The sequence below is a fragment of the Cupriavidus sp. D384 genome, from assembly GCF_001652915.1.
Taxonomy (GTDB): Bacteria; Pseudomonadota; Gammaproteobacteria; order Burkholderiales; family Burkholderiaceae; genus Cupriavidus.
The window spans coordinates 1-55,822 of record NZ_BBQI01000001.1; the positions used below are offsets into that span (position 1 = coordinate 1).

The window sequence follows — 55,822 nt, forward strand, 5'->3', positions numbered from 1 at the left end:
AAGTTAACACCTCGGCGCAGCGTTTACAACCTCCTCTGACGCTCCAATTAAAAATGCCGTTCAGTTCTTAACTGAACGGCATTAGCTCCTCGGAGCCGGTTTTTTACGTCCGGGGCGGGATGCCCCGGTCATCAAGCGGTCAGCGCTCAGGCCTTCAGGCCCGTGGCTTCGTCCGCGCCGATGCGCACGTTCATGCACTGCACCGCCGCGCCGGCCGCACCCTTGCCCAGGTTGTCCAGACGGGCCACCAGGTTCAGGCGCTCTTCGTTGCCGAACACGAACAGGTCCACGCGGTTGGTGTCGTTGCTGGCCTGGACGTCGAAGAAGCCGTGGTCCAGGTTGTCGTCGCTGTTGTACGGATGCACGCGGACGAACTGCTCGCCCTCGTAGTGCTTGCGGTAGATGTCGAGGATGGCCTCGGCATCGGCCTGTCCGCGCAGCAGCGACGGATACACCGGTACCGTCACCGACAGGCCCTTCAGGAAGTTGCCGACGATCGGGTTGAAGATCGGCGCCTGCGCCAGGCCGGCCTGCACGCGCATTTCCGGCAGGTGCTTGTGCGCCAGGGCCAGCGCGTACGGGCGCGGGCTGTTCAGCTTGGGGTTACCACCGGCTTCGAACTCGGCAATCATCGACTTGCCGCCACCGCTGTAGCCGGTCAGCGAGAACGCCGTCACCGGGTAGTTGGCCGGCATCAGGCCAGCTTCCACCAGCGGACGCACGGCCATCAGGAAGGCGCTGGCGTGGCAGCCCGGCACGGCGATGCGGTTGCTGGCGCGAATCTTCTCGCGCTGGCCACGGGTCAGTTCGGGCAGGCCATAGGCCCAGCTGTCGGTGGTGCGGAACGCCGTGCTGGCGTCGATCACGCAGGTGTTCGGGTTTGTCACCAGCGACACCGCTTCGCGCGAGGCCACATCGGGCAGGCACAGGAAAGAGACGTCCGAGGCATTCAGGAAGCGTGCTCGCTCCTGCGGGTCCTTGCGCTTGTCATCGGCAATGCGCAACAGCTCCACATCGGAGCGACCCGAGAGATAGTCAAGCAACCGGAGACCGGTGGTGCCTTCCTGACCATCGACGAACACTTTGAAAACCATGGCGGACTCACTTTTAAAAATGCGAAGAGTCTCCTGTCCTTGGGGGCGGAGAACCTGCATTGTAGCGAGATTGGATGCCGGACGCAGGGTTTACGCCAAAAGGAGGCCGGGGCAATCCGGCCGCACCAGGCCACCGCTGGCCCTCGTCAAGCTGCCGAAGCGGCGCCGCCGCCATCCGAACCTGCTTGAAGAGATCCGTACGATCTGAAACCGGATTTGGCGGCCACCCCGGCGCTGCGCCGGGGCCCGGAAATCACAGCGGAAAGTCGTAGTCGATCGACAGCGGGGCGTGGTCGCTGAATTTTTCATCCTTGTAGATCGCGCAGGCCTTGGCCGTGGCGGCGATCTTCGCGGTGCCCAGGTGGTAATCGATACGCCACCCGACGTTCTTGGCGTAAGCCTGGCCGCGGTTGCTCCACCAGGTGTACTGCTCGGGACGCGGATCGAGCTGGCGGAACACGTCGACATAGCCGTGCGTGTCGAACAGGGCGCCAATCCACGCGCGTTCCTCGGGCAGGAAACCGGAGTTCTTGAGGTTGCCCTTCCAGTTCTTGATGTCGATTTCCTTGTGCGCGATGTTGACGTCACCGCACAGCACGATTTCCCGTCCGGTGGCTTTCAACTGCAACAGGTGGGGCAGGAAGGCTTCCATGAAGCGGAACTTGGCGGCCTGGCGCTCTTCGCCGCTTGATCCGGACGGCACATACACCGAAATCACCGCGAGGTGCGGATACTGCACTTCCACATAGCGGCCTTCGGCGTCGAATTCGGCACAGCCGAACCCCGTGACCACGCGCTCTGGCTGGTGACGGGTGTACAGGCCCACGCCGCTGTAGCCCTTCTTCTCGGCATAGTGGAAAAAGCCGTGATAACCATGTGGCGCCAGGAACGCCTCGGTCATGTCGGCTTCCTGCGCCTTGAGTTCCTGAACGCAGACCATGTCGGCGTTCTGCTTGCCCATCCACTCGAAGAAGCCCTTCTTGTGGGCCGAACGGATGCCGTTGAGGTTGGCGCTGATAATCCGTAACATCTCGGGAAATTTTGAATTCAGAGAGAAAAGATGACGCAGCAGACGACGCCGGCCGACCTGAGCCAGACCTTTATCCGCTTTGCACTGGATGCAGGCGTGCTGTCTTTTGGCGAGTTCGTGACCAAGGCTGGCCGCAAGTCGCCGTATTTCTTCAACGCAGGCCTGTTCAACCAGGGTGCGATGCTGGGCCAGGTGGCGCAATTCTACGCGAAGACCCTGATCAACTCGGGACTGCAGTTCGACGTACTGTTCGGGCCGGCCTACAAGGGCATCACGCTGGCTTCGGCCACGGCCGTCGCGCTGGCCGGCATGGGCCGCGATGTCGGGTTTGCCTACAACCGCAAGGAAGCCAAGGACCACGGCGAAGGCGGCACGCTGGTAGGCGCCAAGCTGCAGGGCAAGGTGGTGATCGTCGACGACGTGATCTCGGCCGGTACCTCGGTGCGTGAATCGATGCAGATGATCCGCGCTGCGGGCGCCGAGCCGGCGGCCGTTCTGATCGCGCTGGACCGCATGGAAAAGAGCGGCACCGCCGACAATATCGGCACGCATTCGGCCGTGCAGGATGTGCAGCGCGAATACGGCGTGCCGGTGATCGCCATCGCGTCGCTGAAAGACCTGCTGGCGTACCTGGATGCCTCGCAGGACCCGGCGCTCGGGAACTCTCGCGACGCTGTCGCTGCCTATCGTCAGAAGTACGGCGTCTGACAGTTGTGTTGCACACGGCCCCGCATGGGGCCGTTTTCATTTTCAGGGGAGCATGGGCGTGGCGGAAAAGCGGCGGCAGAACCAGGATGCGATCAAGCGCGAGATTGGCGAGCAGGGTGCGCCGCCCCAGGATTCGGCAGCCGACGCCGCCACACCAGCCAAGGCCAGACGGCCTGCAGGCCAGCGCAAGGCACCGCCGCTGGAACATTGCGCGCCCGACGCGCCGCCGCACGAAGGCCCGGCCCACGAAGCCTACGCAATCCGCGCGCTGGTGCTGCAGGGCGGCGGGGCGCTCGGTTCCTACCAGGCCGGCGTGTACCAGGGGCTGGCCGAAGGCGGCATCCATCCGAACTGGATTGCCGGGATCTCGATTGGAGCGCTGAACGCGGCGGTCATCGCCGGCAATCCGCCCGAAACGCGTGTTGCGCAGCTGCGGGCGTTCTGGGAATACATCTGCGCCCAGCCGTGGCTGCCCGGCCTGCCGCTGGACCTGCTCACCGAAGCCGCGCCGATGTGGCCGGAGCCCATGCGGATCTGGTTCGACGGTATCAACGCCACGCGCGCGCTGCTGGAAGGCCAGCGTGGCTTCTTCTCGCCGCGCAACATCGCCGACCTGTGGTCGCGTTTCGACGATCCGGGCAGCGCCAGCTACTACGACACCGCGCCGCTGAAGGCCACGCTGGAGCGTTTTGTGGATTTCGACCGGATCAACCGGCCCAAGGAAATGCGCGTGTCGGTGGGCGCCGTCAATGTTCGCACCGGCAATTTCGCGTACTTCGACAATACCCGCATGACGCTGCGCGCCGAGCATTTCATGGCCTCGGGCGCGCTGCCGCCGGGCTTTCCGGCCATCGAGATCGATGGCGAGTACTACTGGGATGGCGGCCTGGTATCGAACACGCCGCTGCAGGAAGTGCTGTCCGCCCAGCCGCGGCGCGACGCGCTGATCTTCCAGGTGGACCTGTGGAGTGCACGCGGCAAGCTGCCGCACAACCTGCTGGACGTGGCCGAGCGCCAGAAGGACATCCAGTTCTCCAGCCGCACGCGAGCCATCACGGACGTCATGCGCGAACAGCAGAACTATCGCCGCATGCTGAGCGAGCTGATGGCGCTGGTGCCGCCGTCAAGGCGCGACGACCCGTGGTACAAGCGCGCCGCCGACCACGCCTGCGACGCCCGCCGCAATGTGATCCAGCTGATCTATCGCGACAAGAGCTTCGAAGGCAGCGCCAAGGACTACCAGTTTGGCGTTTTGACGATGCACGAGCACTGGTCCAGCGGGCTTGAGGATATCCGCGACACGCTCAAGCATCCGCACTGGCTGGCGATGCCCGGCCCCGAACGGCCGTTTGTCACGCATGACGTGCATCGCGGCAACGGCGACTGAGGGCGCGGCCCGGCCTGACGCGGGCCTCCACCCTTATTCGACCACCACCTTCGCCAGTTCGGGCTTCGGGGGCGGGTAGTCGGGGCGCAGCTTGTCGAAGGTGACCCGCAGGATTTCCGCCACCATCAGGTTGCGATGGCTCTTCGAATCGGCCGGCACGATGTACCACGGGGCCTCGGGCGTGGCGGTGGCCGTAATGGCGTCCTCGTAGGCGTTCTGGTATTCCTTCCAGAACTTGCGTTCGGCCAGGTCCTGCATGTCGAACTTCCAGTGCTTCTGCGGATCGGCAATCCGTTCCTCCAGCCGCTGCTTCTGCTCGCCTTTCGATATATGCAGGAAGCACTTGACGATGGTGGTGCCGGTTTCCACCAGCATCTGCTCGAACTCGCGGATCTGCCGGTAGCGGCGCTTGCATTCGGCGTCGTCGATCCAGCCATGCACGCGCGTGATCAGCACGTCTTCGTAGTGGCTGCGGTTGAAGATCACGATCTCGCCCTTGCGCGGCACCTGGGCATGCACGCGCCACAGGTAGTCGCGCGCCAGTTCCTCGGGCGTGGGCGCCTTGAAGTTGGCCACGCGAACGCCTAACGGATCGAAGCTGCGGAACACGGAACGCACGGTGCCGTCCTTGCCGCTGGTGTCCATGCCCTGCAGCACGATCAGCAGCTTGTGCTTGTGTTCGGCGTAGAAGATGTCCTGCACGGCGTCGAGCTGGGTGCTCAACTCGGCAAGATGGGCGGTGTCGGACGCCTTGTTGCCCGTGGACAGCGGTTTGCTGCCGGCGTCGAAGTTGGCAAGCTTGAACTGCTTGCCCGAGGTGATACCGAAATCGTCCAGGCTCATGGGCTCTCCGCTGGCGGGGCCGGTGTTGCCCCGCGTTCCACACGGTCCCCGCCAGGTGCGGGGGCGAGCCCTAATGGTCAGGCAGGGAGCGTCGCCAGGTCAATAGACCCTTCGAACACGGTCGTGGCCGGACCGGTCATCTGCACCGGCTGGCCCACGCCCTGCCAGGCGATGCTGAGGTCACCGCCATGCGTATGCACCCTGACCGGCGAATCGAGCAGGCCACGGCGGATGCCGGCAACCACGGCGGCGCAGGCGCCGGTGCCGCAGGCCAGCGTTTCGCCCGCGCCACGTTCGAACACGCGCAGGTTGATCGTGTGGCGATCGACGATGGCCATGAAGCCGGCATTGACGCGGTTCGGGAACGACTTGTGATGCTCGATCACGGGGCCGTCCTGCAGCACGGGGAACTGCTCGACGTCATCCACCACCTGCACCGCGTGCGGGTTGCCCATCGACACGGCGGAAATCCATTCGGTGCGGCCGTTGACTTCAAGGCCGTACAGCGTGTCGCCGCCCTCGGTGCGCGTCGGCAGCCCGTCGGCTACAAACGGCACACGCGCCGGCGTCAGCTCGGGCGCGCCCATGTCCACGGTGACCTGGCCGTCGTCCTGCAGCGTCAGCGTGATCACGCCGTTCATGACTTCCACGCGCACGGACCGCTTGTCGGTCATGCCCTTGTCGGTGACAAAGCGCACGAAGCAGCGGGCGCCGTTGCCGCAATGCTCCACCTCGCCGCCGTCGGCGTTGAAAATACGGTAGCGGAAGTCCACGTCATCGCGTGCGGATTTCTCGACGATCAGGATCTGGTCGGCACCGATGCCGAAATGGCGGCTTGCCAGCGCGCGCCACTGCGCGTCGGTCAGGTCGAGCTTCTGGTGGATGCCGTCCAGCACGATGAAATCGTTGCCGGCGCCGTGCATCTTGGTGAACTGGAGTTTCATGGTGCCGATTGTAATCAGTAGATGTCCGGTTCGCCGGGCGGCCGGTGCTTGAAGCGCTTGTGTACCCAGTAATAATCGGCGATGCGCGGACGGATCGCCTCTTCGAAGAACGCATTCATGCGCCGGGTGTCGTCCGTGACACTTTCGCCGGGGTAGTCGTCCCAGGGTGGCAGCAGGTGCAGCACGTAGCCCTGGTAGTCGGGGAGCTGCTCGGTATAGATCGGTACCACCCGGGCGCCGGCCAGCCGCGCCAGGCGCGAGACCGACGTCAGCGTCAGCGCCTGCACGCCGAAAAATGGCACGAATTCCGAGTCGCGCTCGCCGAAGTCCATGTCGGAAATCAGTTGCAGCGCCTCGCCCTTCTTCAGTACCCGCAGGATGTTACGCACGCTGTCGTTGCGCGAGATCATGTTGGCGCCGAAGCGGCCGCGCGCCACCTTCAGGAAGTCGTCGAACAGCCGGTTCTTCTGCACCGTGTACAGCGATGCGCCGGAGCGGCCAACGTTGTCGCGCAGGTGCATGGTCAGGCGGATGGCGCCCGCTTCCAGGCCGGACAGGTGCAGCGTCACCAGGATGTGAGGCGTGCCGTCGAGGGCCGGCAGGTTGCCGTGGTCCTTGATCTGCACCAGGCGGCGCATCTTGGCTTCGCCGCAGGTCCAGAAGATGCCGCCTTCGGCAAAGCTGCGGAACACCTTGCGGTAGGTTTCACGCGCCATGGCCTCGATCTCGGCGTCGCTCCGCTCCGGAAAACACAGGCGCAGGTTGGCGCGAACCACCTCGCGGCGCGGATTCGGCACCAGGTACAGGACGCTGCCCAGTGCCTCGCCAAAGCGGGCCACAAAGGCGTACGGGAGTTTGCCCAGCACCGTCAGCAGGCCGATGCCGAGCCAGGTAAAGATGCGACTCATTGATTCTCGTTGTTGGTGACCGCCGGTGTGGCGTGGTCCATTTCAGGCGGCAGCACGGCCCCGGCCGGATGCTTGTAGCGGTTATATCCCCACAAATATTGCGTCGGGTCGATCACGATCAACTCTTCGATCGTTGCATTGATGACGGCGGACGCTGCAGCCGGGTCTTCGGGCAGCATGCCGCCGTCGCACAGGATGCGCATATGCCCGCGGTACCCGGCGCCGCGCGGCAGGCGTTCGGCATAGACCATTGCCACGGGGGCTCCCGTCATTTGCTGCAGCCGATGCACCAGTGTCATCGAATAGGCCGGCTTGCCGTAGAACGGCGCCCAGGTGCCTTCTCCGCCGCTCGGGACCTGATCCGGCAGGATGCCGATGTTCTCGCCGCGCTTGAGCGCCTTGACCAGCATGCGCACGCCGCGCGGCGTGGCCGGTGCCATCGGCATATTGGGCCGGCTGCGCATTTTCTCGACAAAGGCGCGCAGCCACGGCTGGTGCGGCGGCTTGAACAGGCACGTCACACGGCCCATTTGCGCAAAGTGCCGGGGCAGTACCTCGAAACAACCCAGGTGCGGCGTCAGCACGATCAGGCCGTTGCCGGCCGCGCCGAGCCGGATCGCTTCCGCCCACATGGCATCGAAATTGTCCGTGCGCACGGTGATGGCCTTGCGGCTCCAGAAGTACGGCATCTCCATGATCAGCCGGCCCGTGTGGCGTGCCGACTCCGCGATCATGGCATCGGTGGCGTGCGGGAAGGCATGGCGAAAATTCGCCACCAGGCGCTGTCCGTAGCGGCCAGGCAGACGCGCCACCAGTAGCCCCAATGCACCGCCGATGGCGTGCAGCACGCGCAGCGGCAGGCGGGAGATGAGCCAGAACAGAAAGGTCATGTCGGTGCGGGCAAGACGAAGCCGGAAAAGCGGAAAAAACCGCAGAAGCAGTCAGGGATTTCTGAGAAACGCCCGTTTCCTGCCGTTATTTGACGGATTAGCGGCCTGCAACGGAAGCAGCAGGGCGGTATAATACCTGCCATCGCCGAGTTAACTGACAACTTGCGGGGCGATGCTGCTCTTACGGGAGTGGCCTAAATACCGCTAAAGCGTCGCCGCACCGTTTCCGAGGGTGGCGCGCAATAGCCAACCTGGAGAAACTAGATCGTGTCGAACGATTTCCTTTTTACTTCGGAATCTGTTTCCGAAGGCCATCCCGACAAAGTCGCTGACCAGATTTCGGACGCCGTCCTGGACGCCATCCTTGCCCAGGACAAGTACGCCCGCGTGGCGGCCGAAACGCTTTGCAACACCGGTCTAGTGGTGCTGGCAGGTGAAATCACCACGACCGCCAACGTCGACTACATCCAGGTCGCACGCGACACCATCAAGCGCATCGGCTACGACAACACCGACTACGGCATCGACTACAAGGGTTGTGCCGTGCTGGTGGCGTACGACAAGCAGTCGCCGGACATCGCCCAGGGCGTGGACCGCGCATCGGACGACTACCTGAACCAGGGCGCTGGCGACCAGGGCCTGATGTTCGGCTACGCCTGCGACGAGACGCCGGAACTGATGCCGTTCCCGATCTACTACTCGCACCGCCTGGTCGAGCGCCAGTCGCAACTGCGCCGTGATGGCCGCCTGCCCTGGCTGCGTCCCGATGCGAAGTCGCAGGTGACGGTGCGCTACGTGGACGGCCGTCCGCACAGCGTGGACACCGTGGTGCTGTCGACCCAGCATTCGCCGGACATTTCGCAGGCGCAGATCCGCGAGGCCGTGATCGAGGAGATCATCAAGCCCGTGCTGCCGGCCGACATGCTGAAGGAAACCAAGTACCTGGTGAACCCGACCGGCCGTTTCGTGATCGGTGGCCCGCAGGGCGACTGCGGCCTGACCGGCCGCAAGATCATCGTCGACACCTACGGCGGTGCTTCGCCGCACGGTGGTGGCGCCTTCTCGGGCAAGGACCCGTCGAAGGTTGACCGCTCGGCTGCCTACGCTGCCCGCTACGTGGCCAAGAACGTGGTGGCCGCCGGCCTGGCGCGTCAGTGCCAGGTGCAGGTCAGCTACGCCATCGGCGTGGCCCGCCCGATCAACGTGACCGTGTACACGGAAGGCACCGGCAAGATCTCCGACGAGAAGATCGCCCAGCTGGTGCAGGAACACTTCGACCTGCGTCCGAAGGGTATCGTGGCGATGCTGGACCTGCTGCGCCCGATCTACGAAAAGACCGCCGCCTACGGCCACTTTGGCCGCGAGGAGCCGGAATTCTCGTGGGAAGCCACCGACAAGGCCGCCGCGCTGCGCGCCGCCGCCGGCCTGTAAGCGCGCCACGCGCCTGCAAGACTGCATGACCCCGCCGGTCCCCACGGACCCGCGGGGTTTTTTGTTGCGCCGGCGTCACCGGGCCGGGCATCCGCATGGGGGTAGAATCCGGTCAACCTGAATTTATCGGAATTGCCATGTCCCTGGACCTGATCCGCACCCAGCCCTACACCGACTGGTCGCCCGAGGTATCGCCCGAGACGCGCGCCACGCTGCGCCGCGAACTGGAGCAGGGCGCCGTGCTGTACTTTCCGGACCTGGCCTTCCGCTTCCAGCCGGGCGAGGAACGCTTCCTGGACCCGCGCTATTCCGATGGCAAGTCGAAGAACATCAACCTGCGCGCCAATGACAAGGCCGTGCGCGGCGCGGCCGGCACCGGGCAGGACCTGACCGATCTCTACAACCTGATCCATCGCTATGCCACGTCAAGCGAGCTGCTGATCCGTACGCTGTTCCCCGAGTATGTGGGCCACATGACGCGTGCCGGGACGTCGCTGCGTCCGAGCGAGATCGCGGGCCGCCCGGTGAGCTGGCGCAAGGACGATACGCGCCTGCATGTGGATTCGTTCCCGTCGAACCCGATGCTGGGCAAGCGCCTGCTGCGCGTGTTCCACAACATCGACCCCGAAGCGCCGCGCGTATGGCGCGTGGGCGAGCCGTTTGGCGATTTTGCTACGCGATTCGTGCCGAAGACGCACGGCATGTGGCCGGGACAGGCCTGGCTGATGAAGACGCTGCACATCACCAAGCGCGAGCGCAGCGAATACGATCACCGCATGCTGCAATTGCACGACCTGGCCAAGGCCGACCTGGACTATCAGAAGACCGTGCCGCAGCAGGAATTCCAGTTCCCGCCGGGCGCCACCTGGATCGTGTTCAGCGACCAGCTGCTGCACGCCGCCATGCGCGGCAAGGCAATGATGGAGCAGACGATCTACCTGGACCCCGCCGCAATTGGCGACCGCACCCATTCGCCCGAAGCCGTGTTGTCGCGCATGCTGGGCAAGCCGATGCTGGCCGCCTGAAGCAACCGGGCCGCCTGGACCGGCGGCGCCAAGGTCACCGCAGCAACATCTTCAGCATCGACTCGAAGCGCTTGCCATAGGGCGGCTTGAGCAGCCCGGCGCCGTTCAGGCCGGCCTGGTAGAACACGGGCTTGAGCTTCGAGAACGTCTCGAAGCCGGCCTCGCCGTGATAGCTGCCCATCCCGCTGGGGCCCACGCCGCCGAATGGCAAATCGTCCTGGGCGATGTGGAACAGCGTGTCGTTGACGGTCACGCCACCGGCCACGGTCTGGCGCATCACGCGGTCCACCACGTCGCCCCCCTTGTCGAACACATAGAGTGCCAGCGGCCGCGGCCGGGCATTGACAAAGCCGATCGCGTCGTCGAGGCTGCGGTAGGCCACCACGGGCAGCACCGGCCCGAAAATCTCCTCCTGCATCGCGCGCACATCGTCCGGTACGTCGGTCAGCAGTACGGGCGGCAACTGGCGTGCGGCGGCATTGGGCCCGGCATCGGTCAGCGGCACCACGCGTGCGCCAGCGGCCTGCGCGGCGTCGATCAGCGATACCAGGCGGTCGAAATGACGCGGGCTGATGATGCTGGTGTAGTCGGGGTTGCGCGCGATATCGGGATACAGCCGGCTCACCACGCGCCGCGCGGTGTCCACCAGGCGGTCGCGCAGGTCGGCCGGCACCAGCACATAGTCCGGCGCAATGCAGGTCTGGCCCGCATTGAGCAGCTTGCCCACCAGGATGCGCTCCACCGCGCGTTCGAAATCGGCGCCCGGGCCGATGATGGCCGGCGACTTGCCGCCCAGTTCCAGCGTCACCGGCGTCAGGTTCGTGGCGGCGGCCTTCATCACATGATGACCGACGTTGGTGGAGCCGGTGAACAGCAGGTGGTCGAACGGCAGTGTGCTGAAGGCGGCGGCCACCTCGGCGTCGCCGTTGACAACCGCTATTTCGTCCGGCGCGAACGTGGCCTGTACCAGCCGCGCGAACAGTTCGGAAAAGCGGGGTGTGTATTCGGACAGCTTGACCATGGCCCGGTTGCCGGCCGCCAGGGCGCCAGCCAGTGGCCCGATGGTCAGGTAGAGCGGATAGTTCCAGGGCACCACGATGCCGATCACGCCCAGCGGCTGCGGCACCAGGCGCGATTTGCCCGGCTTGAACCAGAGCCCGGTCTTCACCCGCCGCACGCGCATCCAGCGCTTGCCATGCCGCAGTGCGTCATCGATGCCCGAAATGCTTGGGAACACCTCCAGCAGCGCCGTCTCCTGGCGCGGCCGGTTCGTGAAATCGGCGCTGATGGCTGCTGCGATGGCGTCGTGGTTGTCGCGCACCAGTGCCTTGAGACGCCGCAGGCGGTCGGCCCGGATCGCCCAGGTCGGGAATTGGTCGTGCCGCGACGCGGCATGCATGGCGTTGAACACCGTGGACATGGCGGGCACTTCTCTCATCGGCGGTCTCCTTTGGCGGGATCTGTTTCCCGTGGGCCATCGCGCACCATAAGGCAGAGCGCCGGTTATCGCAATGGAGGACACCTCCCAAACGCGGGGCGTGCGGCGGCGCGCGCTGGCCGGCGGTTTCGGGGCCTGCCCCGCTTCACCACCCCGGCGGCAGCGCCTACACTGGACTTTCGCGGCGGGGCGTCCGCCGGGGAATGGACCGGCACCGGACACGCGAGGAGACAGATGGAAACCACCTTTGACTATCTCGTCGTGGGCGCGGGCTCGGCAGGCTGTGCGCTGGCGGGGCGGCTGGCCGACAGCGGCAACGACACCATTGCGCTGCTGGAAACCGGCGCCCACGACCATCATGTGCTGATACGCACACCTGCCGGCTGCGCGGCCATGCTGCCGCGTGCCGGCGCGCGCAACTACGGCTACCTGACCGCACCCCAGCCTGGACTGGACGGCAGGCGCGGATATCAGCCACGCGGGCGCGGCCTGGGCGGGTCGTCGTCGATCAACGCCATGATCTATATGCGCGGACGGCCTGCCGACTACGACGGCTGGGCCGTTGCCGGCTGTGACGGCTGGTCGTGGGACGATGTGCTGCCGTACTTCCGCCGCGCCGAATGCAATGAACGCGTGGCCGGCCATGACGACGATCCGCTGCACGGCGGCACCGGCCCGCTGCATGTCAGCGACCTGCGTTCGCCGAACCCGTTCGGCCAGCATTTCATCGATGCCGCGCAGCATGCGGGCATCGTGCGCAACGACGATTTCAACGGCGAGGAGCAGGAGGGCGTGGGCTGGTATCAGGTCACGCAGCACAATGGCGAGCGCTGGAACGCCGCGCGCGCCTATCTGCACGGCGGCAATGCCCGGGACCGCAACTGCAATGGCGGCCGTAGCCATCTGCATGTGATGACCGGCACGCAGGTGTTGCGCATCGTGTTCGAAAAACGACGCGCCGTGGGCGTGCTGGCCTGGCGCGATGGTCAGGAGGTCATGCTGCGGGCGCGCCGTGAAGTGATCGTGTCGGCCGGGGCGTTCGGATCGCCCCAGTTGCTGATGGCGTCGGGCATTGGCCCGGCCGCCCATCTGCGCGAACACGGTATCGACGTGGTGCATGACCTGCCCGGCGTCGGCGGCAACCTCCAGGATCATCTCGACATCATCCTCCACAAGCGCGTGGCGGCGTCCGACCTGTTCGGCATGTCGCTGGGCGGGGCAAGGCGCATCGTGGCCGAGTACCTGCGCTACCGGCGCGAGCGCACCGGCATGATGACGTCGAATTTTGCCGAGGCGGGCGCGTTCGTGCGCAGCCGTCCGGACCTGGCCGAACCGGACCTGCAACTGCACTTCGTGGTGGGGATGGCCGACAACCATATGCGGCGCATCAATCTTGGGCACGGCTATTCCTGCCATGTCTGCGTGCTGCGCCCGCGCAGCCGTGGCGAGGTCAGGCTGGCATCGGCAGACATGCGGGAAGCGCCGCGCATCGACCCGCGCTACCTGTCCGATCCGCAAGACATGGCATCGATGCTGGAAGGCCTGCGCATCGTGCGGCGGATCTTCATGCAGGCGCCGCTGGCGGTCTTTGGCGGGCGCGAACTGTACTCGGAGGCCTTGCGGCTCGACGGCAGCGACGATGACGCGGCGCGCGCGCTGATTCGCCGGCATGCGGACACGATCTATCACCCGGTGGGCACGTGCCGCATGGGCATGGATGCGCTGGCCGTGGTGGACCCGCAACTGCGGGTGCGTGGCGTGGAGCGGCTGCGGGTGGTGGATGCATCGATCATGCCGACGCTGGTTGGCGGCAATACCAATGCCCCGGCGATCATGATCGGGGAGCGCGCCCACGACCTGATCCGCTACGCGCCGCATGTGACGCTGCGGATCCGCGAGGCGGCGGTGGCGGACTGAGATGTGTTTCCCCTCTCCCGGAAGCGGGAGAGGGGAGCAAACCGTCAGCCGCGCATCTGGAACTGGCCCACCATGTCGCGCAGGCGGCCGGCCTGTTCGTCCAGCGACTGGGCAGCGGCGGCGGCTTCTTCCACCAGCGCGGCGTTCTGCTGCGTGACCTGGTCCATCTGGCCCACGGCGTGACCCACCTGCTCGATGCCGGCGCTCTGCTCCTGCGACGCCGCCGAGATTTCGGCGATGATGTCCGACACGCGCTTTACGGCCTGGCGGATATCGGTCATCGTCTTGCCCACTTCCTCGGCCTGGCCGGAGCCGGTGCGCACCGTGTCGACCGATGCCTCGATCAGTTCCTTGATTTCCTTGGCCGCGCTCGACGAACGTTGCGCCAGGCTGCGCACCTCGCCCGCCACCACCGCAAAGCCGCGGCCCTGCTCGCCGGCACGCGCCGCTTCCACGGCGGCGTTCAGCGCCAGGATGTTGGTCTGGAACGCGATACCCTCGATCAGGTTGGTGATCTCGGCGATACGCTCGGAGCTGCTGCTGATGGCACCCATCGTGCCCACCATCTGCTGCACCGACTGGTTGCCTTCATCGGCCACCAGCGCGGCGTTCGACGCCAGCGACGATGCCTGGCGGGCGTTCTCGGCGTTCTGGCGCACGGTGGCCGTGAGCTGCTCCATGCTCGACGCCGTTTCTTCCAGCGATGCGGCCTGCTCTTCGGTGCGCGACGACAGGTCGACGTTGCCGGCAGCGATCTGCGCCGCGGCCACGCTCACCGAGTCAGTGGAGCGGCGCACTTCGCGCAGCGTGCCTGCCACGCGCTCGATCAGCGCGTTGAACGACCGGGCGGTCAGGCCGATCTCGTCGAGACGATCAACCGGCGCGCGGTGATCGAGGTCGAGCGTCTTGCTGACGTGCTCCAGCGTGCCCTGGATCTCGTCCAGGCTGGTGCGGATGCGCTGGTACAGGCCGAAAGCCAGGAAGCCGGTCAGCCCGATGGCTACCAGGATGACGATGATGAATACGCGCACGGACGTGTGGTACTGCGCCTTGTTGAAGGCCACGGCCTGCTCGCCAAGCTTCGTGTTGTAGTCCAGGTGCTCGTCCAGGGACTTGCGCACGATGCTGGAGACCTTGTTCAGGTCGCCCGACGACAGCATTTGCAGCGTGGCGGCCCGGTCATCGGCGCGCGAACGCTCCAGGAATGCCGGAATCAGGCCACGAAACTGCTGGGCCGCCGCGCGATCGGCTTCGAGCAGCTTGCGATCCGAGTCGTCGGAGATGTCCTCGCGCTCGTACTTCGCCATCAGGTCATCGAAACGCTTGAGCGACTTTTCCAGCGCCGCATCGGCTTCGGCCTGGGCGGCCTTGTCCTCGGCCAGCGCGTGGCGGTACAGGGCCACGCGCGTCATGGCGAACGCATTGCTGGCCGTGTTCAGGTCACGCACGCTGGCGAGCGTGTTGTCGTTGAAGTACTCGAAGCGGTCCTCGGCCTTGGACAGTTGCCATATACCGCCTAGGCCAACGAAAAGTAGCGCGAGTAATGCGAGGGACAGCGTAAGAAGCAGACGTTTGCTGATATTCATGGGGGTGGCTTGGCGGCCACGTTACTTGGCGTGGACCGTCCGTTGTGACGACTTGGGAGGTTTTCGCAGGCGGGCCGGAGCCCGTCGCCACAACGTTTACGGCACCTGCCATATCCCCTGAAGGCGGGGCATGTGCATCGCCACACGCAATGTGCGATGTCCGCACACTATAAGTATCAGCAGGGCCAAGCGCGCCCGGTGATGCGGCCCAGGGTGCCGATGTCGGCATCCAGCGTGCCGAACACACGGCCATGCTGGCGGCCCAGGCGGCTCGCCACGAACTGTTCGGCCGATTCCGGATGCGCGTGGGCAATCATCAGCGCGGCTTGCGCGGTCAGCACCAGGCCCTGCGCAAAGCGGCGCGCACTGGCTTCGAGCGTATCGGCCGGGCCATGCAGCATCGCCTGAAGTGACGCAAGCTCCGCGCGCACGGCAGCGTGGCCGTTCGAGAGCCGCGCCAGGTCCTGGAGGATGCGCGCGCCATCGTCGGGGTTGCGTTGCAGCGCGCGCAGCACGTCCAGGCACATGATGTTGCCCGAGCCCTCCCAGATCGAATTGACGGGCGCCTCGCGATACAGCCGCGCCATCGGGCCTTCTTCGACATAGCCGTTGCCGCCCCACACCTCCATCGCCTCGCCAGTGGCTTCCAGCGCACGCTTGCAGATCCAGAACTTGGCGGCCGGGGTCATCACGCGCTTCCAGGCGGCGGCCTGGGGGTCGTGGTCGGACTGCTCGAATGCGTGCGCCAGCGCCATCATCATCTGCGTGGCTGCCTCGGACTCCAGGGCCAGATCCGCCAGCACATTGCGCATCAGCGGCTGGTCGGCCAGCAGCCGGCCGAATGCCATGCGGTGTCGCGCGTGATGCAGCGCCTGCACCAGCGCCGCGCGTAGCAGCGCGGCGCTGCCGATCACGCAGTCGAGCCGGGTATTGGTGGCCATCTCGATGATGGTGGGAATGCCGCGGCCTTCCTCGCCGATCAGGATGCCGGTGGCGCCCCGGAACTCCACCTCGCTGCTGGAATTGGACTTGTTGCCCAGCTTGTCCTTGAGCCGCTGGATCAGGATCGGATTCTTGCTGCCGTCGTCGCGGAAGCGTGGCACGAAAAAGCACGACAGGGGACCATCGGCCGCGCCCATGCGCGCCACCACCAGGTGGGCATCGCACATCGGCGCCGAGAAAAACCACTTGTGGCCGGCCAGCGCGTACTCGGCGCCACGGCCTTCGCCGCGCACCGGCACGGCCACGGTGGTGTTGGCGCGGACGTCGGAGCCGCCCTGTTTCTCTGTCATGCCCATGCCGATCATCACGGCGGTCTTGTCGCGCCACGGCAGGTCGCGCGGATCGTGCTCGGTCGAGAACAGCCGCGCCTGCAGGTCGCGATAGAGCGCCGGTTCCTTGCTCAGCACCGGGATGCTGGCGAACGTCATGGTGGTGGGGCACAGCGAACCGGACTCCACCTGGGCCTGCAGGAAATAGCCGGCCGTGCGCGCCACCCAGGCGCCGGGGCGCGGTTGCGCAAAGGGCAGGGCCTGCAACTGCTGGCTGCGCAGCAGGGCCAGCAGGTGGTGCCAGGCGGGGTGGAACTGCACCTGGTCGATCCGTTCGCCGGTGCGGGTGTGCGTGTGCAGTTCCGGCGTCAGGCGGTTTGCATCGGCGGCCCACGCCTGTACCTCGGGGTCGCCAAGCCGGGCCCCGTAGCCTGATAGCGCCTCGGCGTGCCAGGTGCCACCCAGCCGGTCCAGCGCGGAACGCAGGCCGGGGTCGGTGTCGAACAGGTTGTAGTGGGCAAGGTCGGGCACCTGGTTGAACACGCTGTGGGTTTGTGCGGCTTGCGCAATTTGCGCGTGATCAACGTCGGCGGCGGGGGTGGCGGTCATGGCATCTCCTGGAGCGGCAATGCGTCTCGGCACTTCGGCAGGCTGCGGCCATGGTACGGCAACTTCCCCGTTCGAAATGCTGCAAGGCACCATGATTCCGATACCGTGAGGCACGACACCTCGAACCGAATTTCGGGTGGCGCGGGGCTTGGGCTTGTGCTTAAATTCACCCCGTTGGATGAAACAGGGGTGCCGTCCGGATGGGCCGGGCGCGCTGAGAGAGTCCCTTCGAACCCGATCCGGCTAGTACCGGCGTGGGAAGTTTCACAAAAACCGATTTGCCTCTTGTCCCGCGGGAGAACCGCTTTTTTCCGCAACGGGACGCCGCCGCCGGCCATGCCGGGCAGGCCGGCTCACAGGGCTCCTGGTTTCGTCCATCCCCGCAAGAGAGAGGACGACACCCATGGCCCGTACTGCCCCCGCCGCATCGTTTGAGTCGCTGGAAAGCGATCTCGACCAGAAATTCGCCTATCCGGCTTCCAGCAAGACCTACCTGACCGGCAGCCGCCCCGATATCCGCGTGCCGCTGCGCACGATCCTGCAGACCGCCACGCGCACCGAGAAGGGCGAGATGGCGAATCCGCCAATCCCGGTCTACGACACCTCGGGCCCGTACAGCGACCCCGACGTGCATATCGACCTGAAGGCCGGCCTGCCGCCCGTGCGCGCCAAGTGGATCGAAGAGCGCAACGACACCGAAGTGCTGTCGGGCCTGTCGTCCGAGTACGGCCTGGCACGCGCCAACGACCCCGCCACGGCACACCTGCGTTTTGCCCAGCTGACCAACCCGCGCCGCGCCAGGGCCGGTGCCAATGTGTCGCAGATGCACTACGCACGCAAGGGCATCATCACGCCCGAGATGGAATACGTGGCGCTGCGCGAATCGCTGAACCTGCAGGCGCTGTACGACAAGCCCGAGTACAAGGCGCTGCTGCGCCAGCACCCGGGCAACGCGCTGGGCGCCGCGCTGCCGCTGCGTCCGGAAGACATGACGCCGGAATTCGTGCGTCGCGAAGTGGCCGCCGGCCGCGCGATCATTCCCGCCAACATCAACCACACGGAACTGGAGCCGATGGCCATCGGCCGCAACTTCCGCGTGAAGATCAACGGCAACCTGGGCAATTCGGCGGTGACGTCGTCGCTGGCCGAGGAAGTGGAAAAGATGGTCTGGTCGATCCGCTGGGGCGCCGACACCATCATGGACCTGTCCACCGGCAAGCACATCCACGAAACCCGTGAATGGATCCTGCGCAACTCGCCGGTACCCATCGGCACGGTGCCGATCTACCAGGCGCTGGACAAGACCGGCGGCATCGCCGAGGACCTGACCTGGGAAATGTTCCGCGACACGCTGATCGAGCAGGCCGAACAGGGCGTGGACTATTTCACGATCCACGCCGGCGTGCTGCTGCGCTACGTGCCGATGACGGCAGACCGCGTGACCGGCATCGTGTCGCGCGGCGGCTCGATCATGGCCAAGTGGTGCCTGGCGCACCACAAGGAAAACTTCCTGTACACGCACTTCGACGAGATCTGCGAAATCATGAAGGCGTACGACGTGTCGTTCAGCCTTGGTGATGGCCTGCGTCCGGGTTGCATCGCCGATTCGAACGACGACGCCCAGTTCGGCGAACTGCGCACGCTGGGCGAGCTGACCGCCAAGGCGTGGGAGCACGACGTGCAGGTGATGATCGAAGGCCCGGGCCACGTGCCGCTGCAGCGCATCCAGGCCAACATGGACGAGGAACTGAAGCACTGCTACGAAGCCCCGTTCTACACGCTGGGACCGCTGGTCACCGACATCGCGCCGGGCTACGACCACATCACCAGCGGCATCGGTGCCGCCAATATCGGCTGGATGGGCACGGCCATGCTGTGCTACGTCACGCCGAAGGAGCACCTGGGCCTGCCGGACAAGGAAGACGTGCGCGAAGGCATCATCACGTACAAGATCGCCGCCCATGCCGCCGACCTGGCCAAGGGCTGGCCCGGCGCGCAGTTGCGCGATAATGCGCTGTCCAAGGCACGTTTCGAGTTCCGCTGGGAAGACCAGTTCAACCTGGGCCTCGATCCGGAGCGCGCGCGTTCGTTCCACGATGCCACGCTGCCGGCCGAAGGCGCCAAGATCGCCCACTTCTGCTCGATGTGCGGGCCGAAGTTCTGCTCGATGAAGATCACGCAGGAAGTGCGCGACTACGCGGCATCGCTGCCGGCGGCCCAGAAGGGGATGGAAGAGAAATCGATCGAGTTCGTGAAGTCGGGCTCGAAGATCTACTCGTAAGCGTTGTCTTGCAGGACGGGCGGCCGCCCACGCGGCGCCGCCCGGCAGTACCCGTAGCACCCAGAGTCCCGCGCGCGGCGCCCCCACGCGGCGCGGCGGTATTCACCGAACAGGAGGCCGGTCGGCGCCACTCACTTGGCCAATGCCGCCGGCATACAAGCCCATGACAGCAGTACAGTCCTTCGATGTCGCCATTCTTGGCGCCGGCCTGGCCGGGCGTTTGTCCGCCTGGCAGCTGGTGCGCGCAGGCGCCCGCGTGGCGCTGGTGGAGCGTGGCGGCCCCGACGGCAGCGGCTCGGCCGCGCACGTGGCCGCGGCCATGCTGGCGCCGCTGGCCGAATCGGCCATTGCCGAACGGCGGATCGTCGACCTTGGCATCGCCAGTGTCGACCTGTGGCGCACCTGGATCCAGGAACTGCCCGAGCCCGTGTTCTTCCAGGAAGATGGCACGCTGGTGGTGTGGCATGCGCGGGACCGCAGCGAGGTGTCGCTGTTCACCGGACGCATGCGCGCCGTGGCGCCGCCCGACCTGGTGCAGGCGCGTCTGCGCGCGCTGGACGGCAACGGCGTGGGCCAGATCGAGCCCGCGCTGGCCGGGCGTTTCCCGCAAGGCCTGCTGCTGCAGGGCGAAGGCCAGCTCGACAACCGTGGCGCGATGCGCGCGCTGCTGTCGTGCTCCATCGAGGAAGGGCTGCACTGCGTGTGGGAAGCGGGCGAGATCGACGCCGAAGCGCTGCCCGCGCTGGGTATCCAGGCCGGTGTCGTGCTCGATTGCCGCGGCCTTGGCGCCCGTGCGGCATGGACCGACGCCGCCGGCCCGCAAGGCCAGGCGCTGCCGGGCCTGCGCGGCCTGCGCGGCGAAGTGGTGCGCGTGCATGCGCCTGACGTGAAGCTGCACCGGCCGGTGCGCCTGCTGCATCCGCGCTACCCCATCTATATCGCGCCGAAGCCGAACGACCTCTACGTGATCGGCGCCACCGAAATCGAAAGCGAGGATGAATCGCCGATGAGCGTGCGCTCCGCGCTGGAGCTGCTCTCGGCGGCGCACTCGCTGCATCCCGCCTTTGGCGAGGCGCGCGTGCTGGAACTGAACGTTCAGCGCCGCCCGACGCGCCCCGACCACCTGCCCGCGATCCGCGTGGACCAGCAGTCGCGCGTGGTGCGCGTGAACGGCCTGTACCGCCATGGCTGGCTGATCGCACCGGCGGTGACCGAGGCCGCCTGCCACGTCGTCCGCGCGATGCTCGACGGCGACCCCGCCGCCCATGCCGTGCCGGCCGCGCTGCGCTGGCCCGGCATGATCGCGCCCGTGAGCGAGTCTGCCCAGATCGCGCCGAACGTGCTGGCCGATGCCGGCGGCACGCTGCACTAACCGATATTCATCATGCAAATCCTGCTCAATGGCCAACCGCTGGAGCTGTCGGACGCCGCCACGCTGGCGGATGCCGTGACCGCCGCGGCCATCGTGCCGCCGTTCGCGGCCGCGGTGAACGGCCAGTTCGTCCCGCGCGCCGCGCATGCGGCTACATCGCTCAATGCGGGCGACCAGATTGACCTCGTGCAACCCGTAACGGGAGGCTAAGCACTGCCATGACATTCGAACCTGCTGAAACCCTGCGCGACCCGTTCGTGCTGTACGGCGAATCCTTCGATTCGCGCCTGTTGCTGGGCACCGCGCGCTATCCGTCGCCGGCCACGCTGCAGGCGGCCGTGGAGGCCTCGCGCCCGGCCATGATCACCGTGGCGCTGCGCCGCCAGACCGCCGTGGGCCAGGGCGACGGCCAGACGCTGGGCGGCGACACCTTCTGGCAGATGCTGCGCACGCTGGGCGTGCCGGTGCTGCCCAATACCGCCGGCTGCTTCACCGCGCAGGAAGTCATCACCACGGCGATGATGGCGCGCGAGGTCTTCGAGACCGACTGGATCAAGCTGGAACTGATCGGCGACGACTACACGCTGCAGCCCGATACGCTGAACCTGCCCGCCGTGGCGGAGACGCTGATCAAGGAAGGCTTCAAGGTGCTGCCGTACTGCACCGAGGATCTGGTGCTGTGCCGCCGCCTGCTTGACGTGGGCTGCCAGGCGCTGATGCCCTGGGCGGCACCGATCGGCACCGGCCGTGGCGCGGTAAATCCGCACGCCATGCGCACGCTGCGCGACCGCCTGCCCGACACGCCGCTGATCGTCGATGCCGGACTGGGCCTGCCGTCGCATGCGGCGCAGGTGCTGGAATGGGGCTACGACGGCGTGCTGCTGAACACCGCCGTGGCCCAGGCCGCGTATCCGGTGAACATGGCGCGCGCGTTTGCGCTGGCCGTGGACGCCGGCCGTACCGCGTACCTGGCCGGCCCGATGCCTGAGCGCGAAGTGGCGCAGGCCAGCACGCCGGTGGTGGGCATGCCGTTCTGGCACGCCGAAGGCGCGGAGGATCGCGCATGACGCGCCAGGGAGTTGCCGCGGCCATCGACGCCGCACTGTTCGAAGACCTGATGCGGCGCTTTGCCGCGATGTTTGGCCGCGACGAGACGCCGTGGCAGGTATGGCCGCTGGCGAACGCCCCGGCCACGCTGGGCCGGCACGACGTGGTGCTGTCGGATGGCGAGGCCGCCGCCGACGTCATCGATCGCGTGGCGGCAGCCAATGCCGTGCTGATCGTGTCGGAGCGCGAAGGCGGCCGCTGGGTCGACACCGTGCGCTCGCCGATGGGCACCTGGGTGCTCGATTCGCAGGCCGACGACGAATCCGCGCACTCGCCCGGCTTCGTGGCGGTGCTGGCGGCGGCCCTGTCGCTGCATTTCCCCGCGCACGACGCGCTGTGCATCGCCCGCGCCTGGGTGCCGGGCAGCACCGGCTGGCCCGGCGATTTCGCGCGCTTTCCGCGCGTGCGCCATGCCGCGCTGGTCTCGCCTGATCATCCGGCGCCGGCCTTCGCGCCGTGCCCGCCCGATCTGGGGCTGTATGCGGTCATGCCCAGCGCCGACTGGATCGAGCAACTGGTGCCACTGCAGGTGCCAACCGTGCAGCTGCGCTTCAAGTCCGACGATGCCGCCGAGGTGAAGGCCGAAGTGGTGCGGGCGGCCAATGCGGCCAAGGGCTCGAAGTCGCGCCTGTTCATCAACGACCACTGGCGCGTGGCGGTCGACCATCACGCGGCTTGTGGCGGCGATAGCGGTATCTATGGCATCCACCTGGGTCAGGAAGACCTGGACGAAGCCGACCTCGACGCCATCCGCGCATCGGGCCTGCGCCTGGGCGTGTCCACGCACGGCTACGCTGAAATGCTGCGCGTGGCGGCGATCCGGCCGAGTTACCTGGCGCTGGGCGCGATTTTCCCGACCACGACCAAGATCATGCCGACCCAGCCGCAGGGCATGGGCCGCTTCCAGTCGTATGTGACGCTGATGAAGCCGGTGATTCCGTCGCTGGTAGGCATCGGCGGTGTAAACGCCGGCAATATGCGCGAAGTGCTCGATGTCGGCGTGGGCAGCGCAGCCGTGGTGCGGGCCATTACCGAGGCTGGCGACGTGCCAGCGGCGGTGGCGGGCCTCAACGCGCTGTTTGCCTGACCGTCTCCGGTTGCACGGCCCGCCCTCTCCCCCGCCCCTCTCCCGCCAGCGGGAGAGGGGAGAACACCCAGGGCACCGCCAAGGCTGCTGGTTTGCTTTTCTCTCCCTCCATCGGGAGAGAGGAGAACACCCAGGGCTGGTTTGCTCCCCTCTCCCGCCATGCGGGAGAGGGGCCGGGGGAGAGGGCCGGGCGTCTCAAACGCTCACAGTTTGGGCGCTGACCGGCCACCCTGGCTGGCCGTATCCCGCCAATCCGCATATCCTCTCCATCCAGTCACCAATGGATAGAGGTTCCGCACTACGGAACGGAACCCGCAGAGAGGAAACAGCAGTGAACGAGATCATCCCCGCCGCCCCGGGCACCCCCGACAAGCCCTATTTCGGTATCGAGATTCCGCTGATGCGCCTGCTGGGCCTGCAGCCGGTGCATATGGAGGAGGGGCTATGCCGTACGCGCCTGCCGGCCAGCCCGAATGTGGTGAACAGCCGTGGTGACGTGCATGGCGGCACCCTGATGGCCGTGCTCGACTTCACCCTGAGCGGTGCGGCGCGCTCGCATGCCCCGCTGGATGTGGGCGTGATCACGATCGACATGTCCACGCATTTCCTGGCCGCCGCGCGCGGCGAGCTGACGTTCGAGTCGCGCGTCCTGCGCCGGGGCGCCAAGATTGCCTTCTGCGAAGGCGAGGCCCGCGACGCGTCGGGCACCGTCTGCTGCGTGGCCCGCGCGTCGTTCAAGCTGGTGCAGCTGGCCGGCGGGAACTAGGCCGGCGGGAATCAAGCTGCCGGATCGTCCGCAGGGTCCGCCGGGCCTTGGGTCGGACGATAGACTGCCTCGAACCTTGCGCGCTCGGTGATGCCATGGTCGCCGGGCGCGTATTGCATCAGCCAGTCGCCGGGCTTGCCGGTCAGCACATCGCCACCGGCCGAGCGTTCGATCGCAAACGAGGCCGGCATCTCCTTGACCAGTACCGGCACCGGCTTGTTGCGATACGGGCCGGCTTCGCCGTGCGTGCCCGGCCCCACGGCCACGTATCGCGCATCGAAACGCTCGCGCGACACCACCCAGCGGTCGCCGGTGGCGCCGGTCACGATGGCATCGGCACGCAGGTAGCGGTTCGGCCCTTCGCGGCTGATCAGTTCGCCAGGCTCGGCGGCAAACGCCACCTGCACGGTTTCGTCCTTCACGTACCAGCGCGCGGCGGGATCGTCGCGCAGGTCGATGTCTTGCAGGGTTTCCATGTCGAATCCGATTCCGGGTCAGCCCAGCTGGCGCGGGGCAAAGCTGTGGTTGAGCGGGCCATTGCCGGCCCCCAGGCGCAGTTGCGCCCCCGCCGCGATGGCCCGGGCCACGTAGTCCAGCGCGGTGCCCACGGCATCGGGCAGGGCGTCGCCGCGCGCCAGTTGCGACGCGATGGCCGCCGCCAGCGTGCAGCCGGTGCCATGCAGGTTGGGGGTATCGATGCGCGGATGCGTGTAGACGCGCGTGGTGCCATCGGCCAGCATCAGCAGGTCGTCCAGGCCGGTGGCGCCGGGGCCGTCGTCTTCCAGGTGGCCGCCCTTGAGCAGCACGGCCTGGCAGCCCATGGCAAGCAGGTCGGCCGCGGCGGACTCCATCTCGGCCCGGCGCGCGATGCGGCGCCCGAGCAGGTACGAGGCTTCCGGCAGGTTCGGGGTGACCAGCATGGCGCGCGGAAACAGCAGCTTCACCATGGCCTGGCTGGTGGCGTCGTCGGACAGCGTGGCGCCAGAGGTGGAGATCATGACCGGGTCGACCACCAGCTTGCGGATGCCGTGCCGGTCCACCGCGCCGGCCACGGCCTCGACGATGGCCGCCGTGCCGAGCATGCCGGTCTTGGCGGCATCCACGCCGATGTCGCTGGCGACGGCGTCGATCTGCGCGGCCACCATGTCGGCCGGAATGGCGTGCACGCCGGTGACGCCCAGCGTGTTCTGGGCCGTGATGGCGGTGATCGCGCTCATGCCGAAGCAGCCGAGCGCGGCAAATGTCTTCAGGTCCGCCTGGATGCCGGCGCCGCCGCCGGAGTCGGAACCGGCGATGGTCAGGGTGCGAGGTGGCGTGGGGAGCATGTGCAAGGCAGGAACGGGACGGGAACAGTCGGAAACAAAAAAGCGGGAAAAATTCTGGTATTTCTGCCCGCTCGGCGCGGACAGGCACGCTACAATACCGCCACTCCGAGGAGCGTTGCAACGGATGCCCTGCCATCCGCCAGGCTCGGAATGTCTCAACGGCGCTCGCTGTTCCGTGGTTCGCACGGGGCGCGAGTCGACCTGTCTGCCCGTCATGGCCTCACTGGAGGCAATCCGTGACGCGGCCCGGGCCCCAAAGTCATGGGCCTGAACCGTCTCCCGTCCCGCGTATGCGCCACTCTTACATCGGAGTGAACATGAACGCTGTGACTGACCTGAAGCAAGACTACCTGATCGCCGATATCGGCCTGGCCGGCTGGGGCCGCAAGGAAATCGCCATCGCCGAGACCGAAATGCCGGGTCTGATGGCCATTCGTGACGAATTCGCCGCCGCGCAGCCGCTCAAGGGCGCCCGCATCGCCGGTTCGCTGCACATGACGATCCAGACCGCCGTGCTGATCGAGACGCTCAAGGCACTGGGCGCCGATGTGCGCTGGGCTTCGTGCAACATCTTCTCGACCCAGGACCACGCCGCCGCAGCCATCGCCGCATCGGGCACGCCGGTGTTCGCGTTCAAGGGCGAGTCGCTGAAGGAATACTGGGACTTCACCCACCGCATCTTCGACTGGGCCGACGGCGGCACGCCGAACATGATCCTGGACGACGGCGGCGACGCCACGCTGCTGCTGCACCTGGGTGCCCGCGCCGAGAAGGATGCATCGCTGATCAGCAAGCCGACCAGCGAGGAAGAAACCTACCTGTTCGCCGCCATCAAGGAAAAGCTGGCCAAGGACGCCACCTGGTACAGCCGCAACCTGGAAGCCATCCGCGGCGTGACCGAGGAAACCACCACGGGCGTGCACCGCCTGTATCAGATGGCCCAGCGCGGCGAACTGAAGTTCCCGGCCATCAACGTGAACGACTCGGTGACCAAGAGCAAGTTCGACAACCTGTACGGCTGCCGCGAATCGCTGGTGGACGGCATCAAGCGCGCCACCGACGTGATGATCGCCGGCAAGGTTGCCATCGTGGCGGGCTACGGCGACGTGGGCAAGGGCAGCGCCCAGGCCCTGCGCGCGCTGTCGGCCCAGGTGTGGGTCACCGAAATCGACCCGATCTGCGCACTGCAGGCCGCCATGGAAGGCTACCGCGTGGTGACGATGGACTACGCCGCCGAGCACGGCGACATCTTCGTGACCTGCACGGGCAACTACCACGTGATCACGCATGACCACATGGCCAGGATGAAGGACCAGGCCATCGTCTGCAACATCGGCCACTTCGACAACGAGATCGACATCGCCTCGGTCGAGAAGTACGAATGGGACGAGATCAAGCCGCAGGTGGACCACGTCAAGTTCCCGGACGGCAAGAAGATCATCATCCTGGCAAAGGGCCGCCTGGTGAACCTGGGCTGCGCCACGGGCCACCCGTCGTACGTGATGAGCAGCTCGTTCGCCAACCAGACGATCGCCCAGATCGAACTGTGGGCCGAGCGCGACAGCGGCAAGTACCCGGTGGGCGTGTACACGCTGCCGAAGCACCTGGACGAGAAGGTGGCCCGCCTGCAGCTGAAGAAGCTGAACGCACAGCTGACCGAACTGACCGAGCAGCAGGCGGCCTACATCGGCGTGCAGAAGCAAGGCCCGTACAAGGCCGACCACTACCGCTACTGATCGGCCCGGTTTTCTCCCCGCGTCTTTCTCCCCTCTCCCGCCTGGCGGGAAGGGGGCCGGGGAGAGGGCGTTGAGCCAACTGCGCGGCGGGCTTCGCCAGGTCGCACAGTTCCGATGTCATCCCATATCAAGGAGTCCCGATGAGACTGTTGGCCGTCTGGATCATCAACGCCGCTTCGCTGTTCCTGGTGAGCTACCTGATCAGCGGTATCGAACTGCGCGGGTTTGGCGCGGCGATGGTTGCCGCACTGGTGCTGGGTCTGGTCAATACGCTGATCAGGCCGATCCTGGTCATCCTGACCCTGCCGGTGACGCTGGTGACGCTGGGGCTGTTCATCTTCGTCATCAACGCGCTGCTGTTCCTGTTTGTCGGCAACCTGCTGCAGGGGTTTGTCGTGGCAGGGTTTGGCTCCGCGCTGCTTGGCTCGATTCTCTATAGCGTGATCTCGACGATTCTCGCCAGCGTACTGCTTGGCGGCCGGGACTAAGCGCGACTGAAATTTTTCGGGGCGCCGCGCGTGCGGCGTGCCAACCATGACTGATCGCTACTACAGCTTCGAATTCTTCCCGCCCAAGACGGCGGAGGGCGCCGAGAAACTGCGCAACACGCGCGCCCAGCTGGCTCCGCTGCAGCCGAAGTACATCTCGGTAACGTTCGGCGCCGGCGGCACCACGCAGCAGGGCACGCTCGACGCCGTGCTGGAAATCCAGCGCGAGGGCATCGAGGCGGCGCCGCACCTGTCGTGCGTGGGATCGTCGCGCGAGAGCATCCGCGACATCCTCAAGACCTACCGCGACGGCGGCATCCGCCATATCGTGGCGCTGCGCGGCGACATGCCTTCGGGCATGGGCGAGATCGGCGAATTCCGCTACGCCAACGAGCTGGTGGAGTTCATCCGCGCCGAGACGGGCGACTGGTTCAACATCGAGGTGGCCGCCTATCCCGAGTACCACCCGCAGGCCCGCTCGCCGCGCCACGACCTGGACAACTTCGTGCGCAAGGTGAAGGCTGGCGCCAATTCGGCCATCACGCAGTATTTCTTCAACGCCGACGCCTACTTCCGCTTTGTCGACGACGTGCGCGCGATGGGCGTGGAAGTGCCGATCGTGCCGGGCATCATGCCGATCACCAACTACTCGCAGCTGATGCGCTTTTCCGAGATGTGCGGCGCCGAAGTGCCGCGCTGGGTGGCAAAGCGGCTCGAATCGTTTGGCGACGACAAGGAGTCGATCCGCGCGTTCGGCCTGGACGTGGTGACGGCGCTGTGCGAGCGCCTGCTGGCATCGGACGTGCCCGGCCTGCACTTCTACACGCTGAATACGGCTGGCGCCACCAAGGCCATCTGGCAACGGCTGAAGCTCTGAGCGCATGCCCGCCGCGCGCCGCCCGGACCCGTTCATCGAGCATCTGCTGGAGCTGATGGCACCGCTGGCGGCCAGCATCGGGCCGGTCACGGCCAGGCGGATGTTTGGCGGGCACGGCCTGTTCTACGACGGGCTGATGTTTGCGCTGGTCAGCGGCGGCCAGTGCTACCTGAAGGCGGACGATGCCACGCTGGCCCGGTTCGAAGCCGAGGGCAGCGAGCCGTTCCGCTATCAGTCGGCCCGGCGCGAAGTGACGATGCGTCACTACCTGAGCCTGCCGGCAGCGTGCCTGGAGTCGCCAGCGGCCATGACGCCGTGGGCGCGCATGGCGGTGGAGGCGGCGCTGCGGCTTGGGAATGCCCGGTAGGCAGACCGGCATGGCCGTGTCGCCAGCGATCGGCAGCCCCCGGGCGATGGTGGCATACTCGCCGCCATGGTCACCGCCACTTTCCGTTTCTACGAGGAACTGAACGACTTTCTGGCGCCATCGCAGCGCCGCCGGGACCTGTCGTGCCCCTGTGCGCGCGCCGCCACGGTCAAGCACATGATCGAGGCGCTGGGCGTGCCGCATACCGAGGTGGAGCTGATTCTGGTGAATGGCGAATCGGCGCCGTTCGAGCGCCTCGTCGAAGACGGCGACCGCGTAGCCGTCTATCCAAAATTCGAATCGCTCGATGTCACGCCGTTGCTGCGCGTGCGCGAGCATCCGCTGCGCAGCATTCGTTTCATCGCCGATGCCCATCTGGGCGGCCTGGCGCACCTGCTGCGCATGAGCGGCTTCGACACCCTCTACGACAACCACTTCGAAGACAGCGAGATTGCCCGCATCGCGGCCGATGAGCAGCGCATCGTGCTGACGCGCGACCGCGAACTGCTCAAGCGCCGCGAGATCACGCACGGCTGCTACGTGCGGGCGATCAAGTCGACGCCACAGGCGCAGGAGATCTTCGCGCGGCTTGACCTGGCGCGCAGCGCCCGGCCGTTCTCGCTATGCCTGACCTGCAACGTGCCGCTGCAGCGGATCGACAAGCCCGACGCACAGGGCCGCGTGCCGGACGGCGTTTTCGAGCGCCATGACCGCTTTGTCACGTGCCCGCAATGCCGCAGGGTGTTCTGGGAAGGCTCGCACTGGAGACGGATGCGCGAACTGGTGGATGGGCTGACCCGCGACCCGGTGCCAGCCCCGGACGCCGCGCCAGGCTGACCGCCAGGCGACGACCAGGTGGCCGCGCGAGCTACCGCACCCCCGCTTCGGTGACCAGCCAGTCCATCGGCAGGTCGTGCGCCTGCGCCACGAGTGGAATCTCGCAGGCGCCGAAGCCGATGCCAATGGCGATGGGGGTGGCGCCCAGGCCGGCCAGGGCCGCCAGTGTGCGGTCGTAGAAGCCGCCGCCGTAGCCGAGGCGGAACTTGTTGGCGCTGAAACCGACACAGGGAATGAGCAGCGCGTCGGGCGTCACGGCTTCGGTGCCATCGGGTACCGGAATGCCGTAGTGGCCGGCGCGCATCATCGTGTCAGGGGTCCAGAGATGGAAATCGAGCGGCGTGCCCGGGGCCGAGACCACGGGCAGGGCGGCCACGCGGCCGGGCATCGCGCCCAGCCAGCGGGCCACCGTGCCGCGCGCGTCGAATTCCTGCTGGATCGGCCAGTAAAACCCCAGTTTCCGTATGCCCAGGCGTTCCAGCAGAGGCCCCAGCGCATGGTCGATGGCGGCATCGGACGCGGCGCGACCGGGCAGCGCGGCACGCCGCGCCAGCAGGTCGCGGCGCAGGGCGCGGCGGTCATCGGCAGGGTCTGCGGGCAGGTCGGCAGGCTGGTCCGTGCCAGCGTGGAATTGACGGGCGTCAGGCCCGTTGTCCGGGGCTTGGGATGGGGGCATGGCGTGCAATAATGACCGCGATCAGACAATCAGAGACAAATGAAGGATGCGTGCCTGTCTTCGTGAATGGGCACGTGCCACCACATAAGGGATAGCCAAGAATGTCGAAGGGAGTATATCTGCGCCGGGCCGGCCGCATCGCCTGGCTTGCGTTCGCAGGCGCGGTGCTGGCGATGCCGGCGTACGCGCAGAAAAAGCCGGCACCGTCGCGTCCGGCCCCGCAGCAGCCGGCTGCGCCGACGATGATTCCGTCCAACCCGGACGACGCCTTCGTGGCGCTGCGCGAAGCGGCCCGCAAGAATGACGTGGACCGCGCCGCCGCCATTTCGGCCACGCTGGTCGACTACCCGATCCCCTCGTACGTCGAATACTTCCGCATCAAGCCGCAGATGTTCGACACCGGCGGCCAGGCGCGCATCGACGCCCCCGACGCCGAAGTGGCGGCCTTCCTGCAGCGCTACCAGGGCGAGGCGATTGCCGACCGCATGCGCAACGACTGGCTGCTGGTGCTGGGCAAGAAACGCGACTGGGCCAACTTCGACATCCAGTACCCCCAGTTCGTGCTCAAGGACGACACGCAGGTGGAGTGCTACGCGCTGCTGTCGAAGGCGCTCAAGGGCCAGAACGTGGCCGCCGAGGCGCGCGCCACGCTGGTGGATCCGCGCTACTACGGCGACGGCTGCGTGGACCTGGTGAGCTACCTGGCGCAGAGCCAGCAGATCCAGCGCAGCGACGTGGCGTTCCAGGCACGTCAGGCGTTGGAGCAGAACTACACGACGCTGGCTGCGAAGATTGCGGCCGCCGTGCCCGATGCACGCGTGGACAGCGATTCGCTGGCCACCGTGGTCAAGATGGCCCGCAACGACCCGTCGCAGGCGGCGTCCTACCTGAACACCATTGCCGGCGGCCTGTCGCGCGACGAGCAGGGTGCCGCGTGGGGCGTGGTTGGCCAGTACGCCGCCAAGAAGCTGATGCCGGAAGCGGCCGGCTACTACCGCCGCCAGATGGACCTGGGCGGCAACCAGTGGCTGTCCGACGAAACGCAGGAATGGCGCGTACGCGCCGCATTGCGCCAGGGCGACTGGAAGCAGGTGCGCCAGTCGGTCGAGCTGATGCGTGCCGAGCTGCGTGCCAAGGACCCGGCCTGGACGTACTGGTACGGCCGCGCGCTCAAGGCTGACGGCCGCACCGCCGATGCACAGGCGCAATTCCAGTCGATTGCCGGCCAGTTCAACTTCTACGGCCAGCTGGCCAGCGAGGAACTGGGCAACCGGATCACGCTGCCGGCCCGCACCACGGTCAGCGACGCCGAGGCCATGGCAATGCGCACGCGCCCGGGCTTTGTCCGCGCGCAGAAGTTCTATGACCTGAACCTGCGCTTCGAGGGCAACCGCGAGTGGAACTGGGAACTGCGCGGCATGAGCGACCGCGAGCTGATCGCCGCCGCCGAGTACGCGCGCAAGGTCGAGCTGCTGGATCGCACGGTCAACACGTCGGATCGTACGAAGGCCGAACATGATTTCGCACAGCGTTTCCCGATGCCGTATCGCGACATCATGCAGCGCGCCACCGACGATGTGGGCCTGGACATGGCCTGGGCGTACGGCCTGATCCGCCAGGAATCGCGCTTCATCATGAACGCGCGGTCGTCGGCGGGTGCGCACGGCCTGATGCAGGTGATGCCGGCCACGGCCAAATACGTGGCGAAGAAGATCGGCATGGCCGACTTCTCGCCGTCGATGATGGGCGATCCGAACATCAATATCCTGCTCGGTACAAATTACATGAGCATGGTACTGACGGACCTCGATAGTTCATGGACGCTGGCCTCGGCCGGCTACAACGCCGGCCCGGGACGCCCGAAATCGTGGCGTTCGAGCCTGTCGCGGCCCGTGGAAGGCGCGATCTTTGCAGAGACGATCCCGTTCACGGAAACGCGAACGTATGTCAAGAATGTGCTTTCCAACGCTACGTACTATGCTGCATTGATGAGTGGCCGTCCCCAGTCGCTGAAAGACCGGCTCGGGGTGGTCGCGCCGTCCTCGGTCACGACGACCAGCCTGCCCTGACCCTGCATCGGGACGGGGCGCTGGCTCCGTGACCCTCGGGACGCGTGCATCACGCAAGCGTCACACGAAACGTCACGGAGCCCAGAATGAAGACCAGCAACGTCCTTGTCATCGGGGGCGCCGGTTTCATCGGCAGCCACCTCGTGTCCCGCCTGGCTGGCGCGGCATCCGCCTCCGGCGCGCCGCTCGATCCGGCCACCAATCCCGATAGTCCCATTGCCCCCGACCGCATCGTGGTCGGGGCGCGCAGCATCGAACATGCGCAGCACCTGCTGTTGCTGCCGCGTGTGGAAGTGGCCGAACTTGGCCTGTCCGATGCGGCCTCGCTCGATGACGCCATCGGCCCGCTGGGTGTCGACGGCATCGTCGTCAACCTGGTGGGCATCCTGCACGGCGACCGCGCCGACCCGTACGGGCCGCAGTTTGCCGCCGCGCATGTCGACCTGCCGCGACAGCTGGTTGAGGCCTGCAACCGTACCGGCGTTCGCCGCCTGATCCACATGAGCGCGCTTGGCGCCGACACGCAGGGTCCGTCGATGTACCTGCGCAGCAAGGGCGAGGGCGAGCGCATCGTGCGCGAGAGCGGGCTGGACTGGACCATCTTCCGGCCGTCGGTCGTGTTCGGCCCCGACGATCATTTCCTGAACCTGTTCGCCCAGCTGCAGCAGATGGCACCGGTGGTACCGCTGGCGTGCGCCCATGCGCGCTTCCAGCCCGTGTTCGTGATGGACGTGGTGCAGGCCTTTGTCAACGCGATGGCCAATGGGTCGACGGTCGGGCAAACCTACGAACTGGGCGGCCCGCAGGTGTACACGCTGGAAGAACTGGTCAAGTTCGCGGGCCGGGCGTCGGGGCATCCGCGACCGATCATCGCGCTGCCCGACGCGCTGGCGCGCATGCAGGCCGCCGTGCTCGAACACATGCCGGGCGGCGCGGTGCTGTCGCGCGACAACCTCGATTCGATGCGGCTGGACAACGTGCTCGGCGAGCCCATGGCGGAGGAACTTGGCGTGCATCCCGTGAGCCTGGAGGTCGTGATGACCGACGTGCTGGCCGGGCGCAGCCGCGACACGTTCTTCCAGTCCATGCGCGGCAGCGTGCATCGCTGAAGCGCCATCGTCCGGGGGCACGGAACTTGCGCCGATGTGATTGGCGCTCACAGCCTTGCGAGCGCATTTCATTTGGAGGCCGTGCGCCGGGCCGATAGAATGTGTGGCTCGGGGCGCCTGGCGGCATGCCGGCGCCCGCGTCATCCGGCTTTCGCCTTTCGTTTGCCTCTGTTTCCGCCCCCAAGGAATTCACGATGAAGCTCGTCATCGGCAACAAGAACTATTCGTCCTGGTCGTTGCGGCCGTGGCTGCTGCTGCGCCACGCCGGCATCGAATTCGAGGAAATTCCGCTGCGACTGTTCACGAAGGATTTCGGCGCCGAGATCGCCCGCTATTCGCCCGCCGGCAAGGTCCCGGCACTGATCGACGGCGACGTGACCGTGTGGGATTCGCTGTCGATTTCCGAATATGTGGCCGAACGGTTTCCGCAAAAGACGCTGTGGCCGGCCGACGTGGCCGCACGCGCCACGGCGCGGTCGGTCTGCGCGGAGATGCACTCGGGCTTCGGCAACCTGCGCAGCCAGATGCCGATGAACGCTACCGCCGTGTTGCCGGGCCTGGGCTGGAACGTGGCCGTGCAGCAGGATGTGGATCGCATCGCCGCGATCTGGACCGACCTGCGTGCGCGCTACGGCGCCAGCGGGCCGTTCCTGTTTGGCGAATTTACGATTGCCGACGCGTTCTACGCGCCCGTGGTCAGCCGCTTTGCCACCTATGGCGTGCACCTGCCCGAGGCCGCCAAGGCGTACGCCGACTTCATCCTGGCCTTGCCGGCCATGCAGGAATGGGTGGCGGGCGCCCGCGAGGAGCGCGATTTCGTGCCGGCCGACGAACCCTACCGCACGCAGCCTGAACGGGCCGACGCGATCATCGTCACGGGCTGATCATGCAGGTGTACGCCGTCGGCGGGGCCATCCGCGACCAACTGCTGGGCCTGCCGAGCCAGGATCGCGACTACGTGGTGGTGGGTGCCACGCCGGAGCAGATGGAGGCCGCCGGCTACAAGCCGGTGGGCAAGGACTTTCCGGTCTTCCTCCATCCGCAGACCCGGGCCGAATACGCGCTGGCGCGAACCGAGCGCAAGACGGCCGTCGGCTACAAGGGGTTTGCGTTCTACACCGGGCCCGATGTCACGCTGGAAGATGACCTGGTGCGCCGCGACCTGACCATCAACGCGATGGCGCAGGCCGTGGACGGCCAAGACAACCTGGTGGGCCCGATCGTCGATCCGTACGGCGGCCGGCAGGACCTGCAGGCGCGGCTGTTCCGCCATGTGTCCGACGCATTTGCCGAGGACCCGGTGCGCATCCTGCGCGCGGCACGCTTTGCGGCGCGCTTCCATGATTTTTCGGTAGCGCCCGAAACGGTGGCGCTGATGCGCCGGATGGTGGAAATGGGCGAGGTCGACGCGCTGGTGCCCGAGCGCGTCTGGCAGGAACTGGCGCGCGGCCTGATGGAAGCCCGGCCATCGCGCATGTTCGACGTGCTGCGCGAATGCGGCGCGCTGGCGCGGCTGCTGCCCGAGCTGGACCGGCTCTGGGGCGTGCCGCAGCGCGCCGACTACCACCCCGAGGTGGATACCGGCGTGCACGTGATGATGGTGGTCGACTACGCCGCCGCGCAGGGTGCGTCGCTGCCGGTGCGATTTGCGGCGCTGACCCATGACCTGGGCAAGGGCACCACGCCGGAAGACGTGCTGCCGCGCCATATCGGCCACGAGCAGCGCAGCGTGGACCTGCTGGAAGCGGTCTGCAAGCGCCTGCGCGTGCCGAACGACTGCCGCGAACTGGCGCTGCTGGTGGCACGCGAGCACGGCAACATTCATCGTTCGGACGAATTCGGTGCGGCGGCGCTGACGCGGCTGGTGGAGCGTAGCGACGCGCTGCGCAAGCCCGACCGGTTTGCCGAAGCGCTGCAGGCATGCGAGGCCGATGCCCGTGGCCGGCTGGGATTCGAGGATCGGGACTATCCGCAGACCGCGCGGCTGCTGGCGGCCCGGGATGCGGCGGCATCGGTCGATGCCGGGGCAATTGCGAAGACGTGCGCGGATCGTGTCGACCTGATCAAGGACAAGGTCCACAAGGCGCGCGTGGCGGCGGTGGCGGAAAAGCTGGGATTGTCGGACTAAGATCCGCTTGCCCTCTCCCCCGGCCCCTCTCCCGCAGGCGGGAGAGGGGAGCAAACCGTGGGTTACGCAGAATGCCGGGGGCGCGTCCCCTCTCCCGCCTGCGGGAGAGGCTCAGGGAGAGGGCGGGCGTTTCAAGCCGTGCAGCCCTACAGGATCTTCCCGATCACCAGCGCCACCAGCGACAGCAGGATCGTCGACGCGAATGGCAAGACATATTCCTTGCCGAACAGCCGGAAGCGCACGTCGCCAGGCAGGCGTCCGAGGCCGATCTTCTGCAGCCACGGCAGCGCCGCAGACAGCACGATCACGCACAGGAAGATGGTGAAGGTCCAGCGCAACATGGTGATGGCCCGTTGATCGGTCAGAGTGCGTAGCTGCGGTCGCCGCGAGCAAATCCGGCCAGCGGCAGCGCGTCGTCGAGATCGCGCGTCAGCGCGATGACCTTGAACAGCTCGCCCATTTCGGCTTCGCTGAGCAGCTTCTGCACCGCGTTGGCCTGCGGCAGGAAGTTGCGCGCATCGGAGGGGTCCAGCGACATCATCAGGTCGGTAATGCCGGCATTCATCAGGAATCGCGCCTGCGAGGCAAAGCCCGCCACGGCCAGCCCTGCGTCGGTCGCCGCCGCGGCGATGCCGCTGAAATTGACGTGGGCCGTGATGTCCTGCAGCCCCGGGTACAGGAACGGATCGGGGTGCGAGTGATGGCGGTAGTGGCACATCAGCGTGCCGCCCACGCGCTGCGCGTGGTAGTACTCCGATGCCGGAAAGCCATAGTCGATGAAGAACGCCGCGCCACGCCTGAGCAGGGCGCCCACGGCACGCGTGAAGCCCTCGCCTTCGGCATGGGTCTCGGTGACCACGTCGTGGTCGCCGGGCATCTCGTGGAGTTGCGCCGGCACGGCGGCGGCATCGAGCAGCCGGTCTTCGTACGCGAACGTATCGCCCTGGCGCGCCACGCCGCGCTCGTGCCACTGGCCGCCGATACGGGCGAACAGCCGTACGGGCATGGCGTCGAGCACCTCGTTGCCGACGATGACGCCCTCGAAGCTGTCGGGCAGGGCGTCCAGCCATTGCACGCGGCCGGCCAGGTGCGGCGCGCGCCGGGCCAGCGTGTCCTGCTGGCGTGCGCGCAGTTCGCCGGACAGTTCGACGATGCTGTACGACTCGGGCAGCGCGCCATCGGACTCCAGCGCCAGCAGCAGGTCGGCGGCCAGCCTTCCGGTGCCGGCGCCGAATTCCATCACGCGCGGCAGGGACATGCCGATCAGCGGCGCGAACTGGCGGGCCAGCGTGCGGGCGAAGAACGGGGTCAGCTCGGGGGCGGTGATGAAGTCGCTGCCGTCGTCGGCGCCGCGCCCGAACTTGGCCGCGCCGCCGCTGTAATAGCCCAGCCGGGGGGCGTAGAGCGCCAGCGCCATGTAGCGGTCGAAGCCGATCCAGCCGTCCGATGCCGCGATGGCGTCGCCGATAACGATGGAAAGGGCCTTGGACGCGTCAAGCGCATCGGCGGAGGGAAGGGGTAGACTAGCGACTTTCTGCATACCGCGAATTGTAGCAATGCCAGATTCGAATACTCAGGGCGCCGCTGGCGTCCAATCGCGCGGCGTGGCGCTGGTGACCGGCGCGGCGCGCCGGCTGGGCCGCGCCATCGCGCTGGAGCTTGCCGCGCAGGGCTGGGACGTGGCCGTCCACTGCAACCGGTCGCGCGACGAAGCCGAGGTGCTGGCCGCGCAGATCCGCGGACTGGGCCGCCGTGCCGCCGTGCTGCAGGCCGACCTGTCCGACGAAGCCGCCACGGGCAAGCTGGTTGCCGCCTGCGTGGATGTGCTGGGCGCGCCAACCTGCCTGGTCAACAATGCATCGCTGTTCCAGTACGACGTGGCCACGAGCTTCTCGTACGGATCGCTCGATACCCATATGCGCACGAACGTGGCGGCCCCGCTGCTGCTGGCGCGTGAGATGCACAAGGCGCTTGGCGCCGACGGCAACGACACCGAACAGCGCGGCGTGGTGATCAACCTGCTGGACCAGAAACTCAACAACCTGAACCCCGATTTCCTGTCGTACACGCTGTCGAAGTCTGCGCTGCAGACCGCCACGGTGCAGCTGGCGCAGGCGCTGGCTCCGCGCCTGCGCGTGGTGGGCGTGGCACCGGGCATCACGCTGGTGTCCGGCGACCAGTCCGACCCGGGCTTCGTGCGGGCCCATGGCATGACGCCGCTGGGCAAGTCGAGCACGCCCGACGATATCGCCCAGGCCGTGGCCTATCTGGCCGCGGCCCGCGCCGTGACCGGCACCACGCTGTACGTCGACGGAGGCCAGCACCTGATGCCGCTGGCCCGCGACGTGATGTTCCTGACTGAATGAAGCCGTACCTTGATTGACCCTGCCATGACCTTTGCCGCCCTTTCCCATCCCAGCCTGCAAGACTGCCGTCGCATGTTCCTGCGCAACTACGAAGTGCAGATCAACATCGGCGTGCATGAATTCGAGAAAAAGGGCGAACAGCGCGTGCTGGTGAACATCGACCTGTTCGTGTCGCTGTCCGAAACCACCCCCCAGGCCGACCGGCTGGAGGAAGTGGTCGACTACGATTTCATGCGCAACACGGTGGCGGCCCGCATGGCCCAGGGCCATATCCACCTGCAGGAGACGTTGTGCGACGACGTGGCGCGCGCCATGCTGCAGCATCCCAAGGTGCGCGCCGTACGCGTTTCGACCGAGAAGCCCGACGTCTACCCCGACTGCGATTCGGTTGGCGTGGAGGTGTTCCACATCAAGCCGGCCTGACGAAGGCCGGGGGGACTCGGGACGCGCACAGCGCCGGACGGGCCGGTCCAGTAGAATATCGCCCCGTCAATTCCGGCATTTCTATCGGGGACGTGGCCATTATTCAGCGCCCGCCCCGTTACAGGTACGTCTTATGAGTCACTCGGCTAACTTCTATCGGCTTGAAACCCGTCTGCAGTCGCAGACCGGCAAGGCCATCGGCGACTTCGGCATGATCGAGGACGGCGACACCGTCATGGTCTGCATGAGCGGCGGCAAGGACTCGTACACGATGCTGTCGGTCCTGATGGCGCTGCAGAAGCGGGCGCCGATCCAGTTCAAGCTGATCGCGATGAACCTGGACCAGAAGCAGCCGGGCTTTCCCGAGCACATCCTGCCCGAGTACCTGAAGTCGACGGGCGTGGAATATGTGATCGTCGAGGCCGATACGTACTCGATCGTCAAGGAGAAGGTGCCCGAGGGCAAGACCACCTGCTCGCTGTGCTCGCGCCTGCGCCGGGGCGTGATCTACCGTACGGCCAAGGAACTGGGCGCGAACAAGATCGCGCTGGGCCACCACCGTGACGACATCGTCAACACGTTCTTCCTGAACATGTTCTTCGGCGGCAAGATGAAGGCGATGCCGCCGAAGCTGGCCACCGATGACGGCCAGCACATCGTCATTCGTCCATTGGCCTATTGCGCGGAAAAGGACATCGCGTCGTACGCGCGCGCCATGGAATTCCCGATCATCCCGTGCAACCTGTGCGGCTCGCAGGAAAACCTGCAGCGCAAGAAGGTGAGCGAGATGGTGCAGCAGTGGGAGCGCGAGCACCCGGGCCGCATCGACAACATCTTCTCGGCGCTGCGCAATGTGGTGCCGTCGCATCTGGCCGATACCGAGCTGTTCCCGTTCACGGGCCTGGCCACCGGCCTGGCCAAGGTCGACGAGGCATCGCTGTTCGGCGAGACCACCTTCAGCCAGCAGGCGCTTCAGTTCACCGGGAACGTCGAGCCGAATCGCATGGAATTCGTGCGCTTCGACAAGATCCAGAAGGCGGGCGAGGCAGCCTCTGAGCCTGTTGCCGCCCCTGCTTCGGAGCCGGCGGGCCAGCCTGCGGCCTGATTCGCGCCGTCGCGCCAGAGCAAAAAGCCCCGTGGCATGGCCCGGGGCTTTTTCGTTGATGGAGGCCAGGCCGGCTGGCGGTTACCTGGCGGCCTGGGGTGCCTGGGGCGACACGCCGCTTTCGGCCATCAGTGAACGCGTATCGTTGATCCAGCCGTCGAAGCGCTTGACGGCATGCGCCTTCTGCTCGGGTGTGGTCATATTGGCGATCCTGACAGTCAGGTCCACACCGGCCGAGGTACTGCGCTGCTCGCCGCTGCCGGGCCGTTGCCAGTCGTCGGCATACTTGCGCAGCATGGCTTCGGCCTGGGGCTTGGGCGGACGGGTCGTGGACAGTTCCCGGGCAAGGGCCACCCATTCCTGCTGGCGCTTGACGCGCTCGGTGTACCGCGCGTCGGCGCTCTGCATATAGGGCGCCATCGCGTCCCGGATGGCCCGTTCCTGGTCATTGGAGAACGACCCGTAGATCAGCTTGGCGTAGCTCATGATCTTGTCGAAGCGGGCGTCGGTGCGGGCCGCAGGGTCGGATTTCAGGAATTCCTTGCGATATTTGGCGTTGCTTTCGGCGAATTTGCTTTCCATCCGCTGGATCTGGTCGGGCGTCAGCGACAGCATCAGGTCGGCCAGGTCGGGTACTGCATTGTCAAAGGCCTGGCGGCCCAGGCGCTGGGAATCCTGCTGGACCTGCCGGACCATGGCCGGACTGACCTCGCCACCGACTTCGCCCCGCACGCGCGTCAGCACCGTGGCGATTTCGGGCAGCTGGGCGCGCCGGTGCCATGCAAAGAAGCGCGCAATGGCTTCCTTGGTGGGCGGCTCCTGGGCGTCGGACACATCGACATAACGATCCACCCACCAGTACGCCAGGCGGTCGCCCTGCTGGTAGCCCAGCTTCATGGCGTTGCATCCAGCCAACGCCAGAATCATGGTAAATGCTGCAAACCATGCAAAAACGCCGCGTGACCAAATGTGAACAACGGTAACGCGAGGTGATCGACCCGATGCGGCACAGGCCCGCGTGCTAGAATCGGCGCGCATGTTTCCGGGGCCGCCAAATCGCCCGCCAGCCCAGTCGTGGCAACGGTTCAGCCACATCGGCCACAGTGCTCCCAGGCCCGGATTCTTCAGCTTTTTCTCAGACACACTCACTTAGGAACCTCCTTGTGAATATCGTCATTCTTGCCGCGGGCATGGGCAAGCGCATGAACTCGGCGCTGCCCAAGGTGCTGCACCCGGTCGCCGGCCAACCGATGCTGGCCCACGTGCTCGACACGGCCCGCACGCTGTCGCCGTCCCGGCTGGTCGTCGTGGTCGGCCACGGGGCCGAGCATGTGCGCCAGGCGGTGGGCGCCGACGATGTTGCCTTTGCCGAGCAGGCCCAGCAACTGGGCACCGGCCACGCTGTCATGCAGGCGCTGCCGCTGCTCGATGACGCCCAGCCCACGCTGGTGCTCTACGGCGACGTGCCGCTGACGTCGGCCGACACGCTCAAGCACCTGGTGCAGGCCGCCGGCGGCGAACGCCTGGGCGTGCTGACCGTCGAACTGGCCGATCCTTCCGGCTATGGCCGTATTGTGCGCGATGCCGCCGGCAATGTCGTACGCATCGTCGAACAGAAGGATGCCAGCGACGAAGAACGCGCCATCCGCGAGATCAACACCGGCATCATCGTCTGCCCGACTGGCCACCTGCGCCGCTGGCTGTCCACGCTGCGCAATGACAACGCCCAAGGCGAGTACTACCTGACCGACACCATCGAGCGCGCCGCCACCGACGGCGTGGAGATCGTGTCGTCCCAGCCCGCAGAAGTGTGGGAAACGCTGGGCATCAACAGCAAGGTCCAGCTGGCCGAGATCGAACGCATCCACCAGCGCAACATCGCCCAACGCCTGCTTGAAGCGGGCGTGACGCTGCTGGATCCGGCGCGCATCGACGTGCGGGGCCAGCTTACCTGCGGCCGCGACGTGACCATCGACGTAGGCTGCGTGTTCGAAGGCCGCGTGCACCTGGAAGATGGCGTGCACATCGGTGCGCACTGCGTGATCCGCAACACCACCGTCGGCGCTGGCGCACGCGTGCAACCGTTCTGCCATTTCGAGGAAGCAAAGATCGGGCCGGATGGCCGTATCGGCCCTTACGCCCGCCTGCGCCCCGGCACCGAGCTGGGCCAGGATGTGCATATCGGCAACTTCGTCGAGGTCAAGAACAGCCAGATCGCCAGCCACAGCAAGGCCAACCATCTGGCCTACGTGGGCGATTCGACCGTCGGCCAGCGCGTGAACATCGGTGCGGGTACGATTACCTGCAACTACGATGGCGTCAACAAGCACCGCACCGTGATCGAGGACGACGTCTTCATCGGGTCCGATACGCAGCTGGTGGCGCCTGTTACCGTGCGCCGTGGCGCGACGATTGGCGCGGGCACCACGTTGACCAAGGAAGCGCCGGCCGACAAGCTCACGCTGTCGCGCGCAAAACAGATGACGATCGACGCCTGGCAGCGTCCGGTCAAGCAACCGAAAAAATAAAGGGGTTCAGTTATGTGTGGCATCGTCGGCGCGGTTTCGCACCGCAATATCGTTCCCGTCCTGGTCGAAGGGCTGCGTCGCCTGGAATACCGTGGCTACGACTCCTGCGGCGTGGCCGTGGTGCGCGACGCGATCCTGGAGCGTGCGCGTACCGTGTCGCGCGTGGCCGACCTCGACACCCAGACCCAGTCGTCGGGCCTGGGCGGCCAGCTGGGCATTGCCCACACGCGCTGGGCCACCCATGGCAAGCCAGATACCGTCAACGCGCACCCGCACTTCTCGGACGAGACCATTGCGCTGGTGCATAACGGCATCATCGAGAACTACGAGCCGCTGCGCGAGGAACTGCGCGCCGTGGGCTACGGTTTCGAGTCGCAGACCGATACCGAAGTGGTGGCCCACCTGATCCACCAGGCCTACACGTACCCCAGCAGCGCCACGCGTGGCGACCTGTTCGGCTCGGTGCGCGCAGTGACCAAGCGCCTGCATGGCGCCTACGCGATTGCCGTGGTGGCGAAGGACCAGCCCGATGTGGTGGTCGGCGCGCGCGCCGGCTCGCCGCTGGTGGTGGCGCTGGGCACCGACGAGTCGTTCCTGGCATCGGATGCGCTGGCCGTGGCCGGCACCGCCAACCGCATCATCTATCTGGAAGAGGGCGACGTGGTCGAGCTGACCCGCGCCGGCGCCACGATCCGCGACGTGCATGACGCCGAGGTGCAGCGCGAGGAGCGCGTGGTGGAAGCGCATGCCGCCGCCGTGGAACTGGGCCCGTTCCGCCACTTCATGCAGAAGGAAATCTTCGAGCAGCCGCGTGCGCTGGGCGATACCCTGGAAGGCATCGCCGCCATCACGCCGGAGCTGTTCGGCGAGAGCGCCGCGCAGGTGTTTGCCGATATCGACAGCATCCTGATCCTGGCCTGCGGCACCAGCTACTACTCGGGCTGCACGGCCAAGTACTGGCTGGAATCGATCGCCCGGATCCCGACCCAGGTGGAAGTGGCAAGCGAATACCGCTACCGCGACACCGTGCCGAACCCGCGTGCGCTGGTGGTGGTGATCTCCCAATCGGGCGAGACCGCCGACACGATGGCCGCGCTGCGCCACGCCCGCTCGCTGGGCCACACGCATACGCTGGCCGTCTGCAACGTCGCGACGAGCGCGATGGTGCGCGAGACGGAACTGCGCTTCCTGACGCGTGCCGGCACCGAAATCGGCGTGGCATCGACCAAGGCATTCACGACGCAGCTGGCCGCGCTGTACATGCTGACGCTGGCGCTCGCCAAGGTGCGCGGCCACCTGACCGAGCAGCAGGAAGCCGATGCACTGACCAACCTGCGCCACCTGCCCGCCGCGCTGCATGGTGTGCTGGCGCTGGAGCCGCAGATCATCGCCTGGTCGGAGGACTTTGCCCGCCGCGAGAACGCGCTGTTCCTGGGCCGTGGCCTGCACTACCCGATTGCCCTGGAAGGCGCGCTCAAGCTCAAGGAAATCTCGTACATCCACGCCGAGGCGTATCCGGCAGGCGAACTGAAGCACGGCCCGCTGGCGCTGGTGACGGAAGCCATGCCGGTGGTGACGGTGGCCCCGAACGACGCGCTGCTGGAAAAGCTGAAGTCGAACATCCAGGAAGTGCGCGCACGCGGCGGCCGCCTCTACGTGTTTGCCGACTCGGACACGCATATCCAGTCGTCGGACGGTATCCAGGTGATCCGCATGCCCGAGCACTACGGCGCGCTGTCGCCGATCCTGCACGTTGTGCCGCTGCAACTGCTGGCGTATCACACGGCCTGCGCCCGGGGTACCGACGTGGACAAGCCGCGCAACCTGGCGAAATCGGTGACGGTGGAGTAATTCCCGCCGCCAAGGCTCGCCATCGCGCCCCCGGGCCAGCGAGCCATCGCCAGAAAGGCCGCCTTCGGGCGGCCTTTGTCTTTGTCCTGCCACGTTCTCATACCAGATTCCGTCCGGCGATTATTCGCTGGCAACGCACTCATTACTGCCATTGCGGCACATGATCGGCAGTGCCGGCCGCAGGTAAGCTGGCGGAACCTCTCCCGCTTCCGTTCCCGGCTGTCATGACTTCCCCTGCTTCCACCACCCTGCACGGCGTGCTGTTGATGACGGCCGCCGTGGCGTGCTTTGCCACGCTCGATACGATGACGCAGATCATCAGTGGCACGGTGCCGGTGGTCATGGCGCTCTGGGCGCGCTACGCGGTGCAGATGATGCTGACGGGGGCGGTATTGCTGCCCCGGCGCGGCCGGACGCTGCTGCGCACCCATCGGCTGGTGCTGCAGGTGCTGCGCGCCGCCACGCTGCTGCTGTCGAGCGTGTGCGTCTATTTCAGCCTGCGCTACCTGCCCGTGGGCGAGGTGACGGCCGTCGCCATGCTGACGCCGATGGTGATTGCCGTGGTGGCTGCGGCGCTGCTGGGCGAGTATGTGTCGGTGCTGCGCTGGGCCTTCCTGCTGCTCGGATTCGCCGGGGCCATCGTGGTGGTGCGGCCGGGCGCGGCGGGGTTCGAGCCCGCCATGCTGCTGCCGCTGGGCATTGTCGTGACCAGCGCCGCCTATCAGCTGATCACCAGCGTGCTGACGCGCGCCGACGGCGCAGGCACCACCCATTTCCTGACCGGCCTGATTGCCACGGGGGCGCTGACGCTGGCCCTGCCGCTGGGCTGGGCCGGCCATCTCGATGGCATCCACTGGCTGCTGCTGGGCGCGATGGGCCTGGCTGGCACGGTGGGGCACCTGTTCCTGATCCTGGCCTATTCGCGCGCGCCGGTGGCCGTGCTGACGCCGTTCCTCTACCTGCAGATCGCGTTTGCCATGATCGGCGGCTGGTTGATCTTCGGCTACGTGCCCGACGGCTGGGCACTGCTGGGCGTGGCCGCGATTGCCGTCAGCGGGCTGGGCGGCACGGCGGCGATGTTCTACGAGCGCAGGGTGGCGGTGGTGGCGGCCTGATATCCGGCAGCCTGGTCTTCGATCCACTGCAGCGACCGCAGGCCGTCGCGTGCCACCGGCAACGGCGGGGTCAGGCGGAACACGTCGTTGAAGATCTCCAGCGACAGCGGGCCGCGATAGCCGGTTCGCTGCACGGCCCGGCAGAAGGCCGCTACGTCCAGTTCGCCCTGGCCGGGGAAATTGCGGTGGTGCCGGCTCCAGGACAGCACGTCCAGCGCCATGCGGGGCGCGTCGGCCAGTTGCACGAAGAACAGGCGCTCGGCCGGGATGGTGTCGATGCCGCGCAGCGCTTCGGCCACCGGTTCGTCCTGCGACGCGGCCAGCGCCAGTGTGTGGAAGCTGTCCAGGATCAGGCCCAGCGCCGGGTGGCCGGCACGCTGGACGATATCCCAGGCCTGGCGCCAGTGGCGCACATGACGGCCCCAGGCCAGCGCCTCGTAGCCGATGCGCAGGCCGCGCTGCCCGGCGGCCTCGGCCAGTTGCCACAGGTCGGCCGCCGCGCGTTCCGGATCGTCGCTGGCGGTTTCCTGCACGTTGCTGCACACCAGCAGCAGATCCGTGCCCAGTGCCTCCATGGCGTCGAACGCCTGTGCCGCCCGCGCCATATTGCCGTCGAACTGGCTGGCCGGCATGCCCTCGAAATCGCGAAACGGCTGGTACATCAGGATGTCGAGATGCAGACTCGCCGCGTAGCGGCGAATGTCGGCGGCGGTGCCGGAGAAATCCTGCAAGTCCTTGGCGAAGATCTCGACGCCGTCGAACCCGGCGGCAGCGGCGGCTTCAAGCTTTTCCGGCAGGGTGCCGGACAGGGAGACGGTAGCGATGGACGTGGCGTGGCGGCGAGGGTGGCGCATGGCAATCGGATGGAAAACAGCGGTGGCAAGGCGGCGACAGAGGCAGGTTAGGTGCCGCCCGTAGACCGAACAACCACTATTCGCGCCGCTGCGTGCGACAATCGCGCCATCAGGATCGACTGCCGCGCAGACTACGGGTTTACACCATGAGCGAAGAACCGCTGAACCGGCGCGACTGGATCGCCGGGCTGGAAAAGGGGCTGGCCATCCTGGAGGCCTTCGACAACGACCATCCCCGGCTGACGCCAACGCAGGCCGCGCAGCTGACGGGGCTGACGCGTACGGCGGCCCGGCGCTACCTGCTGACGCTGGAGCACCTGGGCTACACCACCAGCGAAGGCACGCTGTTCAGTCTGACGCCGCGCGTGCTCAAGGTGGGCTGGTCCTATTTCGATTCGGCGCGGCTGCCGCGTGCGGTGCAGCCGTTCCTGCAGCAGATCACGGCCGCCGTGGGCGAGGCCGCCTATCTGAGCGTGCTCGATGATTGGGAACTGGTCTTCATCTCGCGAACCAGCACCAGCCGCGTGATGAGCACGGGCTTCGTGCTGGGGGCGCGCGTGCCCGCGCCGCTGGCGTCGGCCGGCGTGATGATGCTGGCGTCGCTGCCCGAGGAGAACGTGCGGAACTGGCTGGAAACCGTGGTGCTGACGCCCTATACGCCGTACACGATCCTGCAGCACGACCGACTGCTGCAGGACATCCGCAAGGCCGGCGCGCAGGGCTACGCGGTGGTGGAGCAGCAGTTGCAGATCGGCGTGCGCGGCGTGGCCGTGCCGCTGCGCGACCGCCACGGACGCGTTATCGCCGCATTGTCGGTCAACATGCAGATTGGCGACGAGACAGCCGAGCAGGCGCTGGGGCGCGTGCTGAACGTGCTGCAGGACACGGCGCTGTCGATCATGCGCGTGCTGTAGGGCTGCGGGTAGCCTTCAGGCGCCGTCAGCCGCCGTCAGGCATCGCCCGGCGTGTTGCGCAGCGAATAGGGGCCTTCGGTCAGGTGTGTGCGCAGGAAGTCCAGGCAGACCCGCATGCGCGGCGACACCGATGCCCGTGCGCTGGTCACCGCCCAGATATCGGCCGGGAGATGCCAGTCGGGCAGCACGCGCACCAGTTCGCCGGCGCGCAGGCTGTCGGCGACGTCCCAGGCCGACGCCATGATGATGCCGAAGCCGTCGTGCGCCCACTGGCGCGTGACGTCGCTGTGGTTCGAGGCCATCGGCCCCGTGACCTTGACCGTGGCGCTGCGGCCCTCTGCCTGCAGGCGCCAGACGCCGAATGCCTGGTCGCGTTCGCGCAGCAGCAGGCAGTCGTGCTGGGCCAGGTCGGCCGGTTCGGCAGGGAGTCCCCGCTGGGCCACATAGGCCGGCGCGGCGCACAGGATGCGTTGGCCGGGGGCGATGCGCGTGGCAATCAGGTGGGGTTCCTCCACCTCGCCGATGCGGATGTCGATATCGAAGTTCTCGCCAATCAGGTCCACCCGGCGGTCGAGCAGTTCCAGCCAGACCTCCAGGCCCGGATGCTGGCGCCGCAGCATGGCGAGCACCGGCGCCACGTGCCGCCGCCCCAGGCGCAGGCTGGTGGCGATGCGCAGCAGCCCGCGCGGCGCCGCATCGGCGTGGCTGCCGACCGATTCGAGCATGCCGTCCACGTCTTCGAGGATCTTGCGCGCCCATACGAACGCGTTCTCGCCTTCGGCCGTCACGCTGACGCGCCGCGTGGTGCGGTGGAACAGCCGGGCGCCGAGCATGGCTTCCAGCATGGCGATGCGCTTGCTGACGTGCGCTGGCGACAGGCCCATGTCGTTGGCGGCGGCGATAAAGCTGGCACGCCGCGCAACGGTGCAGAACAGGCGGAGATCCCTCAGGAACGGATCGTTGTTCGCGTTCGGCGCGTTCGGCGCGTTCGGGGTATCCATGATGGCGGCGGGTGGGCGGGGGGGCGGCCGGTTGGCTGGCGCAAGTGGGCAACGATACGCCACGGCCGTCCAGCGCGCCAGCCACCGGCGAGGGGGGCACTGCCGGCCGCGCGGCAGTCCGTGCATCCGCCCCGGTCAGAACTTGTGCCGCACGCCGGCCATCACGCCAAGCCGCGTGGCATTGCCGTAGGTATTGCCGCTGTTGGCGAAGTTCGGCGAGCTGTTCAGGGCGATCCACTGTCCCTGCAGATGGGTGTAGTCCACCTCGACATAGACATCGGTGCGCTTGCTGAACGCGTAGTCGAGCATGCCGGCCGTGGTCAGCCGCCTGCCGCCCTGTCCGGCGTGCTTGAGCCAGTCGTACTGCAGCGTGCCAATGAAGCTCAGCGCATCGGTGATCGAATACCTCGCGCCGATATAGCCGACGTTGTTGCGATAATCGGCCACGTCGAGCCGGTTGTTCGTATAGCCCAGGTAATACTGCGCGCGGGTGCCCTTGTACGTTCCGCCCAGGCCCCAGACGGTCTGCTTGCTGGCCTGCGCGGCCGGCACCGCGCCGAAGAATGCCGATGTCACGTTCTGCGTCTGCTGGTAGACCGTGCCCACTTCCCACGGGCCGTAGCTGTAGACCAGCGACCCTGCCGCGGCCGAGCTGTTATTGATGCTGCCCGGCACCTCGCCGAACGTGTACGCGGCGGCCACCTGCAGCTCCCCAAAGCTCTTGATGTACTTGAGCGTGTTGTCGTAACGCAGGCCGGTGTAGTTGCCGCCCTGGTAGCCGACGATGGAGTTGTTGGCAAAGGCCATGGCCTCGTAGGACGACAACACTTCGTGCGCCAGCGTGTACTGGCGGCCCAGCGCCAGCTTGCCGTAGTCGCCGTCGAAGCCCACCACGGCCGTGCGGCCAAACAGCCGGCCGCCCTGCTGGCTGGTGCCCACCTCCGGGTTGAAGCCCGACTCCAGGATGAACCAGGCCTTGAGGTTGTTGCCAAGGTCCTCGGTGCCGCGAATGCCCCAGCGGCTGCCGGTCAGCACGCCATCGGTCATCTGCACCTTGCCGTGGCCGGCGGCGTCCTCGTTCGTGCTGTAGCGGATGGTGGTGTCGAGCAGGCCGTACAGCGTCACGCCGCCGGTGGTCTGGGCGAACGCCCCCGCACTGCCCGCGCCACACGCGAGCAGCGTCATCAGTTGCTTCTTCATGAAGATTCCCCGAGGGTAGGTTCCCGTGCGTTGAAGGGGCGGTTATTCCGTGGGCACCTGGCGGGGGGCCATCAGGAACATCCAGGCCAGCGCGATGAAGTACGCGCAGGGAATCATCGTGAACAGCACGGCGTAGTTGTTGTGGGTGGCGGTGAGCACATAGCCAACCAGTTGCGTCATGAACATGCCGCCGACGGCGCCGATCATGCCGCCGAAGCCGAACACCGAGCTGATGACGTGCTTGGGCGTGTAGTCCATCACCATGCTCCAGATATTGGCCGTCCACGCCTGGTGGGCGCCGATGGCGACCGAGATGGCGGCCACTGCCATCCACAGGCTGCTGGCGCCGGCCGCGAATACGATCGAAGCGATGCACACCGCGAAGATCAGCATCGACAGCAGCCGGGCCTTGACGGCCGGCATGCCATGGCTGATCAGCCATGACGACAGCGCACCGCCGCCGACGCTGCCGATATCGGCCGACAGGTAGATCACGATCAGCGGAATGCCCATCTGCGTGACGCTGATGCCAAGCTGGTACTGCTGGTTCAGGAACGGCGGCAGCCAGTAGAGATAGAACCAGAACACCGGTGCGGTGATGGCATAGGCCAGTGCAAAGGCCCAGGTGCCGCGCATGCGCAGGATGCGTGAGTACGGAATGCGTTGCGGAGCGGGCTCGGTGTCGCGGGTGACATAGGCCAGCTCCGCGGCGCTGACCGTGGGATGCTGGTCGGGGTTGGCGTATTTGAGCCACCAGAACACCAGCCAGATGGCACCCAGCGAGCCCACCGCCAGGAACGCCGCCTGCCAGCCCCAGGCCTGCAGGATCAGCGGCAGCATGACGGGCGTGAGCATCGCGCCGACATTGGTGCCGGCGTTGAAGATGCCCGTGGCCATGGCCCGTTCCCCAGCCGGAAACCACATGCGCGTGGTCTTGACGCAGGCCGGGTAGTTGGCGGCCTCGGTCAGCCCCAGGAAGAAGCGGCAGATCATGAAGCCCACCGCACTGGCCGCGAACGCGTGCGCGCCGCAGGCGATGCTCCACAGCAGTACCGCCAGTGCAAAGGCGCGCTTGACGCCGACCATGTCGATGAATCGACCCTGCAGCGCGAAGCCGATCGCATAGCCTACCTGGAACCAGAAATTGATATTGGCATAGTCCTGCGCCGTCCAGGACATGGCCTTGGCAAGCACCGGCTGCAGCACGCCCAGCGCCGCGCGGTCGATGTAGTTGAGCGTGGTGGCGAAGAACACCAGGGCCAGCATGCCCCAGCGCACCTTGCCGATCGCCATGCTTGCGCGGATCTTGCCCAGCATCGAGCCGTCGGTGGCGGGGGGCGCGGCCAGCGGCTTGTGAATGGTTGTCATCTTTCTGTCTCCACCGTGGATGGGTGATGTTTGTATCGTGGTTGGCGCGGCGCCATCAGTAGCGGATGGTGGCGACCTCGCGCAGGGCATCGGGCGTGGCGGTGCCGAAGCCGAAGAATTCCAGGTAGGCCGGGATCATCTCGAACAGCATGTCGGTGCCGACCTGGACCTTGCAGCCGCGTGCTGCGGCGACCTCCAGGAACGGCGTGTATTCGGACTTCATCACGACTTCGCCGACGGTTGCGCCCGGCGCGATGCGCGACACGTCGAACGGCAGCGGGTCGCCGGGGTTCATGCCGAGCGGTGTGGCGTTGACCACCACGTCGTAGCCATGCGGATCGTTGTGCCCCGTGACCACGCGCAAGGCCGGATAGTGGGCGGACAGACGTTGGCGCAGCGCGTCTGCCGATGCCTCGCGGGTGTCGAACAGCGCCAGTTCGGCCACGCCGGCGGCCGCCAGCGATGCGGCGATGGCCGAGCCGACCCCGCCGCATCCGGACACCATCGCGCGGGCGCCGGGCAGTTGGCAGCCCTTGCGGCGGATGCCGTTGACGAACCCGGCGCCGTCGAACTGGTCGCCCACGAGCTTGCCGTCATCGCGCAGCAGCACGGCATTGCATGCGCCGGCGATGCGCGCGGTGGGCGTGAGTTCATCAACCAGTTCGACGGTGGTCACCTTGTGCGGCATCGTGACCAGCGCCCCCCGGATATTCGTGAGGCGGAACAGCGCGCGGAAGAAGGCGGGATAGTCGTCGGGCCGGACGCCCATCGGCATCACCACGGCGTTGATCCCCTGGCTGGCGAACCAGGGGTTGTAGATCATCGGCGCCTTGAAGGACTCGGTCGGATAGCCGAGGTGCGCGATGAGAAGTGTCTTGCCATTGATCATGGGAGGTCGGGGGCGAAGGTGGTCGTCAGGGGATCGTCGTGCGATCTGTCTATGCGTGGCTGCCGGGGGCCTTGTCATGACGTAACAGTAGTAGCGCGGGGCCACCGGGGCCAAGCGTACTGAAGCCGACTTCGCGCGATTAATGAACGCCGGTGGGCGATCAATGACCGGAGCTGGGGTTTCTACGGAGGGGTGCCTGCAAGCCGCAGCAGGCATGATCGGCATGCCCATATTCGTACAGGAAAGACCATGACAGACGCCGCCTCCAACGTGTTCGCGCCCAACGTGGATGGCTTCGAGACCTGGGACAATCCGCTGGGCATCCAGGGCTACGAATTCATCGAATTCGCGTCGCCCGACCCCGTCCAGCTTGGCCGGACCTTCGAACGTTTTGGCTTTTCTGCGATTGCGCAGCATCGGCACAAGAACGTGCGGCTATACCGGCAGGGCGAGATGAATTTCATCGTCGATGCCGAGCCCGACTCGTTTGCGGTGCGCTATGCGTCGGAATACGGCCTGTCGATCTGCGCGCTGGGACTGCGCGTGCAGGACGCCGCAGCCGCCTACGCGCGTGCGGTGGAGGCGGGCGCGTGGCCGTTCGAGGGCGGCACCGTCGGGCCCATGGAACTCAACATCCCGGCAATCCAGGGCATCGGCCAGTCCCTGATCTACTTTGTGGACCGCTGGCGCGGCAAGGAGGGCCGGCCCGGCGACGTAGGCGATATCTCGATCTACGACGTCGACTTCCGCCCCTTGCCACCAGCGTCGCCGCATGCCGATGCAGGCTTGCAGCGCGTGGACCATCTGGCCCAGGCGGTGGATGCCGGGCATCTCGATGAATGGATGGATTTCTATCGCCGCGTGCTCGGGTTCCGCGAGATCCACGAGGTCAATCCGCAATGGCAACTGGCCAGCGACGCGCGCGTGCTGCTGTCGCCGTGCGGCCAGATCCGCATCCCGTTGTACGAGAAGGGCACTCCGCGCCATGACCAGATGCGTCACTACCTGTCTGATGCCCATGGCGAGGGCATCCAGCACATCGCGCTGGCGACAGATGACCTGGTAGCCAGCGCGGGCATGCTGGCACGCAACGGCGTGTCGTTCGTGGAGCCGCCTGCGTCCTACTACGACACGCTGGACGCCCGGCTGCCGGGACATCGGCTGGACGTCGACGCGCTGCGCCGCCATGGCATCCTGGCCGACGGCGCCGTACGACCCGACAACGGCCCCGAGCAATTCCTGCAGGCATTCGCGAAGCGCGAGGCAGGCGAGTTCTTCTTCGAGATCGTCCAGCGCGACGGCCACCATGGATTTGGCGAAGGCAACCTGCCGGTGCTGGAGGCGCTGTATCGGGGGTGATCTTCCGGCGGATCTGACAGTAGGGCGGTGCCCACGCAAATCCTTTTGCGATTGCGCCGTTGTCTCATAGTCGCGGCATTTCCGGCGCGCTACAAAGCAAAAGGCCTCCCGATTGGGAGGCCTTTTGCTCCTTACGCCGGGGCGCCCTTGCGGGGTATGCCGATCGACGCGCCGGAACGAATCCTAGTAGCTCCTCTGGACCATGTCAACGCCATGCGGACTCCATCTCCCGACAACTTCGAACGCGTCGTTTCCCTGCCACGCCTGAACAACTACAAGGACTATTTCAAACTAGATACGATGGACGAGGCCATTGGCTTGTACTTGTGGAATGGCGAAGTCTCTTCATGTTTTGCGTCGCACCTTGCGTACTTTGAAATTGCAGTACGCAACAGCGTCCACCGGGAGATGTCGCTGTTCTACAGCAAGGGTGAAAGCGAGAGTTGTCACTGGTACGACTTGATATGGAAGTCCCTGAAGCAGGCGTCCCGAAGGAAGGTCGACGAGGTTCGTGAGCGGCGCCATGGGAGTAACCTCGGCCCAGACGAAATCGTGGCAAGCCTTTCTTTCGGATTCTGGCCCGTGGTACTCCACAACGTCGCTGCTGCGCACGCGTCGCGCATCCTGCCCGCCGTGTTTCCATTTCATCCGCTCAGCGCGTCAGCATTGTTGTGGAGCGATGTACGAACGCGCAGGGCGGCGCTGGAGTTCGTCTTCGAGCTTCACGGTTTCAGGAACCGTCTTGCCCACCACGAGCCGCTGTGGAAATTTCGTGCGATCAAGGATGCGAAGAATCCCGCGAGGATCATTGAGTTTGCCTCCCGGAGCCAGGCTGACAGCATTCGCAGGCTAAAACGGCTACTTGGCATGCTTGAAGACGCCATCGGCTATATCGACCCGGTCCTGCAGCACGAGCTCGTCCAAGCCTCCTGGCGCCAACGCCTGGATTTCCTCCTGACCGAGCGGGGCATCCAGCGCTATCGTGGCCGCAAGCATGTGCCCGATACGGCAGTCCTGACGCCGGCCGAGTTCAGATACCGCTTTGCCCTGATTGGCCGGAACAACCAGCCGGTTCGCGTCCGGCGCGCGCGTTCCAGTGGGCTGTTTGTCCCCGATTGAACCCGCCCCGGGCCATGTGCGGCCTACCGCCCGGTAACCCCTCGGCGGATGGCGGAATGCATTTCGCGGTATCCTTGCCGGCATGCCGCGTCGGCGCCTCTCCCAATCGGCGCTCCGTGGCGCGCCTGCCCCGCGCCTGCATCATGCCCCGCGGGCCCCATGGCGCCTCCAGTGAACATCAATATGAAAGACCTAGAAAGTGAGCTGATCGGCTCCGCCCGTCTGCCGACCCGCTATGGCCAATTCACCGCCCATGCCTTCCAGGGCGTGGACACCGGCACAGAACATCTTGCGCTCTCGATGGGCGACATCTCGGGCGAGGACGTGCTGTTGCGCCTGCATTCCGAGTGCCTGACCGGCGATGTGTTCGGCTCGTGCCGCTGCGACTGTGGCGAGCAGCTTGACCTGGCCATGAAAAAGATTGCAGAGGAAGGCCGCGGCGTCCTGCTGTACCTGCGCGGGCATGAAGGCCGCGGCATTGGCCTGTCGAACAAGATCCGCGCCTATGCGCTGCAGGACACCGGCCTGGATACCGTCGACGCCAACCTGGCGCTGGGCCAGGCGATCGATTCGCGGACCTATGCGTTTGCCGCCGATTTCCTGCGCCAGTGGGGCGTCTCGTCGGTTCGGCTGATGAGCAACAATCCCATCAAGATCAAGGCGCTGGAAGACGCGGGCATCCGGGTGACGGAGCAGATGCGTCACATCGTGCCGTCCAACTCCGAAAACGAAAAGTATCTCGCGACCAAGCGGTCGCGCATGGGTCACTTGCTGGACTGACCCTGGACGCACCCGGCACGTTGCTGGCCTGTAGGCATAGGCCGACAACGCCTTGCGAGGCCCCCCGACAGCCCGGCTGGGGCCACTCTTCTATCTTGGAATAAAGGGCCGCGCCGCTTCATGCGCCGCGCGGGATGTTCCATGCGCGTCGCGCGGTGCGCGCGCGTTGTGATGAGAGGAGTCCGTCATGGCTGACAACAACGTCTCTGTGCTTAACGACCTGATCGAAGTCTCGCGCGACGGCGAGGAGGGGTTTCGCAAGGCTGCCGACGATGCCAAGAACCCGGAACTGAAGACTCTGTTTTCAAGCCGGGCCACCGAGATTGGCGCTGCAGTGCGCGAACTCCAGGGCCAGGTTGCCGCGTTGGGTGGCAAGCCTGAAGACCACGGCAGCATGGCTGGCGCGCTGCATCGAGGCTGGATCAGCCTGCGTACGGCGGTATCGGATCGTTCCGACCTGGCCATTCTGGAAGAGACCGAGAAGGGCGAGGACGTTGCCAAGAAGAAATATGCCGATGCGCTGCAGGAAGCCGATCTCAGTTTCGATATTCGCGCGCTGATCGAGCGGCAATACCAGGGCGTGCTGCGTAATCACGACCTGATTCGGGATCTGCGCAATCGCTATCGCGCGAGCGGCGAATGAATGACCCGGTCAATATGACGCAAGGCGCCTCCATTGAGAGGCGCCTTTTTATTACCTCGAAATCGGAATCAGTATCACTCGCATAATCATCGTTGCGAGGTATTTTGCCATTCCTTCATCGATGGCCGCCCGGAAAGCCGCGCCGGGCTTGAAGTTCCGGAGCGGGGGATTACCATGAAAATCGTCGCCGGGACGTATTGGGGATCAAGGTCATGAAAGCAGACAAGAAGGTAATTCAGTTGCTCAACGGTCAGCTCAAGCACGAACTGACGGCAATCAACCAGTATTTTCTGCATGCCCGCATGTATCGCCATTGGGGGCTCCAGGCGCTGGGCAAACATGAGTACGACGAGTCGATCGAGGAAATGAAGCATGCCGATCGGCTGATCGAACGAATTCTCATGCTCGACGGCCTGCCCAATCTGCAGGACCTGGACAAGCTGATGATTGGCGAGAACACCGAGGAAATGCTCGGCTGCGATCTCAAGCTCGAACTGGTGTCGCAAGCCAGCCTGAAGGAAGCGATCAAGTATTTCGAATCGGTGGGCGACTATGTCTCGCGCCAGATCGTCACTGACATCCTGGATGACACCGAAGACCATATCGACTGGCTGCAGACCCAGATCGAGCTGGTCGGCAAGGTTGGTGTGCAGAACTACCTGCAGTCGGCCATGGGCAGCCCGGAGGAGTAGCCCGGCCGCCGGGTCGTGGCGCCGCGTGGCAACAGGCCTTCGCAGGCAGAACGGACCCACGCCCTGCAGACTTCTCCCAGTTCGGCTACACTGCGCCCCGCACCACTGATCGGCCCGTCCGGGCCGGCATCCCGGGGCGGGGTGGCAGAGTGGTTATGCGACGGCCTGCAAAGCCGTTTACGACGGTTCGATTCCGTATCCCCGCCTCCACTCCCTGATTTTCCTTCCGTTTCTCTCGCGGTTTTCCGCTGACGCCGCATCGCTTGCGACGTTTTTCTCGCGCACGCATTTTCTTCACGAAACACGCCG

Annotated in this window: 51 protein-coding genes, 1 tRNA gene, 2 pseudogenes and 2 riboswitches; of the genes and pseudogenes, 34 read left to right on the forward strand and 20 right to left on the reverse strand. The window is 66.3% G+C overall.

Annotated elements, in window-relative coordinates; all coding sequences use genetic code 11:
• Positions 1–146: 146 nt before the first annotated feature.
• The gene (argC, locus tag A9J21_RS00005; protein WP_066730639.1) at positions 147–1,094 is read right to left on the reverse strand and encodes an N-acetyl-gamma-glutamyl-phosphate reductase; all 948 of its coding nucleotides are present in this window, start codon (positions 1,092–1,094) and stop codon (positions 147–149) included.
• 112 nt (positions 1,095–1,206) lie between these two features.
• Between argC and A9J21_RS32635 the strand changes: the two are divergent.
• Positions 1,207–1,302, forward strand: a pseudogene (locus A9J21_RS32635) (antitoxin); the annotation flags it as partial.
• A gap of 45 nt (positions 1,303–1,347) precedes the next feature.
• Here A9J21_RS32635 and A9J21_RS00010 read toward each other — a convergent pair.
• Complete coding sequence (locus tag A9J21_RS00010; protein WP_066730640.1) at positions 1,348–2,124, reverse strand: exodeoxyribonuclease III; 777 nt, start codon at positions 2,122–2,124, stop codon at positions 1,348–1,350.
• Between the two features lie 30 nt (positions 2,125–2,154).
• Here A9J21_RS00010 and pyrE point away from each other — a divergent pair, with 30 nt between their 5' ends.
• Both pyrE and A9J21_RS00020 read left to right on the forward strand, forming a co-directional pair.
• Positions 2,155–2,832, forward strand: coding sequence for an orotate phosphoribosyltransferase (pyrE, locus tag A9J21_RS00015; protein ID WP_066730642.1), 678 nt, complete (start codon positions 2,155–2,157; stop codon positions 2,830–2,832).
• Between the two features lie 58 nt (positions 2,833–2,890).
• A complete protein-coding gene (locus A9J21_RS00020) occupies positions 2,891–4,219 on the forward strand; it encodes a patatin-like phospholipase family protein (protein ID WP_066730782.1) in 1,329 nt (442 codons plus the stop codon).
• A gap of 33 nt (positions 4,220–4,252) precedes the next feature.
• On the opposite strand, the gene A9J21_RS00025 is transcribed toward A9J21_RS00020, so the two are convergent.
• From A9J21_RS00025 to A9J21_RS00040, 4 genes are all read right to left on the reverse strand, one after another.
• The gene (locus A9J21_RS00025) at positions 4,253–5,062 is read right to left on the reverse strand and encodes a polyphosphate kinase 2 family protein (protein WP_066730645.1); all 810 of its coding nucleotides are present in this window, start codon (positions 5,060–5,062) and stop codon (positions 4,253–4,255) included.
• Between the two features lie 77 nt (positions 5,063–5,139).
• Positions 5,140–6,006 carry a diaminopimelate epimerase gene (gene dapF, locus A9J21_RS00030; protein ID WP_066730647.1) on the reverse strand — a complete coding sequence of 289 codons (867 nt, stop codon included), beginning with the start codon at positions 6,004–6,006 and terminating at the stop codon, positions 5,140–5,142.
• Positions 6,007–6,020: 14 nt separating this feature from the next.
• A complete protein-coding gene (locus A9J21_RS00035) occupies positions 6,021–6,914 on the reverse strand; it encodes a lipid A biosynthesis lauroyl acyltransferase (protein WP_066730650.1) in 894 nt (297 codons plus the stop codon).
• Positions 6,911–7,804, reverse strand: a complete 894-nt coding sequence (locus A9J21_RS00040) for a lysophospholipid acyltransferase family protein (RefSeq protein WP_066730652.1) — start codon at positions 7,802–7,804, stop codon at positions 6,911–6,913. Before A9J21_RS00040 ends, A9J21_RS00035 begins: the two co-directional genes overlap by 4 nt.
• Before the next feature lie 267 nt (positions 7,805–8,071).
• On the opposite strand from A9J21_RS00040, the gene metK reads away from it, so the two are divergent.
• Both metK and A9J21_RS00050 read left to right on the forward strand, forming a co-directional pair.
• Positions 8,072–9,235: a methionine adenosyltransferase gene (gene metK, locus A9J21_RS00045; protein WP_066730659.1), complete on the forward strand. Its 1,164-nt coding sequence runs from the start codon at positions 8,072–8,074 to the stop codon at positions 9,233–9,235.
• A gap of 137 nt (positions 9,236–9,372) precedes the next feature.
• The gene (locus A9J21_RS00050) at positions 9,373–10,260 is read left to right on the forward strand and encodes a Kdo hydroxylase family protein (RefSeq protein WP_197497433.1); all 888 of its coding nucleotides are present in this window, start codon (positions 9,373–9,375) and stop codon (positions 10,258–10,260) included.
• Between the two features lie 34 nt (positions 10,261–10,294).
• Here A9J21_RS00050 and A9J21_RS00055 read toward each other — a convergent pair whose 3' ends face one another.
• Positions 10,295–11,698: a coniferyl aldehyde dehydrogenase gene (locus A9J21_RS00055; RefSeq protein WP_066730663.1), complete on the reverse strand. Its 1,404-nt coding sequence runs from the start codon at positions 11,696–11,698 to the stop codon at positions 10,295–10,297.
• Positions 11,699–11,932: 234 nt separating this feature from the next.
• On the opposite strand from A9J21_RS00055, the gene A9J21_RS00060 reads away from it, so the two are divergent.
• Positions 11,933–13,615, forward strand: coding sequence for a GMC family oxidoreductase (locus A9J21_RS00060; RefSeq protein ID WP_066730665.1), 1,683 nt, complete (start codon positions 11,933–11,935; stop codon positions 13,613–13,615).
• 44 nt (positions 13,616–13,659) lie between these two features.
• Here A9J21_RS00060 and A9J21_RS00065 read toward each other — a convergent pair whose 3' ends face one another.
• Together A9J21_RS00065 and A9J21_RS00070 are read right to left on the reverse strand one after the other, a co-directional pair.
• A complete protein-coding gene (locus A9J21_RS00065) occupies positions 13,660–15,201 on the reverse strand; it encodes a methyl-accepting chemotaxis protein (protein ID WP_066730667.1) in 1,542 nt (513 codons plus the stop codon).
• Positions 15,202–15,377: 176 nt separating this feature from the next.
• Complete coding sequence (locus A9J21_RS00070; RefSeq protein WP_066730669.1) at positions 15,378–17,081, reverse strand: acyl-CoA dehydrogenase family protein; 1,704 nt, start codon at positions 17,079–17,081, stop codon at positions 15,378–15,380.
• Positions 17,082–17,256: 175 nt separating this feature from the next.
• Positions 17,257–17,359: riboswitch (TPP riboswitch) on the forward strand.
• A gap of 125 nt (positions 17,360–17,484) precedes the next feature.
• Here A9J21_RS00070 and thiC point away from each other — a divergent pair.
• From thiC to A9J21_RS00100, 6 genes are all read left to right on the forward strand, one after another.
• Complete coding sequence (gene thiC / locus A9J21_RS00075; RefSeq protein WP_066730671.1) at positions 17,485–19,362, forward strand: phosphomethylpyrimidine synthase ThiC; 1,878 nt, start codon at positions 17,485–17,487, stop codon at positions 19,360–19,362.
• A gap of 163 nt (positions 19,363–19,525) precedes the next feature.
• Complete coding sequence (locus A9J21_RS00080) at positions 19,526–20,734, forward strand: FAD-dependent oxidoreductase (RefSeq protein ID WP_197497434.1); 1,209 nt, start codon at positions 19,526–19,528, stop codon at positions 20,732–20,734.
• 12 nt (positions 20,735–20,746) lie between these two features.
• Positions 20,747–20,944: a sulfur carrier protein ThiS gene (gene thiS, locus A9J21_RS00085; RefSeq protein WP_066730677.1), complete on the forward strand. Its 198-nt coding sequence runs from the start codon at positions 20,747–20,749 to the stop codon at positions 20,942–20,944.
• An 8-nt stretch (positions 20,945–20,952) separates the two neighbouring features.
• The gene (locus tag A9J21_RS00090; RefSeq protein WP_066730679.1) at positions 20,953–21,801 is read left to right on the forward strand and encodes a thiazole synthase; all 849 of its coding nucleotides are present in this window, start codon (positions 20,953–20,955) and stop codon (positions 21,799–21,801) included.
• Positions 21,798–22,928: a thiamine phosphate synthase gene (locus tag A9J21_RS00095; RefSeq protein ID WP_066730681.1), complete on the forward strand. Its 1,131-nt coding sequence runs from the start codon at positions 21,798–21,800 to the stop codon at positions 22,926–22,928. The genes A9J21_RS00090 and A9J21_RS00095 overlap by 4 nt, the downstream gene beginning before the upstream one ends.
• Positions 22,929–23,208: 280 nt before the next feature.
• Positions 23,209–23,694, forward strand: coding sequence for a PaaI family thioesterase (locus tag A9J21_RS00100; RefSeq protein ID WP_197497435.1), 486 nt, complete (start codon positions 23,209–23,211; stop codon positions 23,692–23,694).
• Positions 23,695–23,705: 11 nt separating this feature from the next.
• On the opposite strand, the gene A9J21_RS00105 is transcribed toward A9J21_RS00100, so the two are convergent.
• Together A9J21_RS00105 and thiD are read right to left on the reverse strand one after the other, a co-directional pair.
• Positions 23,706–24,170, reverse strand: a complete 465-nt coding sequence (locus tag A9J21_RS00105; protein ID WP_066730686.1) for a PGDYG domain-containing protein — start codon at positions 24,168–24,170, stop codon at positions 23,706–23,708.
• Positions 24,171–24,188: 18 nt separating this feature from the next.
• Positions 24,189–25,019 carry a bifunctional hydroxymethylpyrimidine kinase/phosphomethylpyrimidine kinase gene (gene thiD, locus A9J21_RS00110; RefSeq protein ID WP_066730688.1) on the reverse strand — a complete coding sequence of 277 codons (831 nt, stop codon included), beginning with the start codon at positions 25,017–25,019 and terminating at the stop codon, positions 24,189–24,191.
• Between the two features lie 101 nt (positions 25,020–25,120).
• Positions 25,121–25,193, forward strand: a riboswitch (S-adenosyl-L-homocysteine riboswitch).
• Between the two features lie 143 nt (positions 25,194–25,336).
• Here thiD and ahcY point away from each other — a divergent pair.
• From ahcY to A9J21_RS00135, 5 genes are all read left to right on the forward strand, one after another.
• Positions 25,337–26,755, forward strand: coding sequence for an adenosylhomocysteinase (gene ahcY / locus A9J21_RS00115; protein WP_066730690.1), 1,419 nt, complete (start codon positions 25,337–25,339; stop codon positions 26,753–26,755).
• 140 nt (positions 26,756–26,895) lie between these two features.
• Positions 26,896–27,243, forward strand: coding sequence for a phage holin family protein (locus A9J21_RS00120; protein WP_066730693.1), 348 nt, complete (start codon positions 26,896–26,898; stop codon positions 27,241–27,243).
• Positions 27,244–27,289: 46 nt separating this feature from the next.
• A complete protein-coding gene (gene metF, locus A9J21_RS00125; protein WP_066730695.1) occupies positions 27,290–28,120 on the forward strand; it encodes a methylenetetrahydrofolate reductase [NAD(P)H] in 831 nt (276 codons plus the stop codon).
• Between the two features lie 4 nt (positions 28,121–28,124).
• Entirely contained in the window at positions 28,125–28,487 is a 363-nt protein-coding gene (locus A9J21_RS00130; protein WP_066730696.1) for a TfoX/Sxy family protein, read from the forward strand.
• A 66-nt stretch (positions 28,488–28,553) separates the two neighbouring features.
• Positions 28,554–29,324, forward strand: coding sequence for a Mut7-C RNAse domain-containing protein (locus A9J21_RS00135; RefSeq protein ID WP_066730697.1), 771 nt, complete (start codon positions 28,554–28,556; stop codon positions 29,322–29,324).
• Between the two features lie 31 nt (positions 29,325–29,355).
• On the opposite strand, the gene A9J21_RS00140 is transcribed toward A9J21_RS00135, so the two are convergent.
• Positions 29,356–30,000, reverse strand: a complete 645-nt coding sequence (locus A9J21_RS00140) for a 5-formyltetrahydrofolate cyclo-ligase (RefSeq protein WP_082926151.1) — start codon at positions 29,998–30,000, stop codon at positions 29,356–29,358.
• Between the two features lie 101 nt (positions 30,001–30,101).
• Between A9J21_RS00140 and A9J21_RS00145 the strand changes: the two genes are divergently transcribed.
• The 4 genes from A9J21_RS00145 to A9J21_RS00160 all read left to right on the forward strand — a co-directional run bounded on the left by A9J21_RS00145 (position 30,102) and on the right by A9J21_RS00160 (position 35,306).
• Positions 30,102–32,069, forward strand: coding sequence for a lytic transglycosylase domain-containing protein (locus tag A9J21_RS00145; RefSeq protein WP_066730699.1), 1,968 nt, complete (start codon positions 30,102–30,104; stop codon positions 32,067–32,069).
• An 86-nt stretch (positions 32,070–32,155) separates the two neighbouring features.
• Positions 32,156–33,178 carry a complex I NDUFA9 subunit family protein gene (locus tag A9J21_RS00150; RefSeq protein ID WP_066730701.1) on the forward strand — a complete coding sequence of 341 codons (1,023 nt, stop codon included), beginning with the start codon at positions 32,156–32,158 and terminating at the stop codon, positions 33,176–33,178.
• A gap of 194 nt (positions 33,179–33,372) precedes the next feature.
• On the forward strand, positions 33,373–34,062 hold the full coding sequence (locus A9J21_RS00155) for a glutathione S-transferase family protein (protein ID WP_066730703.1): 690 nt from the start codon (positions 33,373–33,375) through the stop codon (positions 34,060–34,062).
• Between the two features lie 2 nt (positions 34,063–34,064).
• Positions 34,065–35,306: a multifunctional CCA addition/repair protein gene (locus A9J21_RS00160; RefSeq protein WP_066730705.1), complete on the forward strand. Its 1,242-nt coding sequence runs from the start codon at positions 34,065–34,067 to the stop codon at positions 35,304–35,306.
• A 146-nt stretch (positions 35,307–35,452) separates the two neighbouring features.
• Here the strand turns inward: A9J21_RS00160 and A9J21_RS00165 are convergent, their stop codons facing one another.
• Both A9J21_RS00165 and A9J21_RS00170 read right to left on the reverse strand, forming a co-directional pair.
• Positions 35,453–35,647, reverse strand: a complete 195-nt coding sequence (locus tag A9J21_RS00165; protein WP_066730707.1) for a DUF2905 domain-containing protein — start codon at positions 35,645–35,647, stop codon at positions 35,453–35,455.
• Positions 35,648–35,667: 20 nt separating this feature from the next.
• Positions 35,668–36,846: a class I SAM-dependent methyltransferase gene (locus A9J21_RS00170; RefSeq protein ID WP_066730709.1), complete on the reverse strand. Its 1,179-nt coding sequence runs from the start codon at positions 36,844–36,846 to the stop codon at positions 35,668–35,670.
• A 16-nt stretch (positions 36,847–36,862) separates the two neighbouring features.
• Here A9J21_RS00170 and A9J21_RS00175 point away from each other — a divergent pair, with 16 nt between their 5' ends.
• From A9J21_RS00175 to ttcA, 3 genes are all read left to right on the forward strand, one after another.
• The gene (locus A9J21_RS00175; protein ID WP_066730710.1) at positions 36,863–37,672 is read left to right on the forward strand and encodes an SDR family oxidoreductase; all 810 of its coding nucleotides are present in this window, start codon (positions 36,863–36,865) and stop codon (positions 37,670–37,672) included.
• A gap of 24 nt (positions 37,673–37,696) precedes the next feature.
• On the forward strand, positions 37,697–38,095 hold the full coding sequence (locus A9J21_RS00180; RefSeq protein ID WP_066730711.1) for a dihydroneopterin aldolase: 399 nt from the start codon (positions 37,697–37,699) through the stop codon (positions 38,093–38,095).
• A gap of 133 nt (positions 38,096–38,228) precedes the next feature.
• The gene (gene ttcA, locus A9J21_RS00185) at positions 38,229–39,200 is read left to right on the forward strand and encodes a tRNA 2-thiocytidine(32) synthetase TtcA (protein WP_066730713.1); all 972 of its coding nucleotides are present in this window, start codon (positions 38,229–38,231) and stop codon (positions 39,198–39,200) included.
• An 81-nt stretch (positions 39,201–39,281) separates the two neighbouring features.
• Here the strand turns inward: ttcA and A9J21_RS00190 are convergent, their stop codons facing one another.
• A complete protein-coding gene (locus tag A9J21_RS00190) occupies positions 39,282–40,127 on the reverse strand; it encodes a DUF6279 family lipoprotein (RefSeq protein ID WP_231906762.1) in 846 nt (281 codons plus the stop codon).
• Positions 40,128–40,363: 236 nt separating this feature from the next.
• Here A9J21_RS00190 and glmU point away from each other — a divergent pair, with 236 nt between their 5' ends.
• The 3 genes from glmU (at position 40,364) to A9J21_RS00205 (ending at position 44,694) form a co-directional block, all read left to right on the forward strand.
• Positions 40,364–41,728, forward strand: a complete 1,365-nt coding sequence (gene glmU, locus A9J21_RS00195; protein ID WP_066730715.1) for a bifunctional UDP-N-acetylglucosamine diphosphorylase/glucosamine-1-phosphate N-acetyltransferase GlmU — start codon at positions 40,364–40,366, stop codon at positions 41,726–41,728.
• A gap of 12 nt (positions 41,729–41,740) precedes the next feature.
• Complete coding sequence (glmS, locus tag A9J21_RS00200) at positions 41,741–43,579, forward strand: glutamine--fructose-6-phosphate transaminase (isomerizing) (protein ID WP_066730717.1); 1,839 nt, start codon at positions 41,741–41,743, stop codon at positions 43,577–43,579.
• Between the two features lie 224 nt (positions 43,580–43,803).
• Positions 43,804–44,694 carry a DMT family transporter gene (locus tag A9J21_RS00205; protein ID WP_066730719.1) on the forward strand — a complete coding sequence of 297 codons (891 nt, stop codon included), beginning with the start codon at positions 43,804–43,806 and terminating at the stop codon, positions 44,692–44,694.
• 17 nt (positions 44,695–44,711) lie between these two features.
• Here A9J21_RS00205 and A9J21_RS00210 read toward each other — a convergent pair.
• Positions 44,712–45,548 (reverse strand): annotated as a pseudogene (locus A9J21_RS00210) (sugar phosphate isomerase/epimerase family protein); the annotation flags it as partial.
• Between the two features lie 146 nt (positions 45,549–45,694).
• Here A9J21_RS00210 and A9J21_RS00215 point away from each other — a divergent pair.
• On the forward strand, positions 45,695–46,462 hold the full coding sequence (locus A9J21_RS00215; RefSeq protein WP_066730723.1) for an IclR family transcriptional regulator C-terminal domain-containing protein: 768 nt from the start codon (positions 45,695–45,697) through the stop codon (positions 46,460–46,462).
• 35 nt (positions 46,463–46,497) lie between these two features.
• Here A9J21_RS00215 and A9J21_RS00220 read toward each other — a convergent pair whose 3' ends face one another.
• From A9J21_RS00220 to A9J21_RS00235, 4 genes are all read right to left on the reverse strand, one after another.
• Positions 46,498–47,463, reverse strand: a complete 966-nt coding sequence (locus A9J21_RS00220; RefSeq protein ID WP_066730725.1) for a LysR family transcriptional regulator — start codon at positions 47,461–47,463, stop codon at positions 46,498–46,500.
• A 135-nt stretch (positions 47,464–47,598) separates the two neighbouring features.
• Positions 47,599–48,663 (reverse strand): porin, encoded by a 1,065-nt coding sequence (locus A9J21_RS00225; protein WP_066730727.1) that lies wholly within the window; start codon positions 48,661–48,663, stop codon positions 47,599–47,601.
• A gap of 42 nt (positions 48,664–48,705) precedes the next feature.
• Positions 48,706–50,031, reverse strand: coding sequence for an MFS transporter (locus tag A9J21_RS00230; protein ID WP_066730729.1), 1,326 nt, complete (start codon positions 50,029–50,031; stop codon positions 48,706–48,708).
• Between the two features lie 55 nt (positions 50,032–50,086).
• On the reverse strand, positions 50,087–50,920 hold the full coding sequence (locus A9J21_RS00235; protein WP_066730734.1) for a shikimate dehydrogenase: 834 nt from the start codon (positions 50,918–50,920) through the stop codon (positions 50,087–50,089).
• Positions 50,921–51,169: 249 nt separating this feature from the next.
• Here A9J21_RS00235 and A9J21_RS00240 point away from each other — a divergent pair, with 249 nt between their 5' ends.
• The 6 genes from A9J21_RS00240 (at position 51,170) to A9J21_RS00265 (ending at position 55,723) form a co-directional block, all read left to right on the forward strand.
• Entirely contained in the window at positions 51,170–52,279 is a 1,110-nt protein-coding gene (locus A9J21_RS00240; protein ID WP_082926148.1) for a 4-hydroxyphenylpyruvate dioxygenase family protein, read from the forward strand.
• Positions 52,280–52,435: 156 nt separating this feature from the next.
• Positions 52,436–53,398 carry an Abi family protein gene (locus A9J21_RS00245; RefSeq protein ID WP_066730736.1) on the forward strand — a complete coding sequence of 321 codons (963 nt, stop codon included), beginning with the start codon at positions 52,436–52,438 and terminating at the stop codon, positions 53,396–53,398.
• 183 nt (positions 53,399–53,581) lie between these two features.
• Entirely contained in the window at positions 53,582–54,178 is a 597-nt protein-coding gene (gene ribA, locus A9J21_RS00250) for a GTP cyclohydrolase II (RefSeq protein WP_066730789.1), read from the forward strand.
• 187 nt (positions 54,179–54,365) lie between these two features.
• Positions 54,366–54,821 carry a PA2169 family four-helix-bundle protein gene (locus tag A9J21_RS00255; protein ID WP_066730739.1) on the forward strand — a complete coding sequence of 152 codons (456 nt, stop codon included), beginning with the start codon at positions 54,366–54,368 and terminating at the stop codon, positions 54,819–54,821.
• Between the two features lie 212 nt (positions 54,822–55,033).
• Positions 55,034–55,513 carry a bacterioferritin gene (gene bfr, locus A9J21_RS00260; protein WP_066730741.1) on the forward strand — a complete coding sequence of 160 codons (480 nt, stop codon included), beginning with the start codon at positions 55,034–55,036 and terminating at the stop codon, positions 55,511–55,513.
• A gap of 135 nt (positions 55,514–55,648) precedes the next feature.
• Positions 55,649–55,723 (forward strand) — tRNA-Cys (locus A9J21_RS00265).
• Positions 55,724–55,822 lie beyond the last annotated feature (99 nt).

Bases quoted from the DNA above. Each gene is read 5' to 3' on its own strand.
- argC (WP_066730639.1), bottom strand. From the start codon at position 1,094: ATGGTTTTCAAAGTGTTCGTCGATGGTCAGGAAGGCACCACCGGTCTC.
- A9J21_RS00010 (WP_066730640.1), bottom strand. From the start codon at position 2,124: ATGTTACGGATTATCAGCGCCAACCTCAACGGCATCCGTTCGGCCCAC.
- pyrE (WP_066730642.1), top strand. From the start codon at position 2,155: ATGACGCAGCAGACGACGCCGGCCGACCTGAGCCAGACCTTTATCCGC.
- A9J21_RS00025 (WP_066730645.1), bottom strand. From the start codon at position 5,062: ATGAGCCTGGACGATTTCGGTATCACCTCGGGCAAGCAGTTCAAGCTT.
- dapF (WP_066730647.1), bottom strand. From the start codon at position 6,006: ATGAAACTCCAGTTCACCAAGATGCACGGCGCCGGCAACGATTTCATC.
- A9J21_RS00035 (WP_066730650.1), bottom strand. From the start codon at position 6,914: ATGAGTCGCATCTTTACCTGGCTCGGCATCGGCCTGCTGACGGTGCTG.
- A9J21_RS00040 (WP_066730652.1), bottom strand. From the start codon at position 7,804: ATGACCTTTCTGTTCTGGCTCATCTCCCGCCTGCCGCTGCGCGTGCTG.
- A9J21_RS00050 (WP_197497433.1), top strand. From the start codon at position 9,373: ATGTCCCTGGACCTGATCCGCACCCAGCCCTACACCGACTGGTCGCCC.
- A9J21_RS00055 (WP_066730663.1), bottom strand. From the start codon at position 11,698: ATGAGAGAAGTGCCCGCCATGTCCACGGTGTTCAACGCCATGCATGCC.
- A9J21_RS00060 (WP_066730665.1), top strand. From the start codon at position 11,933: ATGGAAACCACCTTTGACTATCTCGTCGTGGGCGCGGGCTCGGCAGGC.
- A9J21_RS00065 (WP_066730667.1), bottom strand. From the start codon at position 15,201: ATGAATATCAGCAAACGTCTGCTTCTTACGCTGTCCCTCGCATTACTC.
- A9J21_RS00070 (WP_066730669.1), bottom strand. From the start codon at position 17,081: ATGACCGCCACCCCCGCCGCCGACGTTGATCACGCGCAAATTGCGCAA.
- thiC (WP_066730671.1), top strand. From the start codon at position 17,485: ATGGCCCGTACTGCCCCCGCCGCATCGTTTGAGTCGCTGGAAAGCGAT.
- A9J21_RS00080 (WP_197497434.1), top strand. From the start codon at position 19,526: ATGACAGCAGTACAGTCCTTCGATGTCGCCATTCTTGGCGCCGGCCTG.
- thiS (WP_066730677.1), top strand. From the start codon at position 20,747: ATGCAAATCCTGCTCAATGGCCAACCGCTGGAGCTGTCGGACGCCGCC.
- A9J21_RS00090 (WP_066730679.1), top strand. From the start codon at position 20,953: ATGACATTCGAACCTGCTGAAACCCTGCGCGACCCGTTCGTGCTGTAC.
- A9J21_RS00095 (WP_066730681.1), top strand. From the start codon at position 21,798: ATGACGCGCCAGGGAGTTGCCGCGGCCATCGACGCCGCACTGTTCGAA.
- A9J21_RS00100 (WP_197497435.1), top strand. From the start codon at position 23,209: ATGGATAGAGGTTCCGCACTACGGAACGGAACCCGCAGAGAGGAAACA.
- A9J21_RS00105 (WP_066730686.1), bottom strand. From the start codon at position 24,170: ATGGAAACCCTGCAAGACATCGACCTGCGCGACGATCCCGCCGCGCGC.
- thiD (WP_066730688.1), bottom strand. From the start codon at position 25,019: ATGCTCCCCACGCCACCTCGCACCCTGACCATCGCCGGTTCCGACTCC.
- ahcY (WP_066730690.1), top strand. From the start codon at position 25,337: ATGAACGCTGTGACTGACCTGAAGCAAGACTACCTGATCGCCGATATC.
- A9J21_RS00120 (WP_066730693.1), top strand. From the start codon at position 26,896: ATGAGACTGTTGGCCGTCTGGATCATCAACGCCGCTTCGCTGTTCCTG.
- metF (WP_066730695.1), top strand. From the start codon at position 27,290: ATGACTGATCGCTACTACAGCTTCGAATTCTTCCCGCCCAAGACGGCG.
- A9J21_RS00130 (WP_066730696.1), top strand. From the start codon at position 28,125: ATGCCCGCCGCGCGCCGCCCGGACCCGTTCATCGAGCATCTGCTGGAG.
- A9J21_RS00135 (WP_066730697.1), top strand. From the start codon at position 28,554: ATGGTCACCGCCACTTTCCGTTTCTACGAGGAACTGAACGACTTTCTG.
- A9J21_RS00140 (WP_082926151.1), bottom strand. From the start codon at position 30,000: ATGCCCCCATCCCAAGCCCCGGACAACGGGCCTGACGCCCGTCAATTC.
- A9J21_RS00145 (WP_066730699.1), top strand. From the start codon at position 30,102: ATGTCGAAGGGAGTATATCTGCGCCGGGCCGGCCGCATCGCCTGGCTT.
- A9J21_RS00150 (WP_066730701.1), top strand. From the start codon at position 32,156: ATGAAGACCAGCAACGTCCTTGTCATCGGGGGCGCCGGTTTCATCGGC.
- A9J21_RS00155 (WP_066730703.1), top strand. From the start codon at position 33,373: ATGAAGCTCGTCATCGGCAACAAGAACTATTCGTCCTGGTCGTTGCGG.
- A9J21_RS00160 (WP_066730705.1), top strand. From the start codon at position 34,065: ATGCAGGTGTACGCCGTCGGCGGGGCCATCCGCGACCAACTGCTGGGC.
- A9J21_RS00165 (WP_066730707.1), bottom strand. From the start codon at position 35,647: ATGTTGCGCTGGACCTTCACCATCTTCCTGTGCGTGATCGTGCTGTCT.
- A9J21_RS00170 (WP_066730709.1), bottom strand. From the start codon at position 36,846: ATGCAGAAAGTCGCTAGTCTACCCCTTCCCTCCGCCGATGCGCTTGAC.
- A9J21_RS00175 (WP_066730710.1), top strand. From the start codon at position 36,863: ATGCCAGATTCGAATACTCAGGGCGCCGCTGGCGTCCAATCGCGCGGC.
- A9J21_RS00180 (WP_066730711.1), top strand. From the start codon at position 37,697: ATGACCTTTGCCGCCCTTTCCCATCCCAGCCTGCAAGACTGCCGTCGC.
- ttcA (WP_066730713.1), top strand. From the start codon at position 38,229: ATGAGTCACTCGGCTAACTTCTATCGGCTTGAAACCCGTCTGCAGTCG.
- A9J21_RS00190 (WP_231906762.1), bottom strand. From the start codon at position 40,127: ATGATTCTGGCGTTGGCTGGATGCAACGCCATGAAGCTGGGCTACCAG.
- glmS (WP_066730717.1), top strand. From the start codon at position 41,741: ATGTGTGGCATCGTCGGCGCGGTTTCGCACCGCAATATCGTTCCCGTC.
- A9J21_RS00205 (WP_066730719.1), top strand. From the start codon at position 43,804: ATGACTTCCCCTGCTTCCACCACCCTGCACGGCGTGCTGTTGATGACG.
- A9J21_RS00215 (WP_066730723.1), top strand. From the start codon at position 45,695: ATGAGCGAAGAACCGCTGAACCGGCGCGACTGGATCGCCGGGCTGGAA.
- A9J21_RS00220 (WP_066730725.1), bottom strand. From the start codon at position 47,463: ATGGATACCCCGAACGCGCCGAACGCGCCGAACGCGAACAACGATCCG.
- A9J21_RS00225 (WP_066730727.1), bottom strand. From the start codon at position 48,663: ATGAAGAAGCAACTGATGACGCTGCTCGCGTGTGGCGCGGGCAGTGCG.
- A9J21_RS00230 (WP_066730729.1), bottom strand. From the start codon at position 50,031: ATGACAACCATTCACAAGCCGCTGGCCGCGCCCCCCGCCACCGACGGC.
- A9J21_RS00235 (WP_066730734.1), bottom strand. From the start codon at position 50,920: ATGATCAATGGCAAGACACTTCTCATCGCGCACCTCGGCTATCCGACC.
- A9J21_RS00240 (WP_082926148.1), top strand. From the start codon at position 51,170: ATGACAGACGCCGCCTCCAACGTGTTCGCGCCCAACGTGGATGGCTTC.
- A9J21_RS00245 (WP_066730736.1), top strand. From the start codon at position 52,436: ATGCCGATCGACGCGCCGGAACGAATCCTAGTAGCTCCTCTGGACCAT.
- ribA (WP_066730789.1), top strand. From the start codon at position 53,582: ATGAAAGACCTAGAAAGTGAGCTGATCGGCTCCGCCCGTCTGCCGACC.
- A9J21_RS00255 (WP_066730739.1), top strand. From the start codon at position 54,366: ATGGCTGACAACAACGTCTCTGTGCTTAACGACCTGATCGAAGTCTCG.
- bfr (WP_066730741.1), top strand. From the start codon at position 55,034: ATGAAAGCAGACAAGAAGGTAATTCAGTTGCTCAACGGTCAGCTCAAG.